The 57,671-nt window shown below is 65.9% G+C and carries 51 protein-coding genes, 2 tRNA genes and 2 pseudogenes (2 of these 55 cut by a window edge); 39 read left to right on the top strand and 16 right to left on the bottom strand.

The features are described 5' to 3' along the window. Positions 1-143: the end of an Asp-tRNA(Asn)/Glu-tRNA(Gln) amidotransferase subunit GatB gene (gatB, locus tag G6N08_RS19525; protein WP_163760254.1), read on the top strand. The gene continues 1,369 nt to the left of window position 1, outside the view; 143 of the gene's 1,512 nt are visible here — the last part of the coding sequence; its start codon lies beyond the left edge, outside the window; it ends in the stop codon at positions 141-143. Positions 144-181: 38 nt separating this feature from the next. Here the strand turns inward: gatB and G6N08_RS19520 are convergent, their stop codons facing one another. After that, complete coding sequence (locus tag G6N08_RS19520; RefSeq protein WP_163760251.1) at positions 182-484, bottom strand: DUF4193 domain-containing protein; 303 nt, start codon at positions 482-484, stop codon at positions 182-184. A gap of 319 nt (positions 485-803) precedes the next feature. On the opposite strand from G6N08_RS19520, the gene G6N08_RS19515 reads away from it, so the two are divergent. From G6N08_RS19515 to G6N08_RS19460, 12 genes are all read left to right on the top strand, one after another. Beyond that, positions 804-1,241, top strand: coding sequence for an Hsp20/alpha crystallin family protein (locus G6N08_RS19515; RefSeq protein ID WP_163760248.1), 438 nt, complete (start codon positions 804-806; stop codon positions 1,239-1,241). A 420-nt stretch (positions 1,242-1,661) separates the two neighbouring features. Next, the gene (thiI, locus tag G6N08_RS19510) at positions 1,662-2,993 is read left to right on the top strand and encodes a tRNA uracil 4-sulfurtransferase ThiI (protein ID WP_163760246.1); all 1,332 of its coding nucleotides are present in this window, start codon (positions 1,662-1,664) and stop codon (positions 2,991-2,993) included. Continuing rightward, the gene (locus G6N08_RS19505; protein ID WP_163760243.1) at positions 2,983-3,654 is read left to right on the top strand and encodes a hypothetical protein; all 672 of its coding nucleotides are present in this window, start codon (positions 2,983-2,985) and stop codon (positions 3,652-3,654) included. The genes thiI and G6N08_RS19505 overlap by 11 nt, the downstream gene beginning before the upstream one ends. Before the next feature lie 535 nt (positions 3,655-4,189). After that, positions 4,190-6,574: a carbamoyltransferase HypF gene (hypF, locus tag G6N08_RS19500; RefSeq protein WP_163760239.1), complete on the top strand. Its 2,385-nt coding sequence runs from the start codon at positions 4,190-4,192 to the stop codon at positions 6,572-6,574. 43 nt (positions 6,575-6,617) lie between these two features. Next, positions 6,618-7,361 (top strand): HypC/HybG/HupF family hydrogenase formation chaperone, encoded by a 744-nt coding sequence (locus G6N08_RS19495; protein ID WP_163760237.1) that lies wholly within the window; start codon positions 6,618-6,620, stop codon positions 7,359-7,361. Continuing rightward, the gene (locus G6N08_RS19490; protein WP_163760234.1) at positions 7,358-8,047 is read left to right on the top strand and encodes a D-sedoheptulose-7-phosphate isomerase; all 690 of its coding nucleotides are present in this window, start codon (positions 7,358-7,360) and stop codon (positions 8,045-8,047) included. Before G6N08_RS19495 ends, G6N08_RS19490 begins: the two co-directional genes overlap by 4 nt. Further along, entirely contained in the window at positions 8,044-9,156 is a 1,113-nt protein-coding gene (hypE, locus tag G6N08_RS19485) for a hydrogenase expression/formation protein HypE (protein ID WP_163760231.1), read from the top strand. The genes G6N08_RS19490 and hypE overlap by 4 nt, the downstream gene beginning before the upstream one ends. Before the next feature lie 16 nt (positions 9,157-9,172). Further along, positions 9,173-9,445: a HypC/HybG/HupF family hydrogenase formation chaperone gene (locus tag G6N08_RS19480; protein ID WP_163760228.1), complete on the top strand. Its 273-nt coding sequence runs from the start codon at positions 9,173-9,175 to the stop codon at positions 9,443-9,445. A gap of 12 nt (positions 9,446-9,457) precedes the next feature. Continuing rightward, positions 9,458-10,597, top strand: a complete 1,140-nt coding sequence (hypD, locus tag G6N08_RS19475) for a hydrogenase formation protein HypD (RefSeq protein ID WP_163760225.1) — start codon at positions 9,458-9,460, stop codon at positions 10,595-10,597. A 2-nt stretch (positions 10,598-10,599) separates the two neighbouring features. After that, positions 10,600-11,364, top strand: a complete 765-nt coding sequence (locus G6N08_RS19470; protein WP_170301298.1) for a DUF6390 family protein — start codon at positions 10,600-10,602, stop codon at positions 11,362-11,364. A gap of 235 nt (positions 11,365-11,599) precedes the next feature. Then, positions 11,600-12,511 carry an SAM-dependent methyltransferase gene (locus G6N08_RS19465; protein ID WP_163760223.1) on the top strand — a complete coding sequence of 304 codons (912 nt, stop codon included), beginning with the start codon at positions 11,600-11,602 and terminating at the stop codon, positions 12,509-12,511. A 2-nt stretch (positions 12,512-12,513) separates the two neighbouring features. Continuing rightward, positions 12,514-13,440: a class I SAM-dependent methyltransferase gene (locus G6N08_RS19460; protein WP_163760221.1), complete on the top strand. Its 927-nt coding sequence runs from the start codon at positions 12,514-12,516 to the stop codon at positions 13,438-13,440. A gap of 154 nt (positions 13,441-13,594) precedes the next feature. Here the strand turns inward: G6N08_RS19460 and G6N08_RS19455 are convergent, their stop codons facing one another. Next, positions 13,595-14,755 carry a histidine phosphatase family protein gene (locus tag G6N08_RS19455; RefSeq protein ID WP_163760218.1) on the bottom strand — a complete coding sequence of 387 codons (1,161 nt, stop codon included), beginning with the start codon at positions 14,753-14,755 and terminating at the stop codon, positions 13,595-13,597. 318 nt (positions 14,756-15,073) lie between these two features. On the opposite strand from G6N08_RS19455, the gene G6N08_RS19450 reads away from it, so the two are divergent. Then, on the top strand, positions 15,074-17,095 hold the full coding sequence (locus tag G6N08_RS19450) for a tetratricopeptide repeat protein (protein WP_163760217.1): 2,022 nt from the start codon (positions 15,074-15,076) through the stop codon (positions 17,093-17,095). Between the two features lie 78 nt (positions 17,096-17,173). Here the strand turns inward: G6N08_RS19450 and poxB are convergent, their stop codons facing one another. The 3 genes from poxB to G6N08_RS19435 all read right to left on the bottom strand — a co-directional run bounded on the left by poxB (position 17,174) and on the right by G6N08_RS19435 (position 21,928). Continuing rightward, positions 17,174-18,910, bottom strand: a complete 1,737-nt coding sequence (gene poxB, locus G6N08_RS19445) for a ubiquinone-dependent pyruvate dehydrogenase (protein WP_163760215.1) — start codon at positions 18,908-18,910, stop codon at positions 17,174-17,176. Positions 18,911-18,919: 9 nt separating this feature from the next. Then, positions 18,920-20,575, bottom strand: coding sequence for an NAD-dependent malic enzyme (locus tag G6N08_RS19440; protein WP_163760213.1), 1,656 nt, complete (start codon positions 20,573-20,575; stop codon positions 18,920-18,922). Positions 20,576-20,806: 231 nt separating this feature from the next. After that, positions 20,807-21,928: a PQQ-dependent sugar dehydrogenase gene (locus G6N08_RS19435; RefSeq protein WP_163760211.1), complete on the bottom strand. Its 1,122-nt coding sequence runs from the start codon at positions 21,926-21,928 to the stop codon at positions 20,807-20,809. Positions 21,929-22,140: 212 nt separating this feature from the next. On the opposite strand from G6N08_RS19435, the gene G6N08_RS19430 reads away from it, so the two are divergent. Continuing rightward, positions 22,141-23,058, top strand: a complete 918-nt coding sequence (locus tag G6N08_RS19430) for a DoxX family protein (protein WP_163760209.1) — start codon at positions 22,141-22,143, stop codon at positions 23,056-23,058. A gap of 6 nt (positions 23,059-23,064) precedes the next feature. Here the strand turns inward: G6N08_RS19430 and G6N08_RS19425 are convergent, their stop codons facing one another. Continuing rightward, positions 23,065-23,403, bottom strand: a complete 339-nt coding sequence (locus G6N08_RS19425; RefSeq protein WP_163760206.1) for a PH domain-containing protein — start codon at positions 23,401-23,403, stop codon at positions 23,065-23,067. A 476-nt stretch (positions 23,404-23,879) separates the two neighbouring features. On the opposite strand from G6N08_RS19425, the gene G6N08_RS19420 reads away from it, so the two are divergent. From G6N08_RS19420 to G6N08_RS19400, 5 genes are all read left to right on the top strand, one after another. Next, positions 23,880-25,685 carry an acetolactate synthase large subunit gene (locus G6N08_RS19420; RefSeq protein WP_163760916.1) on the top strand — a complete coding sequence of 602 codons (1,806 nt, stop codon included), beginning with the start codon at positions 23,880-23,882 and terminating at the stop codon, positions 25,683-25,685. After that, on the top strand, positions 25,685-26,191 hold the full coding sequence (ilvN, locus tag G6N08_RS19415) for an acetolactate synthase small subunit (RefSeq protein ID WP_163760198.1): 507 nt from the start codon (positions 25,685-25,687) through the stop codon (positions 26,189-26,191). Before G6N08_RS19420 ends, ilvN begins: the two co-directional genes overlap by 1 nt. 43 nt (positions 26,192-26,234) lie before the next feature. Next, positions 26,235-27,236, top strand: a complete 1,002-nt coding sequence (gene ilvC, locus G6N08_RS19410) for a ketol-acid reductoisomerase (RefSeq protein WP_163760914.1) — start codon at positions 26,235-26,237, stop codon at positions 27,234-27,236. Positions 27,237-27,429: 193 nt separating this feature from the next. Then, positions 27,430-29,016 carry a phosphoglycerate dehydrogenase gene (serA, locus tag G6N08_RS19405; RefSeq protein ID WP_163760195.1) on the top strand — a complete coding sequence of 529 codons (1,587 nt, stop codon included), beginning with the start codon at positions 27,430-27,432 and terminating at the stop codon, positions 29,014-29,016. A 49-nt stretch (positions 29,017-29,065) separates the two neighbouring features. Then, complete coding sequence (locus tag G6N08_RS19400; RefSeq protein ID WP_163760192.1) at positions 29,066-30,076, top strand: 3-isopropylmalate dehydrogenase; 1,011 nt, start codon at positions 29,066-29,068, stop codon at positions 30,074-30,076. A 181-nt stretch (positions 30,077-30,257) separates the two neighbouring features. Here the strand turns inward: G6N08_RS19400 and G6N08_RS19395 are convergent. Then, positions 30,258-31,226 (bottom strand): annotated as a pseudogene (locus tag G6N08_RS19395) (MFS transporter); the annotation flags it as partial. Between the two features lie 267 nt (positions 31,227-31,493). Here G6N08_RS19395 and G6N08_RS19390 point away from each other — a divergent pair. The 4 genes from G6N08_RS19390 (at position 31,494) to G6N08_RS19375 (ending at position 34,087) form a co-directional block, all read left to right on the top strand. Then, the gene (locus G6N08_RS19390; protein ID WP_163760189.1) at positions 31,494-32,273 is read left to right on the top strand and encodes a fumarylacetoacetate hydrolase family protein; all 780 of its coding nucleotides are present in this window, start codon (positions 31,494-31,496) and stop codon (positions 32,271-32,273) included. Next, positions 32,270-33,742, top strand: a complete 1,473-nt coding sequence (gene gltX / locus G6N08_RS19385; RefSeq protein ID WP_163760185.1) for a glutamate--tRNA ligase — start codon at positions 32,270-32,272, stop codon at positions 33,740-33,742. The genes G6N08_RS19390 and gltX overlap by 4 nt, the downstream gene beginning before the upstream one ends. Before the next feature lie 115 nt (positions 33,743-33,857). Continuing rightward, positions 33,858-33,929: transfer RNA gene (locus G6N08_RS19380), tRNA-Gln, on the top strand. Positions 33,930-34,011: 82 nt separating this feature from the next. Continuing rightward, positions 34,012-34,087: transfer RNA gene (locus tag G6N08_RS19375), tRNA-Glu, on the top strand. Between the two features lie 61 nt (positions 34,088-34,148). On the opposite strand, the gene G6N08_RS19370 is transcribed toward G6N08_RS19375, so the two are convergent. Both G6N08_RS19370 and G6N08_RS19365 read right to left on the bottom strand, forming a co-directional pair. Continuing rightward, complete coding sequence (locus G6N08_RS19370) at positions 34,149-34,655, bottom strand: pyridoxamine 5'-phosphate oxidase family protein (RefSeq protein ID WP_163760182.1); 507 nt, start codon at positions 34,653-34,655, stop codon at positions 34,149-34,151. 131 nt (positions 34,656-34,786) lie between these two features. Beyond that, the gene (locus tag G6N08_RS19365; RefSeq protein WP_163760179.1) at positions 34,787-35,488 is read right to left on the bottom strand and encodes an IclR family transcriptional regulator; all 702 of its coding nucleotides are present in this window, start codon (positions 35,486-35,488) and stop codon (positions 34,787-34,789) included. A gap of 67 nt (positions 35,489-35,555) precedes the next feature. Between G6N08_RS19365 and leuC the strand changes: the two genes are divergently transcribed. The 3 genes from leuC to G6N08_RS19350 all read left to right on the top strand — a co-directional run bounded on the left by leuC (position 35,556) and on the right by G6N08_RS19350 (position 38,378). Then, entirely contained in the window at positions 35,556-36,974 is a 1,419-nt protein-coding gene (gene leuC, locus G6N08_RS19360; RefSeq protein ID WP_163760176.1) for a 3-isopropylmalate dehydratase large subunit, read from the top strand. Between the two features lie 22 nt (positions 36,975-36,996). Next, positions 36,997-37,593, top strand: a complete 597-nt coding sequence (leuD, locus tag G6N08_RS19355; protein WP_163760173.1) for a 3-isopropylmalate dehydratase small subunit — start codon at positions 36,997-36,999, stop codon at positions 37,591-37,593. A gap of 200 nt (positions 37,594-37,793) precedes the next feature. Continuing rightward, positions 37,794-38,378, top strand: coding sequence for an HU family DNA-binding protein (locus G6N08_RS19350; RefSeq protein ID WP_163760170.1), 585 nt, complete (start codon positions 37,794-37,796; stop codon positions 38,376-38,378). A 58-nt stretch (positions 38,379-38,436) separates the two neighbouring features. Here the strand turns inward: G6N08_RS19350 and mutT1 are convergent, their stop codons facing one another. From mutT1 to cofC, 3 genes are all read right to left on the bottom strand, one after another. Beyond that, positions 38,437-39,342, bottom strand: a complete 906-nt coding sequence (gene mutT1 / locus G6N08_RS19345; RefSeq protein ID WP_163760912.1) for an 8-oxo-(d)GTP phosphatase MutT1 — start codon at positions 39,340-39,342, stop codon at positions 38,437-38,439. Positions 39,343-39,439: 97 nt separating this feature from the next. Further along, positions 39,440-41,626, bottom strand: coding sequence for an RNA degradosome polyphosphate kinase (locus G6N08_RS19340; RefSeq protein WP_163760166.1), 2,187 nt, complete (start codon positions 41,624-41,626; stop codon positions 39,440-39,442). Between the two features lie 105 nt (positions 41,627-41,731). Beyond that, positions 41,732-42,421 (bottom strand): 2-phospho-L-lactate guanylyltransferase, encoded by a 690-nt coding sequence (gene cofC, locus G6N08_RS19335; RefSeq protein ID WP_163760164.1) that lies wholly within the window; start codon positions 42,419-42,421, stop codon positions 41,732-41,734. A gap of 129 nt (positions 42,422-42,550) precedes the next feature. Here cofC and G6N08_RS19330 point away from each other — a divergent pair, with 129 nt between their 5' ends. Together G6N08_RS19330 and G6N08_RS19325 are read left to right on the top strand one after the other, a co-directional pair. Next, entirely contained in the window at positions 42,551-43,561 is a 1,011-nt protein-coding gene (locus G6N08_RS19330) for an NAD(P)H-dependent glycerol-3-phosphate dehydrogenase (RefSeq protein ID WP_163760161.1), read from the top strand. A 114-nt stretch (positions 43,562-43,675) separates the two neighbouring features. Continuing rightward, the gene (locus G6N08_RS19325) at positions 43,676-44,764 is read left to right on the top strand and encodes a D-alanine--D-alanine ligase family protein (protein WP_246216877.1); all 1,089 of its coding nucleotides are present in this window, start codon (positions 43,676-43,678) and stop codon (positions 44,762-44,764) included. Positions 44,765-44,930: 166 nt separating this feature from the next. Here G6N08_RS19325 and G6N08_RS19320 read toward each other — a convergent pair whose 3' ends face one another. Next, on the bottom strand, positions 44,931-45,473 hold the full coding sequence (locus tag G6N08_RS19320) for a DUF3515 domain-containing protein (protein ID WP_163760153.1): 543 nt from the start codon (positions 45,471-45,473) through the stop codon (positions 44,931-44,933). Positions 45,474-45,607: 134 nt separating this feature from the next. On the opposite strand from G6N08_RS19320, the gene G6N08_RS19315 reads away from it, so the two are divergent. Together G6N08_RS19315 and G6N08_RS19310 are read left to right on the top strand one after the other, a co-directional pair. Continuing rightward, positions 45,608-46,576, top strand: coding sequence for a thiamine-phosphate kinase (locus G6N08_RS19315; protein ID WP_308494718.1), 969 nt, complete (start codon positions 45,608-45,610; stop codon positions 46,574-46,576). Positions 46,577-46,684: 108 nt separating this feature from the next. Further along, complete coding sequence (locus G6N08_RS19310; RefSeq protein ID WP_163760149.1) at positions 46,685-47,368, top strand: uracil-DNA glycosylase; 684 nt, start codon at positions 46,685-46,687, stop codon at positions 47,366-47,368. A 66-nt stretch (positions 47,369-47,434) separates the two neighbouring features. Here G6N08_RS19310 and rpmB read toward each other — a convergent pair whose 3' ends face one another. Continuing rightward, entirely contained in the window at positions 47,435-47,629 is a 195-nt protein-coding gene (rpmB, locus tag G6N08_RS19305; RefSeq protein ID WP_163760146.1) for a 50S ribosomal protein L28, read from the bottom strand. 258 nt (positions 47,630-47,887) lie between these two features. On the opposite strand from rpmB, the gene G6N08_RS19300 reads away from it, so the two are divergent. The 3 genes from G6N08_RS19300 to G6N08_RS19290 are packed head-to-tail and all read left to right on the top strand — an operon-like array spanning position 47,888 to position 52,522. Further along, positions 47,888-49,522 carry a DAK2 domain-containing protein gene (locus G6N08_RS19300; RefSeq protein WP_218033412.1) on the top strand — a complete coding sequence of 545 codons (1,635 nt, stop codon included), beginning with the start codon at positions 47,888-47,890 and terminating at the stop codon, positions 49,520-49,522. 2 nt (positions 49,523-49,524) lie between these two features. Further along, positions 49,525-51,762 (top strand): ATP-dependent DNA helicase RecG, encoded by a 2,238-nt coding sequence (gene recG / locus G6N08_RS19295; protein ID WP_163760140.1) that lies wholly within the window; start codon positions 49,525-49,527, stop codon positions 51,760-51,762. Positions 51,763-51,808: 46 nt separating this feature from the next. Beyond that, the gene (locus G6N08_RS19290) at positions 51,809-52,522 is read left to right on the top strand and encodes an HNH endonuclease family protein (protein WP_163760137.1); all 714 of its coding nucleotides are present in this window, start codon (positions 51,809-51,811) and stop codon (positions 52,520-52,522) included. Between the two features lie 41 nt (positions 52,523-52,563). On the opposite strand, the gene G6N08_RS19285 is transcribed toward G6N08_RS19290, so the two are convergent. Together G6N08_RS19285 and G6N08_RS19280 are read right to left on the bottom strand one after the other, a co-directional pair. Continuing rightward, a complete protein-coding gene (locus G6N08_RS19285; protein ID WP_163760133.1) occupies positions 52,564-53,409 on the bottom strand; it encodes an aldo/keto reductase in 846 nt (281 codons plus the stop codon). Between the two features lie 6 nt (positions 53,410-53,415). Then, the gene (locus G6N08_RS19280; RefSeq protein ID WP_163760130.1) at positions 53,416-54,249 is read right to left on the bottom strand and encodes an aldo/keto reductase; all 834 of its coding nucleotides are present in this window, start codon (positions 54,247-54,249) and stop codon (positions 53,416-53,418) included. On the opposite strand from G6N08_RS19280, the gene G6N08_RS19275 reads away from it, so the two are divergent. The 5 genes and pseudogenes from G6N08_RS19275 to coaD form a co-directional block, all read left to right on the top strand. Further along, entirely contained in the window at positions 54,248-55,366 is a 1,119-nt protein-coding gene (locus G6N08_RS19275; protein ID WP_163760127.1) for an alpha/beta hydrolase, read from the top strand. The two genes, G6N08_RS19280 and G6N08_RS19275, sit on opposite strands and share 2 nt — an antisense overlap. Before the next feature lie 86 nt (positions 55,367-55,452). Next, on the top strand, positions 55,453-56,208 hold the full coding sequence (locus G6N08_RS19270) for a DsbA family protein (RefSeq protein WP_163760124.1): 756 nt from the start codon (positions 55,453-55,455) through the stop codon (positions 56,206-56,208). Beyond that, positions 56,205-56,837, top strand: a complete 633-nt coding sequence (locus G6N08_RS19265) for a vitamin K epoxide reductase family protein (protein ID WP_163760122.1) — start codon at positions 56,205-56,207, stop codon at positions 56,835-56,837. The genes G6N08_RS19270 and G6N08_RS19265 overlap by 4 nt, the downstream gene beginning before the upstream one ends. 68 nt (positions 56,838-56,905) lie before the next feature. Next, positions 56,906-57,484: pseudogene (gene rsmD / locus G6N08_RS19260) on the top strand (16S rRNA (guanine(966)-N(2))-methyltransferase RsmD); the annotation flags it as partial. Positions 57,485-57,556: 72 nt separating this feature from the next. After that, positions 57,557-57,671, top strand: partial view of a pantetheine-phosphate adenylyltransferase gene (coaD, locus tag G6N08_RS19255; protein WP_163760119.1) — the 5' end (the start) only. It continues 368 nt past the right edge of the window; only the first 115 of its 483 coding nucleotides appear in the window; the start codon lies at positions 57,557-57,559; its stop codon lies beyond the right edge, outside the window.

Here is a 57,671-nt window from a genome sequence, read left to right as displayed (position 1 = left end):
ACCCGGATGTGGTGCAGAAGATCCGGGCCGGCAAGGTGGCTGCAGCGGGCGCGATCGTGGGAATGGTGATGAAGGCGACGAAAGGCCAGGCCGACGCCGCGCGGGTGCGTGAACTCATCCTGGCCGCCTGCGGCCAGGGTTAGCCGTGACGCGGCCGGGGGTTTGGCTGTCCCGATGGCCGCTAGGTGGCGCAATCGGCGCAGATCATCCTGCCGCCCTCCTGGCGGGCCAGGCGGCTTCGGTGGTGCACCAGGAAGCAGCTCGAGCAGGTGAATTCGTCGGCGCGCTTGGGGATGATCCGCACCGAGAGCTCTTCGCCGGAGAGGTCGGCCTCGGGCAGCTCGAACGGCTCCCCGGCTTCTAGTTCGTCCTCGTCAGCTATGTCCAGCCCGATTTCGCTGTGCCTGGTCTTCAGCTCGTCCAGCGGAAACGGTGGTTCTTCGTCAATGTCACTGTGCCGCGGTGTGTCGTAGTCCGTAGCCATTACCCACCCCCTCTGCGAGAACGGCGTCAGAAGTCAGCTGTGTACCAGCTTTGAACACATCCGCCCGCTGATTCCTGCCCGCATGGGCAGCCGAGGTTGCCACAAAGCCGGTGATGTAGATCACGCTTTGGGTTCCGCGGCGCCGGATTGCGGCACTCTGCGGATCCGCTGCCATGGCCCCGGCTGGCGTTCCGGCCTCCGGCCCACCCGCGAAATCCCGGGGCGGCCAACCCGCCCGGCACAGGAATATGTGTCTGATCCGTTAAGTTTTCTGTAGCGAAAAAGAACATATTCCGTACGGGTGAAAGGGTGAAAGGAGGTGATAGCCATGCTGAGGTTTGATCCGATCTTTCGCGACCTTGACCGCCTGACCCGGCAGCTATGGGGTACCACGCTCGGCACCGCGGCGCGTCCCGCGCTGATGCCGATGGACGCCTGGCGTGAAGCCGACAAGATCGTCGTCGAGCTCGACTTGCCGGGAATCAAAGCCGATTCGCTGGATGTCAACGTGGAGAACGACACGCTGACGGTACGCGCTGAGCGGCCCCCCGTGGATGACGCCCGGGACTGGCTGACCGGAGAACGTCCCCATGGTGTCTTCAGTCGGCAGCTGTACCTGGGTACCGGCCTGGATGCCGACCACATCACTGCCGACTACACCGACGGGGTGTTGCGGCTGACGATTCCGGTGGCCGAAGCGGCCAAGCCCCGCAAGATCCCCGTCGAAGCGGGCGGACGGAAAGCCATCAACGCCTGAGCGGCTGCCGGGGGTTCGGCCAGACGCCGGGCCGGCAGGTGCAGAGAGCCCCAGGCGAGCGGCGCGCGGTCAGTCTCCTCGCCGCGACACCGGCGCCGCTCGCCGCGTCATCAACGACATCGCACGCGGCATGCGGGGTCGAAGTTGTTTTCGACGGTGTGAGTGGGTATATCTGCACACTGCCCGGGTTGCTGGTCGCGGCGATCCCGGACACCGTGGTGGCTCGCCGCCACTGCGAGGGCACCGGTGAGCAGTGGGCAGGAACGCAATCTACGGTGGATGGCTCGGCGAGTCGGCGACGTCGTTTCGGCTGGGGAGGCGTTGACAGATGACGCAGTGCGAAAGTAACTGGTGTGCAGTAGATTTCGTGAACACCATCGCATGCATGTCCGGTGTTCCGGCGAGCGCAGGAGTGCGGCGATGGTGAACCCGGTGCCGTCCGCTGCGGTTGCGGGTATTTCCGACGCGCAGCCGGTCGGTGTCCGGACGGAACCGTGTGTACTGTTGAAATACGGCGAGTTAGTGCTCAAGCACCGTAACCGTGAGCGTTTCGAGCGTTGTTTGCTGCGCAATCTCGAGCGTGCGCTGACCCGTGGCCAGACACCACCACCACGAATCCGATTGCGTCGGCGCTCGGGTGTTTTGGCCGTCTCCGCGCCGCAGCTGTCCCAGGCCGAGCTGGTGGCGCGAGCCGGCGACGTGATTGGTCTCAGCGTCGTGCAACCGGCGTGGCGCGTGGCCAAATCCGCGGCGGCCGCCGAGGCCGCCGGAGTGCAGCTGCTGCGCGAGCGCGGGCCCCACACACCGCGGCCGACGTTCGCGGTGCGCTGTGTGCGTCGTGACAAGCGGTTTGAGCTGACGTCCGAGCAGTTGGCGGCCCGGGTTGGGGCGAGAGTGTGTGCCGAATTGGGTTGGCGCGTGAACTTGGACCGGCCGGACGTGGAGCTGCTGGTCGAGGTTGATCGCTGCGAAATTTTCGTCGGACTCGAGCGACATCACGGCCGCGGCGGACTGCCGGTAGGCTCGAGTGGTCGCGCGCTGGTGCTGTTGTCCGGCGGTTTTGACTCACCCGTCGCCGCGTACCGCGCCATGCGACGGGGACTGCACTGCGACTTCCTGCACTGCACAGGCGCGCCGTTCACCAATCCCTCCTCGATCTACAAGGCGTACGCTGTGGGACGCAGCCTTGCGCGTTTCCAATCCGATTCGCATCTGTACGTCGTTGCCGTCGGGCGTGCCCAACGCATCCTGGCCGCCAGCGGTGCCGGTGAAGCGCAGATCGTGGCACAGCGCCGGCTCTACCTGCGCCTGGCTGACACGCTTGCGCGCCGGATCGGTGCGCAGGCTCTGGTCACCGGCGATAGCCTGGGACAGGTCGCCAGTCAAACCCTGCCAAACCTCGCGGTGGCCGATCAAGCTGTCAGTGTTCCGGTGCTGCGCCCGCTGCTGGCGTTCGACAAGCAGGAGATAATGGCCGAAGCACGCCGACTTGGCACCGCTGAGATCGCCGCCCTACCGGATGAGGATTGTTGCCAGCTGTTCTTACCTCGGCGAGTCGCCACCCGCACGACGGCGGACCAGCTTGCCCGCATCGAGGCGCGCGCGGGGCTTGACGACATGATCGATGAGGTCCTAAACCATGTACAGCGGTTCGATCTCGACCCTTGCCCGTCCCCGGGCCGCAGGGATTCGGTGGCGGGTCCGACTTTGCAGGAAGCAGGCATGCCCCGGGGTGATTGCCGTGCACGGTGAGCGGCGGGCCCATGACCAGATCGTGACGCTGATCGGTGCTCATGGTGCTTTGACAGCGTCAGTGGTGCGAGCGGCACAGTTGCTGATTGCTGGAGGCTATGTTGAGTTCGCAGAGCATCTCGATCGTCATCGCGCCGAGCTCAACGTGGCAGTCGGCGAATTAGCCACGTGGGCAGAAAGTTTCGGAGACTGGGCGCGTGTTGATATCGGCCGTGCACTGTATCCCTCGGCCCTCGACGAATCGCTGACGTGCTTGACCGCGGACCAGTTTGGCGCCGAGCTTCGTCTCGCGCGTGAAACGCTGAAGGCGCGGCGTACGGACATACTTGCCGAGCTGCGGAACGCCCGCTTCGTCCTGTGCGCCGCGGGACTGCCCGTCGACGAGATGACCGCCTACCGGCGAATGGTCCGCCTGTGGGCAGGTGAAGCGGTCGACGTAGTGACCGGCGCCCACCGGTTGACACTGGCTGACCGCTACATTCGCTCATTCGGACATTTGCGCGCAGATCCGCAGGCTGACGGTACCGTGCGCAAGGGTGCAGCCCTGGTCCGGCAGTGGATGGACGACCTCGAAGAGCCTGATCGGGAAGACGAGCTGGCGCTGGCCGAGTCGTGCGGCTACGGTGACTTTGTCGAGTGCTATCGCTCTGAGCGGTCGTGACAGCCTGGTGTAGGAAAATAGTGTCGATCTGGTTCCGGTGATCTTTCTGGATTGTGTTGATGCACAATAAAATGTGGCCACCACCACGGCGATAATGGCATCCGCCACCCGAAAAGCCAGCCGGGACGTCACACCAGCTAAACAGAATACCTTTATAGCACAAGGCTTTTCGATTTACCAGATCGGCCTGGCATGGGGGCACCAGACCTTTTCCTGCCGGGGTTATGTGCGCCGGCCGGTTGCGCCGGCCCCGGCTGATGCGCTGTGGAGCCGAGGATCCCCCACGTGAGGTGGCGCCGACGATCGGCGACGGCGGCCGTCCGACGGCGGCGCGGCTGGCCGGCCGATGATCATGCGGCGCTGAATCCGCCACGGGTGCCGGCGACGGGCACCTGGCATGTGTTCGGCCTGAGTTGTAGGGTCATAACTGGCGAAACGGTGTGATCCTGAGGCGTGTTGAGGGGCGAACTGACCGGGGCGGCCAGCACGTCGGGCCCGCCGGTTTTGTGCTGCCTGTGTCTTTGCGGTGGTCGCCGTGACCGATGTGGTGCTGCGCACCGGCCAGGTTCGGCAGCGGTTCACGGTAACCGGCGTAGTTCAGGGCGTGGGGTTTCGCCCGTTCGTGCACCGGGTCGCTACCGAGCTGGGACTGGCCGGGTTCGTCGGCAATAATTCCGGCGCGGTGTTCCTCGAGGTGCAGGGGCCGCCGGCGCGGGTCAGCGAGTTCGGACGCCGGCTGCGGGCCGAAGCGCCGCCGCTGGCGAGGATCACCGGTGTCGAGATCGTCGACATGGACCCCGAGACCGGGGGCGGCACCGATTTCCGCATCGTGGAAAGCCAGACCGCCGGCGGCGCCACCACACCGATTCCGCCCGACATCGCCGTGTGTGACGAGTGCGTCGCCGAGCTGTTCGACCCTGCCAATCGCCGCTACCGGCACCCCTTTGTGACGTGCACGAACTGCGGCCCCCGGTTCACCATCATCCGCGCGCTGCCCTATGACCGCCCGGCCACCACCATGGCGGCGTTCGGTATGTGCGAGCGCTGCGCGGTGGAATACCACGACCCGGCAGACCGCAGGTTTCACGCCCAGCCCATCGCCTGCCCGGACTGCGGGCCGTCGCTGTGGTTCAGTTCGGGGTCCCACCGGGTCGACGGATCAGACGCGGCCCTGGCGGCGGCGCAACACGCGCTGGCGAGCGGCCAGGTGGTCGCGATCAAGGGGATCGGCGGTTACCACCTGGCCTGCGCGGTCGACGATGAAGCGGTGGTCGGTGGGCTTCGGGCCCGCAAGGCCCGCGGCGCCAAGCCGTTCGCCATGCTGGTGCGTGACCTTGACGTCGCACGGCGTTATGCGTGGATCGACGACAGCGAGGCCGCAATCCTGACCAGCCCGGCGCGCCCGATTGTCTTGTTGCGGCGCCGCCCAGATGCGCCGGTGGCCGCCGCCGTCGCACCCGCCAACCCGCTGCTGGGGCTGATGCTGCCGTACTCACCCCTTCACCACCTGCTGCTCGCGCCGGTCCCCGGCGCTGACGCGCCGGCGCCCGACGCGTTGGTGCTCACCAGCGCCAACCGCTCCGACGAGCCTATCTGCTTCACTGAAGACGATGCTGCGCAACGACTTCCACCGCTGTGCGATGCGGTGCTCGACCATAACCGGCCTATCCATGTGCCGTGCGACGACTCGGTGGTGCGGGTCGTCGACGGTCGGGAACTGCCGATCCGCCGCTCCCGCGGCTACGCGCCGCTGCCGGTCGACCTCGGCCGCGACGGCCCGCCCGTGCTGGCGGTGGGCGGCGAGCTGAAGAACACGTTCTGCCTCACCGACGGTCCGCGCGCGTTTATGTCCGGGCACATCGGCGACATGGGCACCTGGGAGACGTTGCGCGCGTTCGAACGGGCGGTCGCCCAGCTCAGCGACATACGCCACCGGCCGGTCCGCCTGGCGGCGGACATGCACCCGGGTTATCAGACCCGCAGCTGGGCCGAGCGCCGCGCCGGGGAGCGCCCGTTGGACCTCGTCCAGCACCACCATGCGCATGTGGTGTCCCTGCTGGCCGAACACGGCCGTCTGGGTGAACCCATTATCGGTGTGTCTTTTGACGGCACGGGTTACGGCTGCGATCAGACGATCTGGGGCGGGGAGATTTTGGCCCTGGGGCACGATAGCCACCGCTTCGCCCGGGTCGGGCACCTGTTGCCGGTGCCGTTACCGGGTGGCGACGCCGCCGTGCGGAATCCCTGGCGGATGGCGCTGTCTCAGTTGTGGATGGCCGGTATCGAGTGGACGGCGGATCTTCCGCCGGTCGGCGCCGCCACGGCGGCCGAGCTGCGGGTGACCCGGTCCCAGCTGGACAGCGGTGTGGGCTGTGTGCCGTGTTCGAGCATGGGCCGGCTCTTCGACGCCATCGCCTCTTTGCTGGGGATCCGTCACCGCATCGACTACGAGGCCCAGGCGGCCATCGAGCTGGAGGTGCTGGCCGACTCGGCCGGTGACCCGCCGCCGGGGACACCGGCGCTGCGGCTGGCCGTACGACCCGACGGGGTGATTGACCCGCGTGACATGATCCGGGCGATGGTCTCGGCGCTGCGGGCGGGTGTGGCGCCCGCGGTGCTGGCGTCGCGGTTTCATGAGGCGGTCGCTGCCGCTGTCGCCGCGACGGTCAGCCTGGTTGCCGGATCGGTGCGACTGGTGGGCCTGACCGGTGGGGTGTTCCAGAACGTGCTGCTCCTGCACGCCTGCCGGCAACAGCTGCACCAGGCGGGCTTCGAGGTGCTGACCCATCACCTCGTCCCGCCCAACGACGGGGGGCTGGCGCTCGGTCAGGCGGCGATATCGGTCCTGATATCGACCAGCCCGCGGGCTGATTCGCCAAACGGGGATGAATCGTGTGCTCAAAGGTGCGATCGTGGTTGAAGAATCCGCGCCGGGTGTTCGGTCTCAGAAGGGTGGTGCTGCGATGACGACCACCGCCATTGACCGCGGGCTCGGCAGCGAGCTGGCCGCCGATCTGGCCGCCACCGCCTTCACCCTGGCCAAACGGTTCTCGGCCGGGGCCACCATGTGGTCTCTCGCGCCCGGCTGGGAGCCGCATGCCCTGCATATCGCGGTCGAGTTCATCCATCCGGTGATCGTGGGCAAGCGGGCATTGCCGGCGGTGGCGCTGACCGGGGCCGACCTGGTGGATGCGGTGCGGGTGTCGGCTCGTGCCGGCGACATCGTGATCGCAGTGTCCGGTGCCCGGCACCCCGACGTGCGGTCGGTGATGCGCCGGGCGCCGGCGTGGGGTGTCAGCACTGTCTGGATCGGCAGTGGTGAGCGACCCCCGGCCGGCAGCGCTGACCACGTGCTGTGGCTCGACGACCCGGATCCCCGCGTGCCCGCGACCGGCGGCTTCGTGCTGTTCTACCACGTGTTGTGGGAGCTGACCCACGTCTGTTTCGAGCATCCCGGCCTGCTGAAGGCGGCGGCCGAAGAGGTGTGCATCACCTGCAGCGACGAGGGACGCCTGGGTGAGGTGCTGGCAGTGTCCGGGGACGGCACGGCCCAGGTGCGCACCGCCGGCGGTGTCGAGACGATCGCGACCGCGCTGGTCGAACCGGTCGATGTGGGCGAGCTGGTGCTGGTGCACGCGGGCACGGCCATCAGCCGCGTCGGCGACGACCAGCCCGGCAGGGCCGGGCCTGCGGAGCGGCGCCGATGACCAGATTCGACGCCCGCGACGCCGGGCAGGAGCCGACCAACTTCTTGTATCCGTTCATTGACGCCCGGGAAGACGATGCGCAGTCGCTGTTGGCCGATCTGGCCGCGTCGGCGGAGGCGAAGGCAGCCGAGAGCCTGGCGCTGCGCCGGTCGACGCTGGAGTCCAATGCGGAATCGCTGGGCAGGGCCGCCGCCGAGATGGCGCGCCGGTTCGCGGCGGGAGGGCGCCTGTTCACGTTCGGCAACGGCGGCAGCTGCACGGATTCGACGACGTTGGCGATGTTGTTCGCCCGGCCGCCCATCGGTAAGCCGCTGCCTGCCTGGTCGCTGACCGCGGATCAGGCGATCGTGACCGCGCTGGGCAACGATGTCGGCTTCGAGCTGGTGTTCGCCCGGCAGTTGATTGCCCGCGCGCGGGCCGGTGATATCGCCATTGCGATGTCGACCAGCGGAAACTCACCTAACCTGCTGGCCGCGCTGGCGGAAGCGCGTCGCCGCGGCATGTACACCGTCGGGTTTGCCGGCTACAACGGGGGGGCGTTCGCCGACAACCCCGATGTCGACGTGTGCTTCATCGTGGGTTCGCAGAGTGTGCACCGGATCCAGGAGGCGCAGGCGCTGCTGGGTTACCAGCTGTGGGTGGCGGTGCACGAACGGGCCGATGCGACGGGGGTGACGATGTCGTGAGCCAGTCAGCAAGCGAATACCTCTCGTCCGGCCCGAGGTTCGACGAGGGCCAGGTGATCGAGCGGATCGAGTCGTTCCGCCGGCGGCGCCCCCGGTTGCTGGAAGAGCGGGTAACCCTGGCGCACGGGGCAGGCGGGAAAGCGTCGGCGGCCCTGGTCGACGCCGTGTTCGTGGAGGCGTTCCGCAATCCGCTGCTGGAACCGCTGTGCGACGGCGCGGTCATCGACTTGCCGGGCGGTGAGCGGCTGGTGATCTCCACGGATTCGTTTGTGGTGCAGCCCCGGACTTTTCCCGGCGGCTCAATCGGCCAGTTGGCGGTGCATGGCACCGCCAACGATCTCGCCGTCAGTGGCGCGGTGCCGCAATGGATCTCGGCCGCATTCGTGCTCGAAGAGGGTTTTCCGATCGCTGAGCTCAAGCAGATCGCTGCCGACATGGCGGCGGCGGCCGCGGAAACCGGTGTGCAGATCGTCACCGGTGACACCAAGGTGGTGCCCAAGGGTGCGGCTGACGGGGTGTTCGTCACCACGACGGGGGTGGGTGTGATCCCCGCGGGCCGTGACCTGTCAGCCCGCTCGGTACGCCCGGGCGACAAGGTGCTGCTGTCGGGGTCGATGGGTGATCACGGTATGGCGGTGATGCTGGCCCGCGGTGATCTGGCGATCGAGGCCGATATCCGTTCCGACACCGCCTCGGTGAGTCCGCTGGTGGAGTCGCTGCTGGCGGCTGCGCCGTCCACGCGCTGGCTGCGTGACGCGACGCGCGGGGGGGTGGGCACTGTCTGCAACGAGCTGGCCCAGGCGTGCGGGCTGGGGGTGTTACTCGACGAGGAAAAGCTGCCGGTGCGCCCAATGGTGGCCGGGGCGTGTGAGCTGCTGGGCATCGATCCGCTCTACGTGGCCAACGAGGGCAAGATCGTGGCCGTCGTCGCCGCGGAGGAGACCGAGGCGGCGATAGCGGCGTTGCGGTCGCATCCGTTGGGCGCCGATGCGGCCGAAGTCGGAGAAATACTCGAAGAACCGGCGCAGACTGTGGTGGTGCGCACCGGGTTCGGTGGTACGCGGATCGTCGACATGCTCGTCGGTGACCCGCTGCCGCGGATCTGCTGAATGAGGGGATGAACGAATGTGTCTTGGAATCCCGGGGCGGATCGTTGAGATCACCGACCCGGAAAACTACTTGGCGAAAGTCGATGTCAGCGGTGTGCAGCGCACGATCAGTGTGCGGCTGCTGGAAAACGACATGCCCCAGCCCGATGACTGGGTTTTGGTGCACGTCGGCTTCGCGATGGCCAAGATCGACGAGACCGAGGCGCTGCTGACGCTCGACGCGGTCAAAAAGCTCGGTGACGCGTATACCACCGAGATCGCGGCCTTCGACTCGTCTGCCATCGTGTGATCGGGAGTGATGATGAAGTTTGTCGATGAGTTTCGCGATCCGGCGGCGGCCCGCACACTGCTGGGGGCGATCGAGCGCCTGGCCGGCGACGGCGGCGAACATTTCAAGTTCATGGAGGTGTGCGGCGGGCACACGCACACCATCTACCGGCACGGTATCGAGCACCTGCTGCCGGAAAACGTCGAACTGGTGCATGGGCCTGGATGCCCGGTCTGTGTGATCCCGATGGGCCGCATCGACGACGCGATGTGGCTGGCCGGCCAGCCCGGTGTGATTTTCACCTGTTTCGGTGACATGATGCGGGTGCCCGGCTCCAACGGTAATCTCCTGGACGCCAAGGCGCGTGGCGCCGACGTGCGGTTCGTCTACTCGCCATTGGACGCACTCAAGATCGCGGTTGACAACCCCGACAAACACGTGGTGTTCTTCGCGATCGGTTTCGAGACCACCGCGCCATCAACCGCGGTGACATTGGTGCGGGCCCGCGATCTGGGCTTGGCGAATTTCAGTGTGTTTTGCAACCACGTCACGATCGTGCCGCCGATCAAGGCGATTCTGGAGTCCCCGGATCTGCGGCTCTCGGGTTTCATTGGGCCCGGGCATGTGTCGACTGTCGTCGGCAACCGGCCGTACCGATTTGTGCCGGAGGTTTACCGAAAACCACTGGTAGTCTCTGGTTTCGAGCCGCTGGACATCCTGGCGTCGGTGGCGATGCTGCTGCGTCAGATCCGCGAAGGCCGCTGCGAGGTGGAAAACCAGTACTCGCGAGTGGTGCCTGAGCACGGCAACCCGGCGGCGCTGGCGCTGATGGGCAAGGTGTTCGCGCTGCGCCCGCACTTCGAATGGCGCGGCCTGGGGTTCATTTCGCAAAGCGCGTTGCGCATACACGACGATTTCGCCGACTTCGACGCCGAACTGCGCTACGCCATGCCTGGGGTGCGGGTCGCCGACCCAAAGGCATGTCAGTGCGGCGAGGTGCTCAAAGGTGTGCTTAAGCCTTGGGAATGCAAGGTTTTCGGCACGGCGTGTACGCCGGAGACCCCGATCGGCACCTGCATGGTGTCACCTGAGGGGGCATGTGCGGCCTATTACAACTTCGGCCGTCTGCATCGCGACGCCGTCAAGCTGGTGGGGTCCTCCGGGCGGGCGTGACAGTGTCAGCACCGGCAGTTGACACCCGGGGGGCTGAAATGTTCGCCCGCTACGCGTATGCCCCCAACGCATTGGGCTTTTGCGGCCCGCCGCTGGGAGCGACGCTGCGCGGCGGATCGGTGCACGAGGTCCGCGCCGCGGCGATGACGTTTTCGGGGGCCTGGCCGTATCTGCAGGTGCTTTCGGAGATGACCGGTATCGCCGACCCGTTGGATTACCGGCTCGTCGAGTCGTACTGGCTGGGCGGCGGACTCGGCGCCGACCTGGACCCCTACGCATTCGTCGCCGAGTTGCTCGCGGTCATCGGTCCGCAGGCAGGCCGTTATTGGGCACACCTCAACACGGATCTGGCGAGCGAAGCGGCCGCCAACCACTGTTTTCACGTTTTCGGTGTCTATCCCTGGTCGAGGCTGCTGGGCCGTGGCCTTGACGAGCACCCGCTGAATGTGCTTGACAATTGCCGAATCACATGGGGGACAGTGCTTTCCCGTGACGGTGACGGCGTTGAGGTGTTGTGCCGCCGACTGGTGTGGGATGGTCAGTCGCTGCATCTGTCGGACCCTGCGCCGCGCAGGCTCGACGTCTGGGCCGACGGGTACAGCGCCGTGCCCGATGTGGCGGTCGGCGACGAGATCGCGATTCACTGGGGCCGGGTGTGTGGCCGGCTGCAACCGCAGCAGGTTGAGGTTTTGGCTGATGCAACGCACCGCCAGCTCCGGGTGACCAACCACCGGCTGCGGCGGGTCACGGCCACAGCGGACCACTAGCCCGCAGAGGGGGCATTGCGCAGGCGCGCCTCGCCTGGTTCATGGCCGATCTCTCCCCGTACCTCTGCCCGTGGTGAGCGCGGTGTGACCGCGTTAACCGGCGTCTGTGCGGACGGCCGGCGGTTTCGGGTGAATTTTGGGTGAAAAAGCAACGAGCACGAATTCGCCGGGCCACAGGCCCAGGTCGGTGTGCCGCGTGCCAGGGGCTAGACGGTGGGGTTGCAAGATGGAAGGTATGGACCCCTCTCTGCGTCACGACAACGACACGTGGGACCTGGCAACAAGCGTGGGAGCGACCGCGACACTGGTGGCCGCCGCGCGGGGCGCCGCCGGCAAGGCGGGTGATCTGACTATCGACGATCCGTTCGCCGAACCGCTGGTGCGGGCCGTGGGAATTGACTTTTTCACCCGCTGGGCAGGCGGCGAGCTTGACCTCGCTGACGACGGCAGCCGGCGCGTTCTGCAGTGGTTTGTCGACCTGATGGCCGTCCGGACCCGCTATTTCGACGACTTCGTTTGCAACGCGATGGGGGCGGGTATTCGTCAGGCGGTGATTTTGGCATCTGGTCTGGACGCGCGCAGTTACCGGCTGTCCTGGCCGCCGGGCAGCACGGTATTCGAGGTCGACCAGCCCCAGGTCATCGAATTCAAGACCGCGACGCTTGCCGGGCTGAACGCCGAACCGGCTGCCGACCTGCGGGTGGTGCCAATCGACCTTCGTCAGGATTGGCCCACGGCGCTGCGTCGGGCAGGTTTCGATCCCGGCCGGCCCACCGCGTGGATCGCTGAGGGCCTGCTGCCGTTTTTGTCGCCGGATGCCCAAGATCGGTTGCTGGATAGCATCACTGCGCTCAGCGCCACCGGCAGCCAGCTGGCCACCGAGATTTTTGTTCCGCTGACCCGCGATATGCTGCAACCTGTCCTGCAACGGTGGGGGAGCCACGGGTTCGACATCGTGCCGTCCGACCTCGTCTATGACGGCGACCGTCACGACGTTGCGAGGTACCTGGACAACCGCGGCTGGCAGTCGGTCACGACACCGATGAGCCAGTTGCTGGCGGCACACGGCCTGGCCCCGCGCGCCGATCAATCGCCGTTCGCTGACAACTGGTACTACACCTCGATACGGTCCGACGGGAGCACGTGAGTATGCCCAGAACCGATGACGACACCTGGGACATCACCGAAAGCGTGGGTGCGACAGCCCTGACCGTTGCCGCTGCGCGGGCCGCGGAGACGGACAGCGAAAACCCGCTGATCCGTGACCCGTTCGCGCGGGTATTTCTGGACGAGGCCGGCCAGGGCATCTGGAGTCTGTATGCAAAGCCGGCGCTGCCTGACGATGTCGATACCGACGTGCGGACGATGGTGCGCGCGATGATCGACTTCATGGCGGTGCGGACGGTGTTTTTCGACGAGTTCTTTCTGGCCGCCGCCGACGCCGGCATCCAGCAGATGGTGATCCTGGCGTCGGGTCTGGACGCGCGGGCGTGGCGGCTGCCGTGGCCGGACGGTATCACCCTCTACGAGGTCGACCAGCCGAAGGTGCTGGAGTTCAAGGCCGTCACGCTGCAACGTCACGGGGCGCGCCCACGGGTCAATCTGGTGAATGTGCCGGTGGATCTGCGCCAGGATTGGCCGCGGGCGCTGCGCGACGCCGGGTTCGATCCGGCCAGGCCCACCGGCTGGTCGGCTGAGGGGCTGCTGCGCTATCTGACGGCATCAGCGCAGGATTCGCTGTTCGAACGCATCCACGAGCTCAGCGCCGTCGGCAGCCGGCTGGCTGCCAACGCGGTCGGCGCCGAGGCGCTGAACCCCCAGTGGCTGGCGCGCCAACGTGACCAGATGCGGCACTTGCGGTCGGTGGCCACCGGCCTCGTCGACACCGACGTCATCGATCTCGAAGAACTGTGGTATCCCGAGGAGCGCACCGATCTGAGTGCCTGGCTGAACGAGCACGGCTGGGAGGTATCGGCGGCGACCCTGGGGGAGTGGCTGGCCCGCTACGGTCGCAGCGACGTGGCCAGCGACCGCATGCCGAACGTTTTCGTCTCCGCGCGGCGAACGCGCAGCTGAACGCCGGTGTCGCCCCACGCGGGGTCAGTGGCCGGTGGCGAAGCAGAAAAAACCTGTATGAGAAGGGTTTCGAACACATCGCTCCGTAGCTGCTACGCCCAGGATCGATGCGCCGACGCGACGAGTGTGGCTTGGTGGTGTGTCGCGCCCAGGTTTAGAACAGACCCAGCATGGCCGGGAGGTCCGCGGCAAAGGTGCCCAGCAGTGAGCTGATGCCCGCTGGGTCCAGCAACGTTGCCGCGGTGGCCGCGCCGACGTCAGCCTGCAACAACCCGGTGATGTCGCCAGCGAGATTTTGGGTGCCTCCGCTCACCGCGCCGAGGAGGTCACTGATCACCGAGACAGGGAACTGGACCAGTGCAGTGCCGATATCGCTGGCCCCAGTCTGAATCGCGTTCAGAATCGTCGTCGGATCGCCGCTGAGAGCGGCCTCGAAGATGTTGTAAGCCGCAAACTGCGGCGCGGTGATCAAGTCGCGCACGTCAACCACCAGCTCGGTGGGCAATCCCGGAGCCGGGATCGACTGCCCGTTCCAGCTGACTATCGTCCACCCGGCCTCAGGATCGCCCTGGACAACGACAATTCCCGTGTTGGGCAGGAACGCCTTACCCGACACCAGATCTTCGAGAAACATCGGTAAGAAGATTGACAAGTCAGGGTTTTTGGCGTTCATCAGCACCCAGGTGCTGATCGCGGCTTCACCGGAGAACAAGACGTCTTTGGGTGGGGCGTCGGTGCTCACGGTGTTGTCATAGATGGTTTGAACGGCGCCGGTGAAGTTCTCGTCGAAGGCCACTCCGTTGATGTCGTAGGAGCCCGGCATCGGCACGAAGTCCAATCCGAACGCCCACGCAGCCAAGGTCAGCTCGTAGAGGATGCCGCCGGGGCTTGACGCCTGCAGACCGTTGTAAATACCGCCGGGGATCTCGTCGAGCCCGGGCAGTAATTGCACTTTCATGTCGAGTAGGTCAGCCAACGGCGCTGCGGTCTCCGGCATCCGGATGTTGTCCCCCGCATAGATCCCCGCGTAGGGCGTACCCGGCGCGAGCACCTGGGCGACGGCTTGCGCCTGTTCCTCGCCGGTCGCGTTGAGCGAATATCCGGGCAGAAACGAGCCGATCGTCGACAGGTAAGAGGGCGGCCCGTTGGACCCGTGCCGCACGAGGTCCAGGACGATCTCCTCCTCACCGGCCAACAGCTGAACCGCCGGCGCAAGTGACGCCAGTGACGAGTGGGCCACCGGGGTGACGGCGATCAGGCTGGCGGCTGCGGTGGCGACACCAGCGGCGGCATACGGGCGGCGGGGTAGTTCCATAGGCGGATCCTGTCACGCGGTACCAGCCGGTCGGGGTACTGGCGTGTGATGAATCCTATCAAAGACCTGAGAACAATACGTGAAAAATTTATTTGTTATTGCAATGTTGTCAGGTCGGTTGACGGTGGGGTTGGCGGTCATTGTGCAGGTGACATCGGCGCCGGCGCGGCTGGGCTGTCCTACTGGCCCTGGCAAGTGCCCTGTGGCACAGCATCTTCAGCTATTGCCACGCACACCGGACCTGCGTTACTCACAGAAACCGGATCCATCGGCTCGGCCCGGCAGCCGAGTCCTCAATGCCGCCGGCACGGTCGAGCTGTGAGCGCGGGCGCCGATCGCTGCGGGTCCGCACGCCGCAGGCTCAAAATCATCGATTCACCAATCCAGATTGAGTACGCCGACGATTTGGTACCGTTCCCAGCGGTCGGGCTGTGGGAGGATGTCGTGGCATTCGTCGAGCCGATCATCGTTGTCCTGGGCCCATGGTGCGGCGGCACCTCGGCCGTGGCCGGTGTCCTGCACCACCTTGGGGTGTTTATGGGCGCCGAGTTCGACTTGGCCCTTCGCGAACCATACGAAACCTGGGAGGACTACCGGCTAACCCTGTTATGCCGCAGAGCTTTTGGTGCTTTCAACGGCCCTGGAGGTCAGCTCAGAATCGACGGCGGTGCTTTCCGGGCGAAACTGCGCAGTTGGGCCGACGAGCATCGTCGCGCGGCGCGCATCGCCGGACAGCGGCCGGGCGCCAAGAATCCTCTTCTTTGTCTTGCCGTTGACGTCATCCGCGAAGCCTGGGGCCCGGTGGTGCCGGTTGTGGTGGACCGGCCGCTCCCGAAAGTGGTGGCGTCCCTGAATCGGCTGGGCTGGTTGAGCGACGAGCAGGAGCGGGTTGAGTCAACGGCACGTCTGATCGCAGCGCGCGACGAAGCGCTTCGCGGTGTTGCGACGATCAGGGTCGACTTCGAGGCGCTTCGCGCCGCACCAGCCGTGGTGATCCGTCGGCTCGCGGGCGAGCTGTGCCTTGAGGTCACCGATGCCCAACTGGAGGCGGCCGCGCACAGTATTATTCCGCCCACTACAGCGCAAGCGGGTGCCCAGCAAGTGGATCCGGCGAAGCATGTGCGTGATCTGTTGCTGGCCAAGGTTGAACGCAACCCCAAGGATGCACGGTCAGTCTTCTTGCTCGCTCAGACTTATTTCGCGCTTGGCGATTTCGTCAACGCATGCACCTGGTATGCGCGGCGAGTCGAGATGGGCGGCTGGGAAGAGGAGGTCTACTTCGCGGCATGGCAGATTGCCCAGTCGATGGCGCAACTTGGGGCGCCGTGGCCCGATGTTCAAGACGCCTATCTGCGGGCCTGGGAGTTTCGGCCGACACGCGCCGAGCCGCTGTATGCAATCGCGTACCGCTACTGCGCCGAAGGACGTTACCGGCTTGGCTACCTGTTTGCCCAGCGCGTCGCCGAAATCCCGTTTCCCGAAGACGACCTGTTAGTGTTAGACGCGGATATCTACACCTGGCGCGCTCTCGACCAGCAAGCGGCATGCGCATTCCGGATTGGCAGGCACGCCGAGGCATTCACGCTGTGGCGGCGTCTGCTGTCCCACCCCGACATTCCCGAGCATGATCGGCAACGGATTGCGCGCAACCGTGATATGTGTGTCCCGACGATGATCGAGGCGGCCTCATCGTATCCCGATGCAGTGGTGCGGGATGTGGTCGCCGGCGAAGCCGAGGTGATCGTCACCCTGGTTGCCGGGCCCGACCGGGGCGCGACTGAGCAGGCACTGAACTCATTTCTGGTTTGTTGCCTCGATCTTTCGCGGGCCGGGCGATTTCTGGTGGTTGACGCCGGCCTGCCAAGCCAGGATCGTGCGGCGCTGCGCGAGCGTTACGGGTTCCTCGAGTTCGCTCATTCCGGTAGCGACGATCCCGCGGGCGCGCAGCTTGCGCAGATCCGCCGCCAGGTCCACGGACGATTCTGGCTGCATCTGGGCCAAGGGTGGCGATTCTTTGCACCCGAGAATCTCATCACTCGTCTGACCGGCGTGTTGCGGGCAGAACCACAGGTGTTTCAGGTGGCAATCAACGTCGCGGATGCGGCCACGCTGATCGGTGCCTGCGCGGCCGAGCAGACGGTACGCCGGGCCCCCGATGCCGGGCGCTACCTCCTCACCGACACAGTGGCCAGGGGCCCGGCGATGTTCGACACCACACGCCTGGATCGGGCCGGGGGGTTGCACGGCGCCGACCCGATCACCGCAGTCGGGCGGCGGGCGGCCGCTGCCGGGCTGCGCACCGCCAGCCTCGACGAAGTGCTGTGCCTCAGTCCGGCATGACCTCGCGTGGGCGAGCACCCGAATCGACCCTCCCCGGCGAACAGGAGCCAGTGGTCGCGGGCGTGCCGCTCAGCGGCGTCAATCCAGGATCCGCCGGGCGACGTTGGTGCTGACAAGATCGAGGAGCTCGTCGCCGCGGCCGGCGAGGATGGTGCGGATCGCGTACAGCGAGAACCCTTTTGCCTGCTCAGCGGTGATGACCGGCGGGATGCTCAGTTCCTGGCGCGCGGTGACGACATCGACAACCGCTGGCCCATCACAGCTGAACGCATCGCTCAACGCGGTTGCCAGGTCGCCGGGGTTTTCGACCCGACGACCACACAGGCCCAGCGCCTTGGCTACCGCCGCGAAATCGATGGCGTTCAGATCAGTACCGAAGTTGACGATCCCGGCGGCTTTCATTTCCAGCTCAACGAAGCTCAGCGAGGAGTTGTTGAACACGACCACCTTCACCGGCAGCTTGTTCTGTATCAGAGTGGCCAACTCCCCGAACAGCATCGTCAGGCCTCCGTCACCGGCCAATGCCACCACCTGCCGGCTCCGGTCGACGGTCTGGGCGCCGATCGCGTGTGGCAGCGCACCGGCCATGCTGCCGTGGGTGGCTGACCCGATCAGCCGGCGTCGGCCATTCATGGTCAGGTAGCGCGCGGCCCAGATGGTCGGCGTGCCGACGTCGTAGGTGAACACCGCGGCATCGTCAGCCAGTTGATCGACAAGGCGGGCCACATATTCCGGCCGGATCGGGGTGCGGTCGCGGTCATTGACCCCCAGGTCATCCAGCGACTTGCGGGTCTTGCGGTAGTGTTTCAGCGCGCGGTCCAGGTGGTCACGGTTGTGCTTCGGCGTCAACAGCGGCTGCAGCCCGGCAAGGGTGTCCTTCACCGTGCCCACCAGGCCCAGATCAACCGGGGCGCGCCTGCCGATGTGGCTGCCGCGCACGTCGACTTGGATGATCCGAGCGTCGTCGGGATAGAACTGCCGATACGGAAAGTCGGTGCCGAGCATCAGCAGCACTTCGGCTTCCCGGATAGCTTTGTATCCCGAGGCAAATCCCAGCAGACCGGTCATGCCGACGTCATACGGGTTGTCGTATTCGATGAATTCCTTGCCGCGCAGCGCATGCACAATCGGTGCCTGCACGGTCGCAGCCAGGCTCACCAATTCGTCGTGGGCACCCGCGCACCCGGCGCCGCCCAGGATCGTGATACGTGTGTGAGCGTTGAGGATGTCGGCGGCCTGACGCAGCGATTCGTCGTCGGGGCGTACGACGGACCGGGTCGGTAACACCGGCCTGATGTGCCAGTCCCGCTCGCCGACGCGGGTCCCGAAGATCTCACCGGGGATCACCACCACGGCCACCCCGCACTCTTCCACGGCCGTGCGCATCGCAATCTCTACGATGCGCGGCGCCATCTCGGGAGTGCTGACCAGCTCGCAGTAAACGCTGCACTCGCGGAACAGCTCTTGCGGATGCGTCTCCTGGAAATACCCCGAGCCGACTTCGGACAGCGGAATGTGTGCTGCGATCGCCAGCACCGGCACACGGCTTCGCTGCGCGTCGAACAACCCGTTGATCAGATGCAGGTTGCCCGGCCCGCAACTGCCCGCGCACACCGCCAGCCGGCCGGTCAGCGCGGCGTCAGCGGCGGCGGCGAATGCCGCTGCCTCTTCGTGGCGCACATGCTCCCAGCTGATTCCCCCGGAGCGGCGGATCGCGTCGGTGAAACCGTTGAGGCTGTCGCCGGGAAGCCCGTAAACCCGTTTCACCCCACTAACTTTCAAGGCGGCGATCAGGTGCTGCGCCACAGTCGCCATATGCGCTCCCTAGTCGTACTTGGGTATCCACATGGTGTCGTGGATGGTTTGCACGATGTTGTCGTGTGTTGTGGTGGCCACCCCGTCGTCGACGGCAGCGTGGTAGACGGCTTCGGCGACGCTGGCCGAAACCGCCCGCAGGTTCTGAACACCGGGCAGCAGCTCGCCACCATGGGTCGCTGGGTTGGCCAGCTGTGCAATCGCCTTGGCCGCTGCAGCGAGCATTCCTTTGGTCACCCGGCGAGCGCCGGCCACGATGACGCCCAGCCCTATGCCGGGAAACACCAGTGCATTGTTGGCCTGGCTGATGGGATAGGTAATACCACGGTATGTCACGGGAGGAACCGGGCTGCCGGTCGCGACCAGCGCCTTGCCGTCCGACCACGCCAGCAGGTCGGCCGGTCTTGCCTCCATACGCGATGTCGGGTTCGACAGCGGGAAGATCAGCGGCCGTTCGGTCGATGCCGTCATCGCCTGCACCACTTCGCGGGTGAACGCTCCGTAGGCTGTTGAGCAGCCGAGCAGGATGGTCGGGGAGGCCACCTTGATCGTATCGACCAGACCGATACCGCCGGTTGTGTCATCGGTGTTGAGACCCAATGTCTCTCGGTTCTTGGCGTAGGGAACCTGAAAGTCGTGCAGCTGTTGCATATCGTCGAACAACAGCCCCTGCTTGTCGACGAGCCAGATCTGTGAGGTGGCCTGCTCGAGCGTGGCGCCGTCGGCCACCATCGCGTCGCGGATCTGATCGGCGATGCCGACGCCGGCGGTGCCGGCACCGAAAACGACTAACGTTTGATCCCGCAACGGGATCTTGGTGATACGCAACGCGCTGTAGACGGCAGCCATCACGACTGCGCCCGTGCCCTGCACGTCGTCGTTGAACACGCAGTAATCCGATGAGTATTGGTCCAGGATGGCATGGGCATTGCGTGGTCCGAAGTCTTCGAAATGCAGCATCGCATGCGGGAAAAGTCGGTGAGCCGTCTCGACATAGCGGCGGATGAATTCGTCGTAGCCGGTGCCCCGATAACGGGCATGGCGGTTGCCCAAGTAGAACGGGTCGGCAAGCAGTTGCTCGTTATCGGTGCCGACATCAAGGACGACCGGAATGGTGCGGCACGGATCGATACCGCCTCCTGCGGTGTACAGCGCCAACTTGCCCACGGAGATCTGGATGCCGCCCACTCCCCAGTCACCGATGCCCAGGATCGCTTCGGCGTCGGTGCACACGATCAGGTCGACATCGTCGGGACCGAGCCCGAACGTCTCGAACGACTCAGCGATTTCGTCGGGGCGGTCGATCGATAAAAACAACCCCCGTTGCCCCCGATACTCGTCGGAGAAGCGCTGGATCGCCTCGCTGACCGTCGGCGTGTACACGATCGGCATCAGCTCGGCCAGATGGTCTTCGAGCACCTTGAAGTACAGCAGCTGGTGGCGGTAGTGCAGCTGATCCAGCAGCAGATTACGACCCAGATCGGTTGCCATGCTTTGCAGCTGATGCCAGACGCGGTCGGCCTGCTGCTCCAGGGTGAGCACTGCCGGCGGGAGCCGACCGGTCAGCCCCAGTTTGTGACGCTCCTCGTGGGTGAACCCGACCCCTCGATTGAGGCTCGGGGTGGCCAGTGCAACCGGAATCCGTGGTATGACCGCGTCTGGCATCGCCTGTCCTTCTCGCGTGAGATTTCCCTGCCGGGCAGCAGTGGTGCCGCGCACAGCGCAAAGCAATCCCACCGGATTTCTGCGTCGTTCGATCGTTCTTGAGTGTCGCACGCTGATCAGGGCCAGGTGTGGGCGGCAGGTGCAGCGGGATCGGCGTGATCACGCGCAATGGACAGGAACAGCGCAACGGCCCGGCCGATCTGGGCTGTTCGGGGCAACCGATGACACCGGCTAGGTCTTGTCCTCGTTGCTGCGCGGGAAGCCACCACCCTGCGGGAAGAGCGGGAAGACCACGTCATCGAGTTTCGCGGCGTCACCGTCAGTTTTGTTGACCGTCGCGCCCCACACGTTTCCGTCCGGCGCCATCCGCAAGGCCCAGGCATGCCCATGGGTGCCCTGACGGACAACGTCGGGTTCACCGGTGACCGCACCGGTCGCGGGTGCGAGGTGTACTGCCACTGTCTGTTTGGTATTAATCAGGTTGACCAGCACGGTGCCGTCCATGGCCGCGCATCCAGCCACACCGGGTTTGTCCGGCCACGTCCACACCGTGGAAACCCGCGAGTCTCTGGTGATGCGCTGCAATCGGTCGGCGGTCGGGGCCCGGTCGAGAACGTAAAGCGAGCCATCGACGGGGTCTTTGCACAGGCCACCGCCGGCGCCGATGCCGGTGAGCGCGGTGGTGGGCGGGGCCTGATTGATGGTGGTGGGCTGTTCGATGCGGATGACTTTGCCCGCCATCGATCGCGGATCGGCGGCCAGGGCCGGGTTGCCCGCGTCGCCGGTGAGCACGACCAGGGTGGTAGGGCTGGTGAAGAGCAACGCGCCGGTGTTGCCGGTCGCGCCCTTGGGTATTCCGGTCAGGATGTCCTTGGGCACGTCGCCGTCGGCGATGCGGATCACGCGGTTGTCGCCGGGGGTACTGATGTAGGCGTACATCAGCCGGTCTTGCTGGTAGGTGGGCGAGAGCACGATGTCCATCAGCCCGCCGTCACCGGACGGATCGACCGGGATGACGGTCTTGACCTTCGGCTCGGCGTTGAGCGACACCTCCTTCACCGCACCGGTGGTGCGCTCGGCGACAAGGGCGGACTTACTGTCGGTGCCCATGATCAATCCGCTGGTGCTCTCCAGGCAGCCCTGCATCACGCCCGGCGCTGGGCACTGCTTGGGGAACGGTTTAGCGGGTAGCGGTGGGGGTGGGGGAGGTGTCGAGGTGGACGGCGGCCGCAGGTGCGGCTCGGTGGTGAAGGGCTGCGACTGGGCGTTGTTGAATCGTGCGCAGCCGCTCGACGCCAGCAGCGCCGCGCAGAGCACGGCAAGCCCGCGTCGAACCCACCACCGTCTTCGCATAACCGCCAGGTTACGGACAGGACGGGGTGCCCCGCCACAGTCGGGCCTGGCTGCGGGCCCAGCACGGCTGAGATCGTCGAGCGGCCGCACCGGGGCCGTGCCTCACTCACCGGACCGCTGCGCACGGCGCCGTCGGGCGAAGCGCGGATTTGTCGGGTGAAAGCGCCGTTCAAATCCCCAATTCAGGAGCAAATGGCTTTACCCTGGCAGGCGTGACCAGTCAAGCAAATGACTCACGGTGGCGGCGAACGCCCAATCCCGACACGCCAACCCCGGCGCGCCCGGCTTCGGCAAGCCTGGTCGACCCGGAAGACGACCTGCCCTCAGCCGGCTATGCCGGCGATTTCGAGACCACCACGATCCCGTACTACCAATCGGGCTATGCAACCGACTCTAAGTCCAGCTATCAATCAGGCCATGAATCGAGTTATGCGCTAGAAAACGTGCGTGTCGGTAACTCTGGATACGGCGGGGGCTTGCAGCAGGACCCGCCGTCCGGAGCGCAGCAGCCCGGAGGGGGGCGGCACTCGGCGGCCGGGCCGGATGGCAGCGGGTCGGATGACGTCGGCTCCGGCGAGGACGACGAGCGGGTACGCGCCGCCGGCCGGCGCGGCACCCAGGATCTGGGCCTGCTGATACTGCGGACTGGTCTGGCCGCAGTGCTGCTCGCACACGGCCTGCAGAAGTTGTTCGGCTGGTGGGGCGGACAGGGGTTGACCGGATTCAAGAATTCGCTCTCTGATGTCGGCTACCAGCATGCCGAGATCCTTACCTACGTGGGCGCCGGCGGCGAGATCGTCGCCGGCGTCTTGTTAGTGCTGGGCTTGTTTACTCCGCTGGCGGCCGCGGGTGCGCTGGCGTACTTGATCAACGGCCTGGTTGCCAGCGCCTCAGCCCAGCCGCACTCGCGGTCGTTGTCGTATTTCCTGCCGCACGGACACGAATACGACATCACCTTGATCGTCGTCGCCATTGCAGTCATCCTGATCGGCCCGGGCCGTTACGGCTTCGACGCCGGTCGCGGCTGGTCCCGGCGGCCTTTTATCGGCTCGTTCGTTGTGCTGCTCGGGGGTATCGGCGCCGGTATCGCCGTGTGGGTGCTGCTGAACGGCGCCAACCCGTTGCGCTGAACGCTGTCAGCGGTAGGGGTTGGGCACCCTGCCGGCACTCACTTCGCTGAGCTGCGGCAGGGTGGCAAAGCTGACCGCGGGCAATCGCAGCTCGCCGCCGCTTTTGAGCTGTGCCCGCGCCCACGAACCCCGGGTGAACCGCAATCCGTCGATCTCCTCCCACCGCACCGATCGGCTGCCGAGCAGTGTGCGCGCCGTTACGCCCTGGCGGTCGGCGACCGTGCGCAGCCGGATGATCAACGCCGACAAGACCACCGGGATCACCAGCAGCGGCGCGGTGGCCGGCCAGGTGAGTACCGGAACCAGCAGCCCGAGGGTGAAAAATCCCACTGCCACATGAGCCATCGGCGAAACTCTGAGCACCGCGGTCCGCTCCCGGGATGGTTGGGCCGACGAATCGGAGGCCACCTGTGCATCTTCGCATGCAATTCAAAGGTCCTTTCTGCGGTGCGTGTCTTCTGACGGTGGCGCTGCCGCACCGGGGATCGGGGGCTGGGTTACCTGGCCGCACGGCCCGGGCGGCCGCGGTTTTCACCTGGCGGGATTTGACGTCTGACCTGTGCGGAGACTACCGTCGCAGGGTATGAAGACCCGCGGGATGCTGGTAGTACTTGGTCGGCGCGTTGGTGGCTGGCGGTCGTAACCTTCTAGCGCCAACGCGCAACCCTCGTGCAGCACGGTGAGCTGACGGGGGTTTTTTGTTGCCCACCAATCCGCAGCAGCCGGCCGAGGCCAGCAGAGTAGGACCGAAGATCGTGAGCACACCCACTACGCGAGAACCGTCGGCGAGCCCACCATCCCCCAATGGGGCGCCGAGCGGCATCCAACACGCGTCCAAGTCTGTCGGAGTTCAATCGAAACGTATTGTGCCGCAGCAAGTTACTGGCGCACAAGCGGTAGTTCGATCGCTGGAGGAACTCGGGGTCGAGGTTATTTTCGGGATTCCGGGCGGAGCAGTGCTGCCGGTGTACGATCCGCTGTTCGACTCGCAAAAACTGCGTCACGTGCTGGTTCGCCACGAGCAGGGCGCCGGGCATGCCGCCAGCGGCTACGCTCACGCGACCGGCAAAGTCGGGGTGTGCATGGCCACCTCGGGCCCCGGCGCCACCAACCTGGTGACCCCGCTGGCCGACGCGCAGATGGACTCCATCCCGGTGGTGGCCATCACCGGGCAAGTCGGCCGCCAGCTGATCGGCACCGACGCCTTTCAGGAGGCTGACATCTCCGGCATCACCATGCCGATCACCAAGCACAACTTCCTGGTCCGCAGCGGCGATGAGATTCCGCAGGTGCTGGCCGAGGCCTTCCACATCGCGGCCACCGGCCGCCCCGGCGCTGTGCTCGTCGACATCCCCAAGGACGTGCTGCAGGGCCAGTGCACGTTCAGCTGGCCGCCGCGCATGGAGCTTCCGGGCTACAAACCCACTACTAAACCGCACAGCCGGCAGGTGCGCGAGGCTGCGCGACTGATCGCAGCCGCCCGTAAGCCGGTGCTGTACATCGGCGGCGGTGTCATCCGCGGGGAGGCCACCGCGCAGCTGCGGGATCTGGCCGAGCTGACCGGAATCCCCGTCGTCACCACGCTGATGGCGCGCGGCGCCTTCCCGGATAGCCATCCGCAGCATCTGGGTATGCCGGGTATGCACGGCACCGTCGCGGCGGTGGCCGCACTGCAACGCAGCGACCTGCTGATCGCGTTGGGCACCCGCTTCGACGACCGGGTTACCGGAAAACTTGACTCATTCGCCCCGGAAGCCAAGGTCATCCACGCCGACATCGACCCGGCCGAGATCGGGAAAAACCGGCGCGCCGATGTGCCGATCGTCGGCGACGTCAAAGCGGTCATCGCTGAGCTCATCGTGGCACTGCGCCATGACGGCACCCCCGGCAACCTCGATCTCGGCGACTGGTGGCAGTACCTGCGCGGTGTGCAGGCCACCTATCCGCTGAGCTACGGGCCGCAGAGCGACGGCAGCCTGAGCCCGGAGTACGTGATCTCCACCCTCGGCAAGATCGCCGGGCCCGACGCCGTCTATGTCGCCGGCGTGGGACAGCATCAGATGTGGGCGGCGCAGTTCATCTGCTATGAGAAGCCGCGCACCTGGATCAACTCGGGCGGCCTGGGCACCATGGGTTTTGCCATCCCCGCGGCTATGGGCGCGAAAATCGCCCGGCCCGAGGCCGAGGTGTGGGCGGTCGACGGTGACGGCTGTTTTCAGATGACGAACCAAGAGCTGGCCACCTGCGCGGTGGAAGGCGCGCCGATCAAAGTCGCGCTGATCAACAACGGCAACCTGGGCATGGTGCGGCAATGGCAGTCGCTGTTCTACCAGGAACGCTACTCGCAGACGGACCTGGCCACCCACTCACATCGCATCCCGGACTTCGTGAAGTTGGCGGAAGCGCTCGGGTGCGTCGGGTTGCGTTGTGAGCGTGAAGAAGACGTGGTCGAGGTGATCAACGCGGCGCGCGCGATCAACGACCGCCCGGTGGTCATCGACTTCATCGTCGGGGCCGATGCGCAGGTCTGGCCGATGGTGGCCGCGGGAACCAGCAACGACGAAATCCAGGCCGCCCGCGGCATTCGCCCCCTCTTCGACGACGCCGACAACGAAGGGCATGCCTGATGTCGCCTACCACACATACGCTTTCGGTGCTCGTCGAAGACAAACCCGGTGTGCTCGCCCGGGTCGCGGCACTGTTCTCCCGGCGGGGATTCAACATCGAGTCGCTGGCGGTCGGGGCCACCGAGCAGAAGAATATGTCCCGCATGACCATTGTCGTCTCCGCCGAGGACACCCCGCTCGAACAAATCACGAAGCAACTCAACAAGCTAATCAACGTGATCAAGATCGTCGAGCAGGATCCCGAAAACTCGGTGGGCCGCGAACTGGCGCTGATCAAGGTCCGCGCCGACGCGAGCACACGCAGTCAGGTTGTCGAAGCAGCGAAACTGTTCCGCGCCAAGGTGATTGACGTATCACCGGAATCATTGACCATCGAGGCAACGGGTATGCCGGACAAGCTCGAAGCGCTGCTTCGGGTGCTGGAACCCTTCGGTGTTCGTGAAATAGTGCAATCGGGGCTGGTGTCGTTGTCCCGCGGCCCGCGTGGCATAGGTACCGGCAAATAACCGTATTACCCTGGGAAAAGGAGACATTCACGTGGCGGTCGAGATGTTCTACGACGACGACGCGGATCTGTCGATTATTGGCAGCCGCCGGGTCGGCGTCATCGGGTACGGCAGCCAAGGGCACGCCCACGCGCTGAGCCTGCGCGACTCCGGTGTCCAGGTGCGCGTCGGGCTAAGGGAGGGCTCCAAGTCGCGGCTCAAGGTCGCCGAGCAGGGCTTGCCGGTCGGCACCCCCGCCGAGGTGGCCGAATGGGCCGATGTGGTCATGCTGCTCGCCCCCGACACCGCGCAGCCGGACATCTTCGTCAATGACATCGAACCCCACCTGGCCACGGGCAACGCGCTGTTTTTTGGTCACGGGCTCAACATTCACTTCGGTCTGATCAAACCGGCTCCCGACATCACCGTGGCGATGGTCGCCCCGAAAGGGCCCGGGCATCTGGTGCGCCGTCAGTTTGTCGACGGCAAAGGAGTGCCGTGCCTCGTCGCGGTGGCGCAGGACCCGGCGGGCGACGGCCTGGCGTTGGCCCTGTCGTACGCCAAGGCCATCGGCGGCACCCGCGCTGGTGTCATCAAAACCACGTTCAAAGACGAGACCGAAACCGACCTCTTCGGTGAGCAGACCGTGTTGTGCGGTGGGGTCGAGGAATTGGTCAAGGCCGGTTTCGACGTGATGGTCCACGCCGGCTACCCGCCGGAATTGGCCTACTTTGAGGTGCTGCACGAGCTGAAGCTGATCGTCGATTTGATGTACGAAGGCGGCCTGGCCCGCATGTACTATTCGGTGTCCGATACCGCGGAGTTCGGTGGATATCTGTCGGGTCCGCGTGTCGTCGACGCGGCCACGCGGGAGCGGATGCGCGAGATCCTGCGGGAAATCCAAGATGGCAGCTTCGTTGAAAAGCTGGTCGCCGATGTGCGAGACGGCAGCAAGCAACTGCACGAACTTCGCAACCGTAATGCCGAGCATCCCATCGAGGTCACCGGCAGGAAGCTGCGCGCACTGATGAGCTGGGTGGACCGTCCGATCACCGAAACCGCTTAAACCACCCCACGCGCCGGTTCGCCGAGCGAGTAAGCAGGGCAATGTTCGTGGCTGTTTTCCCGTCATTGCACGCTGGGCAGCTGTTCGGGCTCCGCGTCCACGCCAGACCCAGACCGATGCCCGGCGGTGCGCTCACCCGCTGGTCGGCGGTGCTGCCATCCGCCGCCTCGGTGCAGCCTATTAGGCTGGCCGGGTGAGCTTGCCTGTTGTTGTGATTGCCGACAAACTCGCCGAATCAACCGTTGCCGCCCTGGGAGATCAGGTCGACGTGCGCTGGGTTGACGGCCCCAATCGAGACCAACTGCTGTCCGCGGTATCCGAGGCCGATGCACTGCTGGTGCGCTCCGCGACCACGGTTGACGCCGAGGTTTTGGCCGCCGCCCCCAAGCTCAAGATCGTGGCTCGCGCCGGGGTGGGGCTGGACAACGTCGACGTGGACGCGGCCACCGAGCGCGGGGTGCTCGTGGTCAATGCCCCGACGTCGAACATTCACAGCGCCGCTGAACACGCGATCGCGCTGCTGCTGGCGGCCGCCCGCCACATCCCCGCCGCGGACGCCTCACTGCGCGCGCACGAGTGGAAGCGCTCGTCGTTCACCGGCACCGAAATCTTCGGCAAAACGGTCGGTATCGTCGGGCTGGGCCGGATCGGGCAGCTGGTTGCGCAGCGGCTGGCCGCTTTCGGCACCCGCATCGTCGCCTATGACCCCTATGTGTCACACGCCCGGGCGGCGCAACTGGGTATCGAGCTGGTGTCCCTCGACGACCTGCTGGCCCGCGCCGACTTCATCTCGGTACATCTGCCGAAGACCCCGGAGACGGCGGGAATGATAGGCCGGGACGCCCTGGCCAAGACCAAGCCGGGTGTCATCGTCGTCAACGCCGCGCGCGGTGGCCTCCTCGACGAGGAAGCATTGGCCGAAGCCGTGCGCGACGGACACGTGCGTGCCGCGGGTATCGATGTGTTCGCCACCGAACCGTGCACGGACAGCCCCTTGTTCGAGCTGCCCCAAGTGGTGGTGACACCGCACCTGGGGGCCTCCACCGTCGAGGCTCAAGAGCGGGCCGGCACCGATGTGGCCGAAAGCGTCAAGCTGGCGCTGGCGGGCGAGTTTGTCCCCGATGCGGTCAACGTCGGCGCCGGGGTGGTCAGCGAGGAGGTGCTGCCCTGGCTGGATCTGGTGCGCAAGCTCGGTGTGCTGGTGGGTGTGCTTTCCGACCGGTTGCCGGTGTCGCTGTCGGTGCAGGTGCGCGGCGAACTGGCCGCTGAAGATGTTGAGGTGCTGCGGCTGTCGGCGCTACGCGGGTTGTTCTCGGCGGTGATCGAAGAGCCGGTGACATTCGTCAACGCCCCGGCACTGGCGGCTGAACGCGGGGTCTCCGCTGAAATCAGCACAGCTCCTGAAAGCCCCAATCATCGCAGCGTCGTCGACGTGCGGGCGGTCGGCGCGGACGGCTCCGTCGTGAACGTGGCCGGCACGCTGTCCGGCCCGCAGATGGTGCAGAAGATCGTGCAGATCAACGGCCGTAACTTCGACTTGCGTGCGCAGGGCATCAACCTGATCATCCACTACGTCGACCAGCCGGGAGCGCTGGGCAAAATCGGCACCTTGCTCGGTGCGGCCGGGGTGAACATCCACGCCGCGCAGCTGTCGGAGGACTCCGAAGGCCCGGGTGCGACGATCATGTTGCGCGTGAATCGTGACGTCCCCGAAGACGTGCGGTCGGCGATCAGCGCGGCCGTCGCAGCGAACAAGCTCGAGGTCGTTGATCTGTCGTGAGGTGCGGCGGCGACGGGGTAGCGCGACGCGATGCGCAGGAGCGGCGCCGATGAGGCTCGCGGTCATCGCCGGCGACGGCATTGGCCCCGAAGTGGTGACTGAGGCTGTCAAGGTGCTCGATGCGGTGCTGCCCGGTGTGGAGAAAACCAGCTACGACTTGGGGGCCCGGCGTTTCCACGCCACCGGCGAGGTCCTACCGGATTCGGTGCTCGCCGAGCTGCGGGCACATGACGCGATCCTGCTGGGTGCGATCGGTGATCCGTCGGTGCCCAGCGGCGTGCTGGAGCGCGGGTTGCTGTTGCGGCTGCGTTTCGCGCTGGACCACTACGTCAATCTGCGCCCAGCGCGGCTGTACCCGGGGGTGAATAGCCCCTTGACCGGGAATCCCGCCATCGACTTCGTTGTGGTCCGTGAGGGCACCGAGGGCCCTTACACCGGCACGGGTGGGGCCATCCGGGTCGGCACCGCCAACGAGGTCGCCACCGAGGTGAGCGTCAACACCGCGTTCGGGGTGCGCCGAGTGGTCCACGATGCTTTCGAGCGAGCTCAGCAGCGGCGCAAACACCTGACACTGGTGCACAAAACCAACGTGTTGACGTTCGCCGGTGCCCTGTGGTCGCGCACGGTGCACGAGATCGGCGAGAAATACCCGGGAGTCGAGGTGTCCTATCAACACGTCGACGCCGCCACCATCCATCTGGTGACCGATCCGGGCCGGTTCGACGTGATCGTCACCGACAACCTCTTTGGTGACATCATCACCGATTTGGCCGCTGCCGTGTGCGGCGGAATCGGGCTGGCCGCGAGCGGCAATATCGACCCCACCCGCGTGAATCCGTCGATGTTCGAACCGGTGCACGGCAGCGCGCCCGATATCGCCGGGAAGGGGATTGCCGACCCGACGGCCGCGATTATGTCGGTGGCGCTGATGCTCGCCCACGTCGGCGAGGAAAACGCCGCCGCGCGGGTGGATCGGGCTGTGGCGGCTCATCTCGCGACACGCGGCGACGCGCGGTTTTCGACCAGCCAAATCGGCGAACGGATTCTCGCTGCGCTGTAGCGTCCAGCCCCGGCGGGCCCAGGTCAGCCGGGACCAGCGGGACTGCCAGCAGCGGGAACACCCCGCATACCGCCCAGGCCAGCGGATAACCGGCCGCCGCGATCAGCGCACCGAACACCGGCGGCCCCGCAGCTGCGGTCAACCGCTGGGTGGTGTTTTGAATGCCCAGTGCGCGACCACTCCAGAACGGGCCGGCGAACTCGGTAATCGCGGTGGACTCCAAGCCGTTGTCGAGTACTGCCAGCACTGCGACCACCACCATGATGGTCTCGGCCAGTGGCGATCCCAGCCGATCGGCGAGACCCAGCGACATCATCGTCACGGTGACGGCGATCGCGATCACGCGGACGGGCCGCATCCGCGAGGCCACGCGGTCAGACCAGCGGCCGACCACAATGCGGCCCAAGCCGCCCAGCAGCTGGGAGACGGTGACCAGGGCGCCTGCTGAGGCGATCGACCAGTTATGGGCAGTGATCAGCCAGACCAGCATGAACGTGACGGTCACACACTGGGGCATCATCAGCAGCGACGAAACCGCGTGAATTCGCCACAGGATCGACGTCCCGCGGTACGGGCTGGCCAGCTCTTCGACAGTGGCTGTCTCGCGCGCTTTCCGCGGCGGGTCGATCACCCCGATGGCGCAGGCCACCGCCGACACTGAGCACACCAGTGCCGGAAACATCAGCCCGGCACTGGGGCCGCGTTCCGCCAGCTCGGGAATTATCAAGGCGCCCAGTGCGATTCCTAAGGGCTGCGCGGCCTGGCGAATGCCCATCGCCAGGCCGCGCTGATGCGGGGGAAACCAGCCGGCCACCAGCCGGCCGCCGGCGGTATTACAGCTGGCGGCCGCCATACCCCCGACGAACAGCAATGCCCCGATGGCCAGCAGAGAATGCACCGAGGCCGCGGCATAGGCCGCGCCTGCAGTGAGTGCTGAGCCCAGCGTGAGCACGATCCGCTCCCCGACGCGGTCCAGCGCGTACCCCCAGGCGATCAGGGTCGCCACCATGCCGAAGCTCGGCATCGATGACAGCAAACCTGCTTCGGCGAGCGGGGTGCCCTGTTCGGCCTCCAGCGCGGGAATCAGGAACGCGACACCGTTGATGAAAACGAAAGCGCAGGACGTCGCCCCCAGCGAGATGGCCACCATCGACCAGCGCGCGCCCGTACCGATCGCTTCGGTTGGCATCCACTCATGCTGTCACACGCATCTGATCGGCCACAGTCATGCGCGTCAGCGCGTCGGCGGATGCCGGGGCGCGCCGGCGAGCGGTCTTGGTCAGGGGATACCGCGCAGCATCCGGCACGGGACCGACGAGGCGATTTTGGTGATGACGATGCTCGCGGGGACCGGGAGACGCGGATTCAGCTGGTGCCCGGCGCCGCTGCGCGGGCGGTTGTCGTTAGGCTCGGGCGGGTGCGCCTTGGTCGAATCGCCAGCCCCGACGGTGTAGCCTTCGTCAGCATCGAAGGCGAGCCCGGAGCGATGACTGCCCGCGAGATCGCCGAGCACCCATTCGGCACCCCAACCTTCACAGGCCGTCGCTGGCCGTTGCCCGACGTGCGCCTGCTGGCGCCAACGCTGGCGAGCAAGGTGGTCTGCGTCGGCAAGAACTACGCCGCCCACGTCGCCGAGATGGGCGGAGCAGCGGCGGCCGATCCGGTGATCTTCCTCAAGCCCAATACCGCCATCATCGGACCGAATGTGCCGATTCGCTTGCCGGCCAACGCGTCACCGGTGCATTTCGAGGGCGAGCTGGGGCTCGTGATCAGCCGGCCGTGTAAGGACGTGCCCGCCGCTCGGGCCGCCGAGAACATCCTCGGCTACACCATCGGCAATGATGTGACGGCCCGCGATCAGCAACAGGCTGACGGTCAATGGACCCGGGCCAAAGGACATGACACCTTTTGTCCGGTTGGGCCGTGGATCGCCACCGACCTCGACCCGGCCGACCTCGAATTGCGGACGGAGGTTAACGGCGACGTCAAGCAACGCAGTCGTACCTCGCTGATGATCCACGATATCGGTGCGATCGTGGAATGGATCTCGTCGGTGATGACGTTGTTGCCCGGAGATCTCATCCTCACCGGAACACCCGACGGTGTCGGTCCCCTCGAACACGGCGACACCGTGGCTGTGTCCATCGAGGGCATCGGTACTCTGACTAATCCTGTTGTGCGCAAAGGAAAGTCGTGAGATCAGCGGCACGTGTGCGAGTCCGGTTCTGTCCGTCGCCCACCGGGGTTCCCCATGTCGGGCTGATCCGTACCGCCTTGTTCAACTGGGCCTATGCGCGGCATACCGGCGGTACTTTTGTCTTCCGGGTCGAGGACACCGACCCCGGGCGTGACAGCGAGGAAAGCTACCTCGCGCTGCTCGACGCGCTGCGCTGGCTGGGTTTGAATTGGGACGAGGGCCCAGAGGTCGGCGGGCCCTACGGTCCTTACCGGCAGTCGCAGCGCACGGACATCTACCGCGACGTGGTGGCGCGGCTGCTCGACGCGGGCGAAGCTTACCAGGCTTTTTCGACGCCGGAGGAGGTCGAGGCCCGTCACATCGCGGCGGGACGCAATCCCAAGCTGGGTTATGACAACTTCGATCGGGACCTGACCGACGCTCAGCGCGCGGCCTACCTGGCCGAGGGCCGCAAACCGGTGATACGGCTGCGGATGCCTGACGAAGATCTCGGCTGGCACGATCTGGTGCGCGGACCGATGACGTTCGCGGCAGGCACCATACCCGATTTCGCGTTGACCCGTGCCAGTGGGGATCCGTTGTACACATTGGTCAACCCGGTTGACGACGCGCTGATGAAGATCACCCACGTGCTACGCGGCGAGGATCTGCTGCCGTCAACCCCGCGCCAGATCGCGCTGTATCAGGCCCTGATGCGTATCGGAGTTGCCGATCAGATTCCCCAATTTGCACACCTGCCAACGGTCTTGGGAGAGGGCACCAAGAAGTTGTCGAAACGCGATCCGCAGTCGAACCTGTTCGTTCATCGCGAACGGGGTTTCATTCCGGAAGGACTCCTCAATTACCTTGCCCTGCTGGGTTGGTCGATCGCTGATGACCGTGACGTGTTCAGCCTCGAGGAGATGGTGGCCGCATTCGATGTCGTGGATGTCAACGCAAACCCGGCCCGGTTTGACCAGAAAAAGGCCGACGCGATCAATGCCGAGCATATTCGTCTGCTCGACGCAGAGGAGTTCACCGCCAGGTTGCGTGAGTACTTCTCCGCACACGGCTATCATCTGGGCGTCGACGAGGCCGGTTTTGCGGTGGCGGCCCGCCTGGTTCAGACCCGCATCGTCGTGCTCGGCGACGCATGGGGTCTGCTGAAGTTCCTCAACGACGACGAGTACGCCATCGACCCGCAGGCCGCCGCCAGGGAGCTGGGGTCACACGCCGGCCCGGTGCTCGACACTGCCCTTACAGCCTTGGCGGGTCTCGACGACTGGGCTGCCACCGAGATCGAGGCTGTCCTGAAAGGTGCACTCGTGGACGGGCTCGGACTTCAGGCCCGCAAGGCGTTCGGTCCGATCCGCGTCGCCACCACCGGAACAGCTGTCAGCCCGCCGTTGTTTGAATCGCTGGAACTGCTTGGCCGCGAGCGCACCCTGCGGCGGCTGCGGTCGGCCCGACAGTGGACCGGGCACCCCTGAACCACACCGACGGTTTTGGTAATCTGCACGTCGGCCCGACCAGTCGGCAGCAGGGATTCGCGCGGGTGTGCGTGTGAGCCTAAAATAGGCTCTGAACAGTGGTTTTAACAGCAGATGGGGTATGGTGTAATTGGCAACACAGCTGATTCTGGTTCAGCCGTTCTAGGTTCGAGTCCTGGTACCCCAGCAAGATCTGGTGGCCGCACGCGATGAGGTGGGCACCTCCAGGTGGGTCCGCGTGGGTTATGCTGGCAGCTCAGATCGGTTCCGGCCCCGTCGTCTAGCGGCCTAGGACGCCGCCCTCTCACGGCGGTAGCGTGGGTTCGAATCCCATCGGGGCTACCACACCGGCTGTGGCGAGCCGTTGCACACCAGTTCAGTTCGCGTGCCGAGGTGTTCTGGTGGGCTATCGTGCCCCTGCGGTGGGGGCGGTCGAGCCGCCGACGGGCATGGGTGGCAGGCCGAGCTTGCGGTGATCCCAGGAGCGGGTGCGACGGGTAATGATGCGTACCCCGATGCGGTTGTGCATCATCTGGTCGATCGCCGGCTTCATGGCGTCGCTGTAGGGGCCGGTGTAGCGCTCGAACACGCTGACCCCCAGCCGGAAGAGCGTATCGGGGTTTTCGACGATCTCGGCGACGCCTTCAAAGGAAACGCCGCGAAGCGTGTCATAGGTGTCGCCGTCTTCGATCAGGAAGCTCACCCGTGGATCGCGCCGAAGATTGACCGCCTTCTGGGACTTAGCCTTGGTTTCCAGCCAGATCTCGCCGTCCAGTACGCCGTACCACATCGCGGTCAGATGCGGCTGTCCGCCGGGGCCGATGGTGGCCAGCGTGCCGGTGCGGCTACGTGCCACGAACTCGGCGATCTCGGATTCCGACATCACAATCTGTGCGCGCTGATTCGTTCCCATGGCGTCAGTCTCTCAGGTCGTCGTGACCACTGCTGATGTGGTGACCCTGCGGGCGCCAAACCGCTGGTTTTACAGCCGGGCGCAGAGTCGGGTCGCGGGCGCAATTGCCGATGCGACGGTATGCGATGCGATCACAGGCGTTCAGTGAGCGCCTCGGCTGCTGCCAAGAGGTCAGCGGCCCATCGTGCCCCGGGCCGCCGGCCCATCCGATCGATCGGGCCGGACACCGAGATGGCGGCGATCACCTGGCCGTTCGCGTCGCGGACCGGGGCCGACACACTGGCCACCCCAGGCTCTCGTTCGGCAACGCTTTGGGCCCATCCGCGCCGGCGAACCTCGGCCAGCGCGTGCTCACTGAACTTCGCCGCCGGCAGCACAGCCTGCTGGGTGGCGGTATCGCTATATGCCAGCAGCACTTTTGCACCCGAGCCCGCCGTCATGGGCAGGCGTGCTCCTACCGGAACCGTATCGCGAAGGCCGGCAGGTGGTTCCAGTGCGGCCACGCACACCCGTGTGGTGCCCTCACGCCGGTACAACTGCACGCTTTCCCCGGTGGTCTCACGCAGCTGGGGCAGCACCACCGCGCCCGCGGCCAATAACGGGTCGTCGATATGGGCGGCCAATTCAGTGATCGCAGGGCCCAGCTGCCACCGGCCCTCATCGTCACGCGCCAGGAGGCGATGACGTTCCAGCCCCACCGCCAGCCGATGCGCAGTCGCTCGGGGCAAGCCGGTGCGATCACACAGTTCCGCCAATGCGCAGGGGGACTCGGCGATGGTGTGCAGCACACCCACTGCTTTGTCGAGGACGCCGATACCGCTATGCTGTCTCACAGATAGATACTAACGTCTCATATTTTGAGATACAATCGGGCGAGCAAGCGAGCGAATCGAGGCGAAGATGGCAACCGGCACCCGCAAACCGCGCACGCTGGCGCACAAGATCTGGGATGACCATGTGGTGGCACCCGGTGACGGCGGGCCGGACCTCATTTACATCGACCTGCACCTGATCCACGAGGTGACCAGTCCACAGGCGTTCGACGGGTTGCGGTTAGCCGGGCGCCGGGTACGACGGCCCGACCTGACCCTGGCTACCGAGGACCACAATGTGCCCACCGTTGACATCGACAAGCCGATCGCCGATCCGGTCTCGCGCACCCAGGTCGAAACACTGCGGCGCAATTGCGCCGAATTCGGTATCCGCCTGCATCCGATGGGCGATAGCGAACAAGGCATCGTCCATGTCGTCGGGCCACAGTTGGGCTTAACCCAACCGGGCATGACGATCGTGTGCGGGGACAGCCACACCTCGACCCACGGCGCATTCGGCGCCTTGGCAATGGGAATCGGCACGTCCGAGGTCGAGCACGTGCTGGCCACTCAGACGCTGCCGCTGTCACCGTTCAAGACAATGGCAGTCAACGTGGAGGGACAGCTACCCCCCGGCGTGACCGCAAAAGACATCATTTTGGCGCTGATCGCCAAAATCGGAACCGGCGGCGGACAGGGCCACGTCATCGAATACCGGGGCAGTGCCATCGAGTCGTTGTCGATGGAAGGCCGGATGACGGTCTGCAATATGAGCATCGAAGCCGGTGCCCGGGCAGGGATGGTGGCGCCGGATGCGACCACATACGAATTCTTGCGCGGCCGCCCGCACGCACCCACAGGCGCGGAGTGGGATGCCGCAATCGGATACTGGGAGCAGCTGCGTACCGACCCCGGTGCCGAATTCGACACCGAGGTTGACTTGGACGCGGCCGCCTTGAGCCCGTTTGTCACCTGGGGAACGAATCCCGCTCAGGGGGTCCCATTGTCTGGTGCCGTTCCGGATCCGCAGCTCATGGCCGATGACGCCGAGCGCCAAGCTGCGGAGAAGGCGTTGGCATACATGGACCTTCGACCCGGCACGCCCATGCGTGACATCCGGGTTGACGCGGTTTTCGTCGGATCGTGCACGAACGGCCGGATCGAGGACCTGCGCGCGGTGGCCGAAGTATTGCGTGGCCGCAAGGTGGCTGACGATGTGCGGATGTTAATCGTGCCGGGTTCGATGCGGGTCCGCGCGCAGGCCGAGGCCGAAGGGCTGGACGAAATCTTCATTGCCGCGGGCGCCCAGTGGCGCCAGCCGGGCTGCTCCATGTGCCTTGGGATGAACCCCGATCAGCTCGCCCCGGGCGAACGTTGCGCCGCAACGTCCAACCGCAACTTCGAAGGGCGGCAGGGCAAGGGTGGCCGGACGCATTTGGTGTCGCCGGCGGTGGCCGCGGCCACCGCCGTGCGTGGCAGGCTGTGCGCTCCCACCGACTTGGATTGACACCGCGGGATAGGAGACGAAGATGGAAGCTTTTCGCGCCCATACCGGTATCGGCGTGCCGCTGCGACGGTCAAATGTCGACACCGATCAGATCATTCCTGCGGTCTATTTGAAACGTGTCACCCGCACCGGTTTTGCGGACGGTTTGTTCGCCGCCTGGCGGGCCGATCCGGGATTTGTGCTCAATCTCACTCCCTTTGACCGCGGTTCTGTGCTGGTCGCTGGACCCGACTTCGGCACTGGATCCTCGCGTGAACACGCGGTCTGGGCGCTAATGGACTACGGGTTCCGGGTGGTGATCTCATCCCGGTTCGGCGACATTTTCCGTGGGAACGCGGGCAAGGCCGGGCTGTTGGCTGCCCAAGTTGCCCAAGATCATGTGGAACTTCTCTGGCGGTTGATCGAGCAGAGTCCGGGATTGGAAATCACTGCCAATCTTCAAGATCGAAAAATCACCGCTGGAACGGTGGTGGTGCCGTTCACGATTGACGACTACACCGCCTGGCGGCTACTGGAAGGGCTTGACGATATAGCCCTTACGCTGCGAAAACTCGACCAAATCGAGTCGTTCGAAGCGGATCGGCCGGCCTTCAAACCGCGTACCCTGCCAACCCGCTGAGGGGCCGATCTAGGCCGAATTCCGGCTCGGCAGCGAGGCATTCTCCGGGCTGACCAACCGATCAAGGGCGGCAACCGGATTGCAAAAAACTTGATGATAGCCCATTGAAATTGGGCGTGGCTCTTGGAAATCAGCCGGGTTAGGGTTTACCGTGTCCTCTAGTCGGTTCTACACGAGGACCGCTGGTTTCGGAGGTTTGCATGAACAAAGCAGAGCTCATCGACGTACTCACACAGAAATTGGGCTCAGACCGTCGGACGGCAACCGCCGCCGTCGAGAATGTCGTCGACACCATTGTGCGCGCCGTGTACGCAGGTGACAGCGTCACGATTACCGGTTTCGGCGTGTTCGAGCGGCGCCGCCGCGCGGCTCGGGTCGCCCGTAATCCGCGCACGGGCGAAACTGTGCGAGTGAAGCCGACGTCGGTTCCCGCATTCCGGCCGGGTGCGCAATTCAAAGCAGTTGTCTCTGGCGCGCAGCGCCTCCCGGCGGAAGGCCCGGCCGTCAAACGCGGTGTAATGGCGAGCGGGGCTCGGAAAGCGGTGAAGAAGGCGCCGGCCAAGAAGGCTGCCAGGCCGGCGGCACGAAAGGCCGCGACAAAGGCTCCGGCCCGCAAGTCGACGGCCAAGAAGGCACCGGCTACCAAGGCGGTCAAATCAACGGCCAAAAAAACGGCGGCCAAAGCGGTGAAGAAAGCCACCAAGGCAACTAAGGCCCCGGCCAAGCGGACCACCGCGAAAAGGGCTCCCGCCAAGAGGGCCACGGCCCGCCGCGGTCGCAAATAACCAGAAGGGGCATCAACACGCACACACCCTTCGGCCTCTGCCGAAGGGTGTGTGCGTGCTATCTCGCCGTCTTGTCCGGCAGCGCGCTACCGATATGGTCGGCCGCCACCAAGTGACCTGCGGCCAGCGAAAGTACCCAGGTACTGCCTTTGCGATTTCGTGACTTGTCCGGCCGTATCCCGTCGCGGGCACACCACCAAGCGATCAGGTCTGGAATCACCTCACCTTGCGTACATATCACCGGTGTGCTGCCTTGGGCGGCGATCTCGATGACTCGGCGTCGTCCGCGTTTGGGGTTCTCCGCATAAGCTTCCGCCGTCAGGGTGGGCTCGTTGCCGATGACCACACCGAGTTCTGCGGCCAGCGGTTCCACCGTCTGGTGGCAACGGACCTTGTCGGCGGCGTACACATCGGTAGCGCCGAATGCCAGCAGCTGTCCCACCAGAGCTTCTGCCTGCGCACGGCCCTTCTTGTCCAGCGGACGCATGGCGTCGTCTCCGCGGAAGCGGGACTTGCTGCCGGCGGTCCCATGCCGCACGATCAGGACAGTTTGGGTATCGGCCGGATATTCCGCGAACCGGCGCAACACTTTTCGATCCCGATTATAGGAGAGTTTTTGAGCTGCTTCGGGCACCGGGAGCCACAGCAGTTCATCGACCTCGTGGCTGGGGGTGAACTCTCCTCCGAGGCTGCGTGCGGCCCAATAACGCACCCTTTTGACGCCCTGCCCGACCGGGTATCTGACGGTGTGGATGCGACGTCCCAAATGTGCACGGTGACCGGTCTCCTCCAAGACTTCCCGCACCGCCGTGACCGGCTCGGTTTCGCCGAGATCGATTTTGCCTTTGGGCAGCGACCAGTCGTCATAGCGGGGGCGATGGATGAGCGCGATCTCGGCCGCGTCGTCAAAGGGGCCGGGCCGCCAGAGCACCGCGCCGGCCGCACGAATGGTACGACCCGCCATGCGCTGTTCATCCAGCGAGGTCTGGGTCGACACCTTCACTCCTGCAGGTCGATTCGGGCTTTCCGTGGCCTTGGGTCTAGCCGGGGATCACGCCGGGTCAGGCACTGCGATGGCGCTCCATCAGCGAAACTTGGTGGTCGCGTACGGTGTGACCAGCCTGCGGTGAAGCAGTCCACACTCCGTCTGGTCCGAGTTCCCAGCACCGGGTAGCCGGGTCCAGTGCCGACTCGAACACCTCGTCCAGCTGAGCGGTGAGCCTGGGGTCTTTGACCTGAACCAGCGCTTCCACCCGCCGGTCCAGGTTCCGGTGCATCATATCGGCGCTGCCGATCCAGAACTCGTTGATCGCCCGGAAGTGGAAGATCCGCGAGTGCTCGAGGAAGCGGCCGAGAATTGAACGCACCGAGATGTTGTCGGAATAGCCTTTCGCACCGGGACGCAGCGCGCAGATGCCGCGTACGACGACTTCGACCGGCACGCCCGCCTGTGACGCGCGGTAGAGGGCGTCGATGACTTGCTCGTCGACGAGCGCATTGAGTTTAAACCGGATCCGCCCGTTGCCGGTTTCGTGGTGGGCGACAACCTCGCGCTCGATGCGGTCGATGATGCCGGTGCGAATCCCGTGTGGGGCCACCAGCAGGTTGCGATAAGCAACCTTGCGTGAATAGCCGGTGAGCGAGTTGAACAGATCGGTCAGATCGGCGCCGATGTCAGGAGCCGCCGTCAGCAGGCCGAGGTCTTCGTAGAGTCGCGCGGTCTTGCTGTTGTAATTGCCCGTTCCGATATGGCAGTAGCGGCGGATCGCCGGGCCCTCGCGCCGCACCACCAGGGCGGTTTTGCAGTGCGTTTTGAGGCCGACCAGCCCGTAGGCGACGTGTACGCCTGCCTGCTCGAGGGCACGTGCCCACCGGATATTGGCCTGCTCGTCGAACCGTGCCTTGATTTCGACGAGAGCCACCACCTGCTTTCCGGCTTCGGCGGCGTCGATCAGCGCGCGAACGATCGGCGAATCACCTGAAGTGCGGTACAGCGTTTGTTTGATCGCCAGAACGTTGGGATCGGCGGCGGCCTGCTCGATGAATCGCTGCACGCTCGTGGAGAACGAGTCGTAGGGGTGATGCACCAGCACATCGCCCTCGCGCAGTGTCGCGAAGATGCTTTTGGGGGTCTCGCGCTCAGCGAAGGCCGGATGGGTGGCCGGCACGAACGGCCGGTCTTTGAGATCTGGCCGTTCCAGGTCATAGATCTGCCACAATGACGACAGGTCGAGAAGTCCGGGTACCTCGATAACGTCGCTGGGGTGCACGTCGAGTTCACGCAGCAGCAGCTCCAGCATGTGTTCGGTCATGTCATCGGAGATTTCGAGGCGGACCGGTGACCCAAAACGCCGACGCGCCAGTTCGCGTTCGAGTGCCTGCAGCAGATCCTCGTCGCGATCTTCTTCCACCTCGAAGTCGGCGTTGCGGGTGATGCGGAACACGTGGTGCTCGACAATTTCCATGCCGGGGAACAGCACCGGAAGAAACGCCGCGATCAGTTCTTCCATCGGCAAAAACCGCACCGTGGACTTCCCGTCTGCACCCACGCCGCCACCGAGTTCGACGAAGCGATCAACGTTGTCGGGCACCTTGACCCGGGCGAAATGCTGGCCGCCGTCGTCAGGCTTTTTCACCGTGACAGCCAAGTTCAGGCTCAGCCCGCTGACGAACGGGAACGGATGGGCCGGGTCGACGGCGAGCGGTGTCAGGACCGGGAACACCTGCTCATGAAAATAGGTCGACAGCTGGTCCCGGTCGGCCTGGTTCAGATCTGCCCACGTGACGATGTGGATTCCTTCTTCGGCGAGCGCGGGCCGCACTGAATCGAGGAACACACGTGCGTGGCGGGTGGCGATCTGCTGGGTTTGCTCGCCGATACGGCGCAGTTGCTCACGCGGGGTCAAGCCGTCAGCGGAGCGGACCGACAGCCCCATTTGGTCGCGGCGCTTGAGCCCGGCGACACGAACCATATAGAACTCGTCGAGATTGGACGCGAAAATCGCCAAAAACCTGGCGCGTTCCAGCAGGGGCAGTGATGTGTCCGCGGCCAGTGCCAGCACGCGGGCATTGAAGTCCAGCCAGCTCAGCTCTCGGTTGAGATAGCGATCCTCCGGAAGCCGCTCGTCAACCACCGTCGTGGTGGCAGCAGGTGGTGCCTCGGGGGCTGAGTCCCCGGGATGCCACACGGTTTCGCCGGGTCGCGTCTCAGCGTCGATTTCGGTCACCCTGCGATCATTGCTCATCATCCGGCGGTGCTGCTACCGCTGGACCGACATCGATGCGCAGTCGGTATAGAGGGCAGCGGTAACCGAGTGCCGTCGTCACCGGCGCGCGGCCGTGGTCACGAAACATCACTGCCGTGGCGGTTGCCTGGCCTGAGCAGGATGCGCATACCCGGCGGCGAGAGCCCGGGCCGTGGCGGCGCCGACACCAAGACGGCGGGCGACGGCAAGGTCGTCGGGTGTGTCGATATCGCATCGCAGCCCCGGCCAGGCACCGGTGAGCTCCACCGCTCCCGAACGCCGGTGACGGGCCGCGGAATCCGGCCCGAACTGCGGATCGAGCAAAGTCCCGAATGCGCACAGTGCGGTTGTCCCGGTGCCCCAGCGGTCGGCGACGAAGCTGCGCGGATACCGACGCGCGGCGGAAATTGCCTCACTTAGCTCCTGCGTTTGTAACGCCGGCAAATCACCTTGCAGCACAACGATATTGGCTACCGATTCGGCAACCACGCGCTCAGCGACGGTGATCGCATTGTTCAGCGGGTTATGATGTCCCGCGGGTGTGGGATCGGCTAATACCGTGGCTCCCAGCTCGGTTGCCGCAGCCGCGGCTGCATCGTCGGGTGTGATGACCGTGACCGAGTGCAGCGCTGCAACGCCGCCCGCCGCGGTGAGAGTATCGATCAACATACCCAGCACCACCGCCTCGCGGGTTGGCGCGGAGAAGACGGGCGCCAGCCTGGTCTTGGCGGCAGCCAGCCGCTTGACGGCGATAATCAAGCCGACGTCACCCTGACCGTCGGCCTGTGTGCCGCGCATGACGTCATCCTGCCAGCGCGGGGGCGAGGGCTGAGACGAGGCCCGGAACGGCTGGACGCGTTCCCGCCGTTTTCCGGCCCGGTGCCGCCGGGCTAGTGTGTAGCGCCGGCCAGGCGAATCGACAAGGGGGTGGCGAATATGGCCAGCGCGACAGCGGTGATGGGCGCCGGCGCGTGGGGCACCGCGCTGGCCAAGGTGCTGGTCGACGCCGGTGGCGAGGTGAGGCTCTGGGCGCGGCGGGCCGACCTCGCTGCACAGATCAATGCCACCCGGTGCAACCCCGACTACCTGCCCGGTGTGCGGTTGCCCACCGGTGTACACGCCACCGCCGACGCGGCCGAGGCGCTCAGCGGGGCCTCGACGGTGTTGCTGGGAGTTCCCGCGCAGACGATGCGGGGCAATCTCGAGCGGTGGACCGGTTTGTTCGCCGACGGCGCCACCTTGGTGAGCCTGGCCAAGGGCATCGAGCTGGGCACCTTGATGCGGATGAGTCAGGTCATCGTCTCGGTCACCGGTGTGGATCCGGAGCAGGTCGCGGTGATTTCCGGGCCGAACCTGGCCAGCGAGATCGCCGCGGGGCAGCCGGCGGCCACCGTCGTCGCGTGTAGCGACTCCGGCCGCGCGATCGCCTTGCAGCGCGCATTGAGCTGCAAGTATTTCCGGCCGTACACCAACGCTGATGTGATCGGCACCGAGGTGGGCGGCGCCTGCAAGAACGTCATCGCGCTGGCGTGCGGGATGGCGGCCGGTGTCGGTCTTGGGGAGAACACCGCAGCGGCCATCATCACCCGGGGGCTGGCGGAGATCATGCGGCTCGGGGTCGCGCTCGGCGCCAAAACCACAACGCTGGCGGGTTTGGCGGGGGTGGGGGACCTGGTGGCCACCTGCACCTCGCCGCACTCGCGCAACCGGTCCTTCGGCAAGCTTTTGGGCGCGGGCGAGAGCATGCAATCCGCGCTGCGGGCGTGGGACGGCCACGTCGTCGAAGGGGTCGCCTCGTGCGAGTCGGTGCTCGCGCTGGCGTCCAGTTACGACGTCGAGATGCCGCTCACCGACGCCGTGCACCGGGTCTGCCACCAGGGACTGTCCGTCGACGAGGCAGTCGTGTTGCTGCTGGGGCGCAGCACAAAGCCCGAATAGCGCGGGTGAGCGGGTAAGGCGGGGCGCAAACGGTAGCCTCTCTAGGTTGTGAGCGCCAGCCAGCCGCCGACCACCGCTGGTCCTGCCGGGTCGGGCACGTCGTGCGGCGGCCGCATCCGGGTGGCTGTCGTGTTCGGCGGCCGCAGCAATGAACACGCTATTTCCTGCGTCTCGGCCGGCAGCATCGTGCGCAACCTGGACCCCGAACGCTTCGAGGTGATCCCGATCGGTATCACGCGGGAGGGCGCCTGGGTGCTCAGCGACGCCGACCCCGACACGCTGGCCATCATTGACGGGCAGTTGCCGGAGGTCAGGGCTACATCGCCAACCCCGCTGACATTGGTGCATGATCTGCGCCGGCGCGGTCAGTTGGTGTCGTTGGCTCAGGGCGGCGACATCTTGGCTGTCGTCGATGTCGTGTTCCCGGTGCTGCACGGCCGCTACGGCGAGGACGGCACCATCCAGGGTCTGCTTGAGCTGGCGGGTGTGCCCTACGTGGGCGCCGGGGTACTGGCCAGCGCCGTGGGCATGGACAAGGAATTCACCAAGACACTGCTGGCGGCCGCAGGGCTGCCGGTCGGCGCACATGCGGTGCTGCGGCCGGCGCAGCACACGCTGCCACCCGAAGAGCGCCAGCGGCTGGGGTTACCGGTTTTCGTCAAACCCGCGCGCGGTGGTTCGTCGATCGGTATCAGCCGGGTCACGAATTGGGACCAGCTGCCCGCGGCGATTGCCGACGCTCGCCGCCACGATTCCAAGGTGCTCGTCGAAGCCGCTGTCACTGGCCGCGAACTTGAATGCGGCGTGCTTGAATACGCCGACGGCACGGTACAAGCCAGTGTTATCGGGGAGATTCGGGTAGCCGGGGTAGGAGGACGTGAAGACTCCTTTTACGACTTCACCACCAAATATCTCGACGATGGTGCCGAGCTGGACGTGCCCGCCAAGGTTGACGACGACATCAGCGACGCGGTGCGCGACATGGCGGTAGCGGCGTTCAAGGCTATCGACTGCCAGGGCCTGGCCCGGGTGGACTTCTTCCTGACCGACGATGGGCCGCTGATCAACGAAGTCAACACCATGCCGGGGTTCACCACTATTTCGATGTACCCGCGGATGTGGGCCGCCAGCGGCGTCGACTACCCCACGCTGTTGGCCACGATGGTCGAGACGGCGCTGGCACGCGGGGCGGGTCTTCGTTAGCCCGGATCCGTGGTCTTGACTGAGCCACCAATATCTCACTCGCCCAGATCGTGTCGTCACGTCGTCTTTGCCGGCGTTGTCGTGACGGGATCCGATGCGACAGCCGTGTCTTGTCGATGGCGTAGCGCCCCGGGCTCACCTGGGGCGGTGCCGGTGCCGTCCAGGGTCAGCCCGACGGGGGAGCCGGGCGGATGGGCACGGCGGCAAGGGTGTGGCCGATCAGATCGGAGAGCTCCTGGATGGGCGCCGGCCCGGATCCGGGGGGCAATGTCAGCGCGACATAGACCGGCCGGTCCACCGTGTACCAGGTGCTGCGGCCGGCGTCACCGGCGTGTGGGTCTGTCACCTCGAACCACTGCACCCCGTCGACGACCTGGATGGGCGAGCCCACCACGAAATCGGGCGGGCGGTCCAGTCCGCACCGCAGCACCACGGGCTCACTATCGCGACGCCATGCGGCGGTGCCGGGCGGGGCCGGTTGCGCGGCAGGGGCGCGCGTGTAGTCGCCGAGCCGCTGGGGCAATGCGTCCAGCAGTGCGTGGCAGGCCGGGCTTTGGGCTTGCGGGGCCGGCACACCGGCGATCGTCACCGGTTGCTGTGGGGTGCGCCGCGTGGCAGCTATCGCCAGCATCACCCCGGTCGCGGTGAGAGCCAGCACCACGGCGGCGATCAGCAATACCGGCGGCGGGCCGTCAGAACCAGCCCTCACCCCGCCTCCTCGCCAAAGCCCGGCATGACCTCACGCATACACTTCACCCCGGCTGGCCGCATGCGCAGAACAAACCCTACCCACCCGGCGGTGCCGGGATTCCGCCGGCCATCGGCCGGCCGGACGGAGGTGAAGTGAGCATCAGCGAACCGAGGCCTACACTGGCTCAGCTCGGTGAGTTCGGCATGATCGACCGACTGGTACAGGGCCGACGCCAGCCCGGCCAGGTGGTGATCGGCCCCGGCGACGACGCGGCTCTGGTCTTCGCCGGCGACGGTCGGGTCCTGGTGTCGACCGATATGCTCGTGCAGGGCCGCCACTTCCGCTTGGACTGGGCGACACCGCATGACGTCGGCCGTAAGGCCGTCGCGCAGAACGCGGCGGATATCGAGGCAATGGGCGGGCGGGTCATCGGTTTCGTCGTCGGGTTCGGGGCTCCCGCCGACACGCCGGCACCACAGGTCAGCGCGCTGGCAGACGGCATGTGGGACGAGGCGCGCATGCTCGGCGCCGGCATTGTCGGCGGTGACCTGGTGGACTGCCCGCAGTGGGTTGTCTCGGTCACCGTGCTGGGCGATGTGCCGGGCCGGGCCCCGGTGCTGCGCGCCGGGGCCCGGCCCGGATCGGTCATTGCCGTCACCGGTGAGCTCGGGGTCTCCGCAGCAGGATATGCTTTGTGGCGCAATGGAATCGAAGGGTTCGACGAGTTGCGCCGTCGGCACCTGGTGCCGCGGCCTCCGTACGGGCAGGGCCGTGCAGCCGCCGAGGCCGGAGCGGAGGCGATGATCGACGTGTCCGACGGCCTGCTGGCCGACCTGCGCCACGTCGCCCAGGCTTCCGGCGTGACGATCAGCGTGTCCACCGACGCGCTTGCTCCCGATCGCGAAGCGCTGCAGCCGGCTGCCGAGATGGTAGGCGCCAACGCGTGGTCGTGGGTGCTCAGCGGGGGAGAGGACCACGCGTTGGCCGCGGCGTTCGCCGGGCACGTCCCGGCGGGCTGGCGGATCGTCGGCCGGGTGCTCGACGGACCGCCCAGCGTGCTGATCGACGACAAAGAGTGGAACGGGTACACGGGCTGGCAGTCGTTCCTGTCGTCGGGTTGATGCACCCGACGCTGAGCCGCGAGGAGGAGGCGCGCAGATGGGCAAATCGCCGGTTGTTCACACACCGCCCACCACGGCCACGGTGATGCCGCCGGCGGCGGGGCCGCTATGACGCCCCGCCCGCTCCGTGAACTCGTCGACGAGGGCTGGGCGAAAGCCCTGGAACCCGTTGGTGACCAGGTCGCCACGATGGGGCGGTTTTTGCGTGCTGAGCTCGCCGCAGGTCGCGGCTATCTGCCTTCGGGGCAGAATGTGTTGCGGGCCTTCACATTTCCTTTCGATCACGTGCGGGTACTCATCGTGGGCCAGGACCCGTATCCGACACCCGGGCACGCGGTGGGGCTCAGTTTCTCGGTAGCTCCGCACGTGCGCCCGCTGCCGCGCAGCCTGGAGAACATCTTCACCGAATACGCCAGCGACCTGGGCTATCCGCTGCCCTCATCCGGAGACCTCACACCGTGGGCACAGCGCGGCGTCCTATTGCTCAACAGAGTGCTGACGGTGCAACCGGGTAACCCCGCGTCGCATCGAGGCAAGGGCTGGGAGCCGGTCACCGAATGCGCCATTCGCGCCCTGGTGGATCGCCGGCAACCGATGGTGGCCATCCTGTGGGGCCGTGACGCCGGCACGCTCAAGCCGATGTTGACGACGGGCAAGTGCATGGTGATCGAGTCGCCGCATCCCTCGCCGCTGTCGGCCTCGCGGGGATTCTTCGGCTCTCGCCCGTTCAGCCGCGCTAATGAGTTGCTCGAGCAGATGGGGGCGGAACCGGTCGATTGGCGGTTGCCTTGATCAGGTGCTGCGCCTTCTGCTCAGCGGGGCCGGCCGAGCATCTCGGCTCGTCACCGGCAGCGTCCTCTACCCGCGGCTGACCTTGCCGGCTTTGAGGCACGATGTGCACACGTTGAGCCGCTTCTTGTTGCCGCCCGGACGAGCCACGGCGCGCACCGTCTGGATATTGGGGTCCCACCGGCGGCTGGTGCGTCGGTGGGAGTGCGACACCGATTTGCCGAAGCCGGGGCGCTTCCCGCAGATATCGCACACGGCGGCCATACACAAACTCCTCAACTCATCGACCGCGACAGCTGACGCGGCTGCTCGTCGGACCCTTGCGGTCCCCTCCCGCACCATTCCCAGCGGGCTACCACCGGCCCGGCAACCGGACCAGGATAGCTGTCGCCGCCGGGGAGCGGCAAACCGTCGGCAGCTCGCGGCCGTGTGAGGAGCACTGCTGTCGCCGTGAGTGGTTAGGCTGGCGCCCAGCAGAGGCGGGGCAAGGAGGTGGGATCCGCGGTGACGTCGGATCGTTTGCTGGATGCGTCTGCGCTGCGGGACTGGGCGCATACCGCGGTCAGCGACCTCATTACGCACACCGACGAAATCAACCGCCTCAACGTGTTCCCGGTCGCTGACTCCGATACCGGGACGAACATGCTCTTCACCATGCGTTCAGCGCTGGCAGAAGCCAACTCAGATGCCGGGTCGGGCGATGTCGCGCGGGTCGCCGCCGCGTTGTCAACCGGCGCCTTAAACGGTGCGCGCGGCAACTCCGGTGTCATTTTGTCCCAGATTCTGCGCGGTATCGCCGATAGCACCGCACGTGCTGCCGACGCGGCCGGCGGTGAGCTGGGCGATCTCGACGTGCACGTCCTCGGCGCCGCGCTGCGCCGCGGTGTCGAGCTGGTCATCGCGTCGATGGGAGGCCAGGAGATACCCGGGACCGTCGTGTCGGTGCTGCGAGCCGCTGCCGACGCCGTCGAAGAATGCGCCAACGCCGCAGAAGGGTTGGGCCGGGCCATAACTGCGGCCGCTGACGCAGCGGTCATCGCGCTGGAGAAAACCCCCGAGCAGCTCGACGTGCTGGCTGATGCCGGTGTGGTGGACGCCGGAGGCCGGGGCCTGGTGGTGCTGCTCGACGCGCTGACCGCCACGATTACCGGCCAGGCGCCCACCCGCTCGGTATACGAGCCCGTATCGCGCCCCGCAGCGGCAGATGCGGAGGCCGACCAGCCGGCCCGGCAATTCGAAGTGATGTACTTGCTGGATGGTTGCGACGGCGCTGCAGCGGACGCGCTGCGTCAGCGGCTCGCCCAGCTGGGAGAATCGGTGGCGATCGCGGCCTCGGCATCCGATGCCGGCGATAGTCACTCAGTGCATGTTCATACCGATGATGCGGGTGCCGCCGTGGAAGCCGGGCTTGCGTTCGGCAGGCCGCGCCGCATCCAGATCTCGGCGCTGACCGTCGGCCCCACCAGGCTCCCGCCGGGTAGTTGGACTCGAGAACGCGCGGTGCTGGCCGTCGTCGACGGTGACGGAGCGGCCGAGTTATTCGCCGCTGAGGGCGCCTGTGTGCTGCGGCCCGATCTTCACACCGCCGCCGGGGTCAGTGCACAGCAGTTGCTCCGTGCGGTGGTCGACACCGGTGCAGCGCAGGTGATGGTGTTGCCCAACGGCTATGTGGCCGCCGAGGAACTGGTCGCCGGGTGCACCGCCGCCATCGGCTGGGGTATCGACGTGGTACCGCTGCCGACCGGATCGATGGTGCAGGGCCTGGCCGCGCTCGCCGTGCACGAACCGGATCGTCAGGCCGTCGACGACGGCTACACCATGGCGCAGGCCGTCGGCGCCACCCGGCACGCATCGGTGCGGATCGCGACGGAAAGGGCTCTCACCTGGGCCGGTACCTGCCAACCCGGTGACGGTCTGGGAATCGCCGGCGACGAGGTGCTGATCGTGGCCCCTGATATCGCCTCGGCGGCGACGGGCCTGATCGATCTGCTGCTGGCTTCCGGTGGCGAGTTGGTGACCGTCCTGATGGGGGCCGGCGCCGATACCACTGTGGGCACGATCTGCGAAAAACATGTCCATGACCATCATCCGGGCAGCGAGCTGGTGGCCTATCGCACCGGGCACCGCGGCGATGTGTTGTTGATCGGGGTGGAATAACCGTGGTGACGCTGAGTGACCGGCTCGATTACGTCATCGGGGCCAAAGCCGCCGACTCCCTCGATGAGGTGTTCGGCATCCGCACCGTCGACGACCTGCTGCGCCACTATCCGCGCAGCTACGTCGAGGGCGCCACAATGCGCGGAGCCGGCGACGAGCGGCCACCGGCCGGTGAGCACATCACGCTCGTCGACACGATCACCCACGCCGTGGCGCGCCCGATGAAAAGGAGGACGCAAGCCCCCGCGACGAAACGACGTAAAGACGAGTACCTGGTCATCACGGTGGGCTCCGGGCGCAGCAGGGTGACCGCGACGTTTTTCCACGCGAATTACCTCAAAGAAGAACTCACCGAAGGCACCCGGGTGATGCTGTCGGGAGAAGTCCAATTCTTGCGGGACAGAATGCATCTGACGCATCCCGCCTTTTTGGTCTTGGACTCTCCGCGGGGCCGCAATGTGGGCAGCAGATCGCTGCGCAAGATCGCCGACGCCTCGGAAGCCGTGAGCGGGGAAGTGTTGCTGGAAGCCTTTCAGCGTCGCTTCTACCCTATTTATCCGGCAAGCACCAAACTACAGAGCTGGGACATCTTCGCCTGCGTACGTCAGGTACTCGAGGTCCTCGACCCCGTTCCCGATCCGTTGCCGGAGGCGCTGCGCGCCGAGTTCGGTTTGATCTCCGAAGATCAAGCGCTGCGAGCCATCCACCTCGCCGAGAGTGAGACAGAACGACGACTCGCCTATGAGCGGTTGACCTTCGACGAAGCCGTCGGCCTGCAGTGGGCGCTGATCGCGCGTCGGCACAGCGAACTCGCGCAATCAGGCCTGTCGGCACCGCCGCGCCCGGACGGTCTTGCACAAGAGTTGTTGCAGTGCTTGCCTTTTGAACTGACAACAGGGCAACGTCGCGTACTGAAGGTACTGTCTGACGAACTCGCGGCGGCGCGCCCGATGAACCGGTTGCTGCAAGGTGAAGTCGGCTCGGGTAAAACGATAGTCGCCGTTCTCGCCATGCTCCAGATGGTCGACGCGGGCTATCAGTGTGCGCTCCTTGCTCCAACAGAAGTACTTGCTACACAACATTTTCGGTCAATTACCGATATCCTCGGACCACTGGGGATGGCCGGTCAGCTCGGCGGCGCCGCGGGTGCCACCCGGGTTGCGTTGCTCACGGGCTCGATGTCGCCGGCGCAGAAGAAACAGGTCCGCGCCGAAATAGCAAGCGGCGAGGCCGGTATCGTCATCGGCACCCATGCGCTGCTGCAGGATGCCGTGGAGTTTCACCGGCTGGGGATGGTCGTGGTCGACGAGCAGCACCGATTCGGTGTTGAGCAGCGAGATCAATTGCGCGCGAAGGCCCCTGCCGGTAAAACACCTCACCTGCTGGTGATGACCGCGACGCCGATACCGCGCACCGTTGCGCTTACCGTCTACGGTGATCTGGAAACGTCGACGCTGCGGGAGCTTCCCCGAGGACGCCAGCCGATCAGCACCACCGCGATCTTCGTCAGGGACAAGCCGGCCTGGCTCGACCGGGCATGGCAGCGCATCGTCGAGGAGGTCGCTGCCGGGCGCCAGGCCTACGTGGTGGCACCGCGCATCGACGAAAACGACGAGCCCCCGGAGCCGGGTGCCCGGCCGTCGGCGACAGCGCAAGACCTGTACGTCCGGCTGGCTCGCAACGAGTTGGCGGGCCTGCGGCTCGGGCTCATGCACGGGCGGCTGCCCGCGGAGGAGAAGGATGCCGTGATGGCCGCCTTCCGGTCCGGAAAGGTTGATGTGCTGGTATGCACCACCGTGATTGAGGTCGGTGTGGACGTCCCGAACGCGACCGTCATGGTGGTGATGGACGCCGACCGATTCGGAGTCAGCCAGTTACATCAGCTGCGGGGCCGGATCGGCCGGGGTACACATCCGAGCCTGTGTCTGCTCGCCACCTGGGCCTCGCCGGGATCGGCAGCGGGCCGCCGGGTGCAAGCCGTCGCCGACACCCTGGACGGGTTCGCACTCGCCGACTTGGACCTGAAGGAACGTCGCGAAGGAGATGTGCTGGGCCGCAACCAGTCCGGTCGTGCGCTTACCCTGAGGCTGCTGTCGCTGGCAGACCACCGCGAGATCATCGAGGCTGCGCGGGACTTTTGCACCCGGGCTTACGCAGCAGAACCTGCCCATCCCGGATTGGCACAGCTGGCAGCGCGATTCACCGACAACGACCGTATCGAGTACCTGGACAAGTCGTGACTGCCGGCAGCGGCGCAGACCGAAGTGGCCTTAAGGAGCGGCGTTTGTGAACCGCAAAGCGTTACTATGGCTTTCGTTGATCGCAGCTGTCGCTGTGATAGTCGCCTACCAGGCGGTGAGGGGATCAGCGGGCGACCGACCGGATCAGTTCGGTGCACGGGCCGACATCCCCACCGTGCAACCCGGCTCCGACGTCCTCGCCGGAATTACGGTGGTGCCGCAGCGGATCCGTCGTTACGACTACCGCCGCGCGGCGTTCGGCGACGCCTGGGACGATGATAACGACGCACCCGGCGGGCACAACGGTTGCGATACGCGCGATGACATTCTCAACCGAGATCTCGTCGACAAGACGTATGTGTCAACCAAGCGCTGTCCCGACGCCGTCGCCACCGGTATCCTGCATGACCCCTACACCAATGCCACGGTTGTGTTCCAGCGGGGCGCCCGGGTCGGTGCCTCGGTGCAGATCGACCACATCGTTCCGCTGGCCTACGCCTGGGACATGGGCGCCTACGACTGGCCGTATCGGCGGCGGCTGCGTTTCGCCAACGACCCGGCCAATCTGCTGGCGGTCGCCGGGCAAGCCAACGAGGACAAAAGCGACGCGCAGCCCGCAGTGTGGATGCCGCCCAACAAAGCATTTTGGTGTCAGTATTCGATGCAGTACATCGCGGTGCTGCGCGGTTATGAGCTGCCGGTTGACCAGCCGTCAGCCGATGTGTTGCGGCAGGCGGCAGCGACGTGCCCGACGGGTTAGATTCCGGCCGCCGGCGCTACCCGGCCGGCACGGGTCGGGGGCTAGACCCCCGTATAGGTCAGCGGATCCTCGCGCACCCGCGTGCCGTCGTTGAGCCCGTTGAGCGCGTTCATATGTTCGGCGGCCAACTCGAAATCGAACACATCGAAGTTGCTGGCGATACGTTCGGGTTTGCCCGAGCGAAAGATGACCGAATTGCCCAATTGCAGGTTCCATCGCAGCAGCACCTGTGCGGGTGTGCGCGCATATTCGGCGGCGATGGATGTCACCGTGGGGTGCGTCAGCAGCCTGCCCAGTGCGAGCGGGCTGTAGGCCTGGGTGACGACATTGTGCTGGGCATTGGCCTTGCGCAGGTCGGCCTGGTTGAGCAGGGGGTGCAATTCGATCTGGTTCACCGCGGGCACGACGAAAGCCAGGTCGATGACGGTCGTCAGGTGCTCTTCGGTGAAATTGGACACCCCGATGGAGCGGGCATGGCCTTCCCCGCGGGACTGGATCATCCCGCCCCAGCTGTCCACGTACTTGCCCAGCTGCGGTGCGGGCCAATGCATCAGGTACAGGTCGACGTAGTCCAGGCCAAGCCGCTCCAAACTGGCTTTGCACGCATCCTGGGAGGTGGTGAAGCCCTGGTCGGCTGTGGCCAGCTTGGTGGTGACGAACAATTCGGCGCGGGGAATCCCCGAGGCCGCGATCGCGCGGCCCACGGCGGCCTCGTTGCCATACACCGCGGCGGTGTCGATCAGCCGGCAGCCGATTTCCAGCGCCGCCGACACCGCACGCTCGGTTTCGCTGTCTGACAACTCTGCGACGCCCAGACCGAGCACCGGCATCGTGTTCTCATCATTGAGTGCGACGGAGGGGACCATGGCGCCCGACTCGCCAGTCACGTGATCTCACCTGCCTGTGAAATTGAAGTGTCGTGGGTTAGGGCCAAGCCGGGTTCCGTCCTCGAGCGAGGAGATCGACGCCATTTCGGTGGCGCTCAGCTGAAAATCGAACACGTCGAAGTTGCTCGCAATCCGCGTGGGGTTCGCCGACTTGGGGATGATGATATTACCGAGCTGAAGATGCCATCTGATCAGTACCTGGGCCGGTGTGCGGCCGCGGCCTTCGGCGACGGCAGTGATGGTCGGGTGGGTGACCAATGATCCTTGTCCGAGCGGTCCCCACGCCTCGGTGGCGATGCCGAGCCGGGTGTGCAGCTCCCGCAGTTCCGTCTGGGGCAACCGCGGATGCAGTTCGATCTGGTTGACGGCAGGGACGATGCCGGTGGCGTCGATGAGCACTTTGAGGTGCTCGGGTTCGAAATTGCTGACCCCGATGGAACGGATCCGGCCCTGGTCACGCAGGTACGCAAACGCTGTGAAGGTGTCGACGAACTTGCCCAGCTGCGGCAGCGGCCAGTGGATCAGGTACAGGTCCAGGTAGTCCAGCCCGAGCCGGTGCATGCTGGCGTCAAAGGCCTGCAATGTGCTGTCGTAGCCCTGGTCAGCGTTCCAGAGCTTGGTGACCAGGTAGAGCTGGTCGCGCGGAATACCGGACCGGGCGACCGCCCGGCCCGTCTCGCGTTCGTTGCCGTAGGCCGCGGCGGTGTCGATATGCCGGTAGCCGACCTGCAGCGCGGTGGCGACTGCGCGCTCGGTGTCGGCGGGCGAAATCTTGAAAACGCCGAATCCAACCTGCGGGATCGCATTACCGTCGTTCAGCGTGACCAGGGGAGCAGTCATGCTACGAAGTCTGCCAGGCGCGCCCGGCCGTCAGCTGGGAGCGCTGCGGGTGCCACCGCGCTGGATCAGCCGCGTGCGCAGTGCGGTAACCAGCACGGGTGTCCGGGTCATTCCGCGGATCCCGAACCGCGCCGCACTGCTGCTGTCGGGTGGCCGCTCGGTGTACATCGACGGCAACGCCCTGGATCCCACGCTGCAGTTGATGCTGTCCAGCGTGCGGATGCTCGGCATTGACGGGTTGGTGCACAACGAGGATCCGACCGCCTCCCGACGGCGCATGCGTGAGCTGGTGTTGGCGTTCCCGGGTCCGCAGATTCACGTCGCCGTCAACCAGATGTCCCTGCCCGGGCCGGCCGGTGCGATCCCGGCGCGGCACTACCGTCCGGCCTGCGCGGAGCCGACGCCGGTGCTGGTCTTCTACCACGGCGGCGGCTGGACCATCGGTGACCTGGACACCCATGACGCGCTATGCCGGTTGATCTGCCGTGACGCCGGTATCCACGTGCTGTCGATTGACTACCGGCTGGCGCCCGAGCACCCGGCCCCGGCTGCGGTTGACGACGCCTACGCGGCGTTCCGGTGGGCCCATGAGCACGCCGTCGAGCTTGGTGCGCTGGCCGGGCGAGTGGCGGTCGGCGGTGACAGTGCCGGCGGCAACCTGGCCGCCGTGGTAGCGCAATTGGCGCGCGACGACGCCGGGCCCATCCCGGTGCTGCAGTGGCTTTTATATCCGCGCACCGACTTCACCGCCCGGACCCGGTCGCTGAGCCTGTTCGCCGAGGGTTTTCTGCTGACCAAACACGACATCGACTGGTTCGGCACCCAATATCTCGCGGGTAGCGGTGTTGAGCCCACCGATCCGCGGGTGTCGCCGCTGCTGGCCGAGAACCTGTCCGGTCTGCCGCCCGCGCTGATCGCGATCGCGGGTTTTGATCCGCTGCGCGACGAAGGCGAGCAGTACGCGACCGCTGTGCACGCTGCTGGAAACACCGTGGATCTGCGCCGCCTGGGATCGCTGACCCACGGCTTTGCCAGCTTGTTTCCGCTCGGGGGCGGCAGCGCCATCGCCACTGGCGAGCTGGTGTCGGCGCTGCGCGCTCACCTCAGCCGGCTATAAGACACCCGCCGAGCCCGCCGGTACGCTAGAGGCGCTTACGCTAGAGGCGCTATCGCCGCCGCCGACAACCGAGGACCAGCGAACCTGTGGCCGACAAACCCAAACGACCGCGCTACGACCTCAACGCCGCCGACCGCAGGCGCAACCTGCTGATCCAGCTCGGTATGACTGCGGTCGTCGTGATCTTCGCTGTCGGCCTTGTGCTCTACATCGTGACATCGCACGCCAAGAAAAACCCCGTTGACGGCCAGGCGGTGCGGGTGACGTCGAGCAAGCTGATCACCAAGCCGGGAACCAGCGAGCCTAAAGCCACGGTGTCGTTCTACGAAGATTTCTTGTGTCCGGCCTGCGGTAATTTCGAGCGGATTTTCGGGCCAACGGTGTCCAAACTCATCGACACCGGCGCTATCGCAGCCGACTACTACATGCTGGGCCTTCTGAGCCGCCCACAAAACGACGACTATTCGTCGCGAGCCGCGGCGGCCGCCTACTGCGTCGCCGATGAGTCCATCGACGCGTTCCGCCGGTTCCATACCGCGCTGTTCACCAAGCAGATTCAGCCTCCGGAAACCGGCTCCACCTTTCCGGACAATGCGCGACTGATCGAGCTCGCCCGTGAAGCGGGTGCAGCGGGGAAGGTGCCGCAATGCATCGACAGCGGGAAATACATACCGATGGTTGACGGTTTAGCGGCCGCCCATCATATTCACGCTACCCCGACGATCCGGATCAACGGTGAAGACTACACACCGTCGACACCGGACGCCCTGGTCGCCAAGATCAAAGAGATCGTCGGCGATGTGCCGGGCCTGGACTCGGCTGCGACTTCTGCGGCGTCGTGACCATCGCGGTGTCCACGGAATCCACCGCGCGATCGGATGATCCCGCACCGGCCGGTACGCCGGTGCCGTTGGGCAGCGCGTGGTGGGTGCTGATCGCCGGTGTCATCGGCCTGATCGCGTCGATGACGCTGACGGTTGAGAAAATCAAAAGTCTGCTCGACCCGCTGTATGTGCCGTCGTGCAATCTCAATCCCGTGTTGGGGTGTGGCTCGGTGATGGGTACACCCCAAGCGTCGTTGCTGGGTTTTCCCAACCCGTTGATCGGCATCGTAGCCTTCACCGTGGTCATCGTTTCCGGAGTGCTTTCGCTAGCGAAAGTTCCTTTGCCCCAATGGTATTGGATCGGTTTGGCGGTGGCGACGGCAGCCGGTGCCGTGTTCGTGCACTGGTTGATCTACCAGAGCCTGTACCGGATCGGGGCGCTGTGCCCCTACTGCATGATGGTCTGGGCGGTCACTATCCCGCTGCTGGTGGTGGCGGCATCGGTCGCGTTCCGTCCGGCCTGCGAACGCAGCGCGGTGGCCTCGGTCTTGTACCGGTGGCGGTGGTCGATCACCGCGCTGTGGTTCGCCGCGGTGATCGTGTTGATCGTGGTCCGGTTCCGGGACTACTGGTCGACATTGCTCTAGTTCGCTCAGGAGCGGCGCGTGATCTGTGAGGTGTCGACGGGTGCCCGCGCGGGGCGCGGCCTGCCGCTGGCGGTGTCGCGCTGAGCCGGATCATCGCGGGCACTGCGGGCGGCCGGCGCATCGTGGTTCCCCCGGGGCGAGTCAGGCCCACCACTGATCGGGTGCGTGAGGCTTTGTTTAACCTGCTGGCGGCGCGGCTGGACATGACCGGGCTGTCGGTGGTGGACCTCTACGCCGGTTCCGGCGCGCTGGGGCTGGAGGCACTGTCGCGCGGGGCCGCGTCGGCGCTGTTTGTGGAGTCCGATCGGCGCACCGCGGCCGTGCTGGAGCGCAATATCGCCACCGTGGGCCTGAGCGGTGCAACGCTGCGGCGCGGCACGGTGGCCGCCGTGTTGGCGGCCGGCGCCGACTCCCCCGTGGATCTCGTGCTGGCCGACCCGCCGTATGACGTCGGTGCCGCCGAAATCGAGGCCATGCTCACCGCGCTCACCGCCCACGGCTGGGCTCGCGCAGGCACCGTTGCGGCGATCGAGCGTGCCACCAGGAGCCCGCGGCTGAGCTGGCCGCCCGACTGGCAACCCTGGCCGTCACGGGTATACGGCGACACCCGCCTGGAGCTCGCCGAACTGATGAGCGCGTCGCGCTGAGCGCGCCCTGCTACCGTCATCGGTCATGACCACCGGCCACGAGGCGGGGCACGGCAAGGAGGAGCGGCGCTGATGACGGGCGCGGTATGCCCGGGATCATTCGACCCGGTGACCCTGGGCCACATCGACGTCTTTGAGCGCGCCGCTGCGCAGTTCGACGAGGTGCTGGTCGCGATCCTGGTCAACC

This window comes from Mycobacterium botniense, from assembly GCF_010723305.1.
Classification (GTDB): domain Bacteria; phylum Actinomycetota; class Actinomycetes; order Mycobacteriales; family Mycobacteriaceae; genus Mycobacterium; species Mycobacterium botniense.
Note: the sequence above shows the minus strand (reverse complement) of the source record. Positions and strands in the feature narration are given on the sequence as shown.

Coding starts and splice junctions, on each gene's coding strand:
- G6N08_RS19340 (WP_163760166.1), bottom strand. CDS start 41,626: ATGATGAGCAATGATCGCAGGGTGACCGAAATCGACGCTGAGACGCGA.
- G6N08_RS19465 (WP_163760223.1), top strand. CDS start 11,600: ATGGACCCCTCTCTGCGTCACGACAACGACACGTGGGACCTGGCAACA.
- rpmB (WP_163760146.1), bottom strand. CDS start 47,629: ATGGCCGCCGTGTGCGATATCTGCGGGAAGCGCCCCGGCTTCGGCAAA.
- G6N08_RS19495 (WP_163760237.1), top strand. CDS start 6,618: ATGACGACCACCGCCATTGACCGCGGGCTCGGCAGCGAGCTGGCCGCC.
- G6N08_RS19435 (WP_163760211.1), bottom strand. CDS start 21,928: ATGCGAAGACGGTGGTGGGTTCGACGCGGGCTTGCCGTGCTCTGCGCG.
- cofC (WP_163760164.1), bottom strand. CDS start 42,421: ATGCGCGGCACACAGGCCGACGGTCAGGGTGACGTCGGCTTGATTATC.
- G6N08_RS19425 (WP_163760206.1), bottom strand. CDS start 23,403: ATGGCTCATGTGGCAGTGGGATTTTTCACCCTCGGGCTGCTGGTTCCG.
- G6N08_RS19400 (WP_163760192.1), top strand. CDS start 29,066: ATGAGGCTCGCGGTCATCGCCGGCGACGGCATTGGCCCCGAAGTGGTG.
- G6N08_RS19370 (WP_163760182.1), bottom strand. CDS start 34,655: ATGGGAACGAATCAGCGCGCACAGATTGTGATGTCGGAATCCGAGATC.
- G6N08_RS19455 (WP_163760218.1), bottom strand. CDS start 14,755: ATGGAACTACCCCGCCGCCCGTATGCCGCCGCTGGTGTCGCCACCGCA.
- G6N08_RS19310 (WP_163760149.1), top strand. CDS start 46,685: ATGACGCCCCGCCCGCTCCGTGAACTCGTCGACGAGGGCTGGGCGAAA.
- leuD (WP_163760173.1), top strand. CDS start 36,997: ATGGAAGCTTTTCGCGCCCATACCGGTATCGGCGTGCCGCTGCGACGG.
- mutT1 (WP_163760912.1), bottom strand. CDS start 39,342: ATGGCGGGTCGTACCATTCGTGCGGCCGGCGCGGTGCTCTGGCGGCCC.
- G6N08_RS19440 (WP_163760213.1), bottom strand. CDS start 20,575: ATGCCAGACGCGGTCATACCACGGATTCCGGTTGCACTGGCCACCCCG.
- G6N08_RS19490 (WP_163760234.1), top strand. CDS start 7,358: ATGACCAGATTCGACGCCCGCGACGCCGGGCAGGAGCCGACCAACTTC.
- ilvC (WP_163760914.1), top strand. CDS start 26,235: ATGTTCTACGACGACGACGCGGATCTGTCGATTATTGGCAGCCGCCGG.
- G6N08_RS19275 (WP_163760127.1), top strand. CDS start 54,248: ATGCTACGAAGTCTGCCAGGCGCGCCCGGCCGTCAGCTGGGAGCGCTG.
- poxB (WP_163760215.1), bottom strand. CDS start 18,910: ATGGCGACTGTGGCGCAGCACCTGATCGCCGCCTTGAAAGTTAGTGGG.
- G6N08_RS19460 (WP_163760221.1), top strand. CDS start 12,514: ATGCCCAGAACCGATGACGACACCTGGGACATCACCGAAAGCGTGGGT.
- G6N08_RS19350 (WP_163760170.1), top strand. CDS start 37,794: ATGAACAAAGCAGAGCTCATCGACGTACTCACACAGAAATTGGGCTCA.
- G6N08_RS19280 (WP_163760130.1), bottom strand. CDS start 54,249: ATGACTGCTCCCCTGGTCACGCTGAACGACGGTAATGCGATCCCGCAG.
- G6N08_RS19520 (WP_163760251.1), bottom strand. CDS start 484: ATGGCTACGGACTACGACACACCGCGGCACAGTGACATTGACGAAGAA.
- ilvN (WP_163760198.1), top strand. CDS start 25,685: ATGTCGCCTACCACACATACGCTTTCGGTGCTCGTCGAAGACAAACCC.
- hypD (WP_163760225.1), top strand. CDS start 9,458: ATGAAGTTTGTCGATGAGTTTCGCGATCCGGCGGCGGCCCGCACACTG.
- thiI (WP_163760246.1), top strand. CDS start 1,662: ATGGTGAACCCGGTGCCGTCCGCTGCGGTTGCGGGTATTTCCGACGCG.
- leuC (WP_163760176.1), top strand. CDS start 35,556: ATGGCAACCGGCACCCGCAAACCGCGCACGCTGGCGCACAAGATCTGG.
- G6N08_RS19480 (WP_163760228.1), top strand. CDS start 9,173: ATGTGTCTTGGAATCCCGGGGCGGATCGTTGAGATCACCGACCCGGAA.